Genomic DNA, 55,404 nt, shown 5'->3' with positions numbered 1-55,404 from the left:
GGGCCGCCCGCCCCACCACAAAGTTCAGAGCACGCAGGGCCGGCGAAGTGGGGCGTCCGTCAGATACCGGAGCAGTTGCACGGTGCGGATGATGCGGCCGACCTCGCGGAAGGCGCTGTAGGTGGCGTTCTTGTCTTCCGGATCGACGCCTCCGCAACCCTGCGGGCCCCGGCCTGGTCGTACGTCACCCCAACCCGGCGGCGCACCTCCCTGCGCCGGCGCTCGGCCGTCCGGCCTGTTCCCCACAACGGCTTCGTGCCCTCCGGCAACTCCACCGCGTGGCGGACGAAATCGACCACCATCTCCGGGTACTCGTCCGGCTTCGGAAACCGGCCCATTTGCTGATAGGACTTCAACGCCAGCAGCAGCGCGGGCTGATGGCCGTCGGAATCCATCCGTTCAGCCGCCCACGCCGCCTCCTCCCGGGTCGGCGCGAAGAACAGATGCAGCTCGTGCGCGGTGATCAGCCGCTTGAACCGCGGATACGCGGTCCGTTCGATCGAGGTCACAACCCACCCCGGTCCAGACGGTGGTCGACATCACCACCAACGACACTGGGCCGAACGAGTGACGGCCGGTCCGACCGAAACACCGAGATCAACTATTGGCGGCTTTCGGGCTCATCTCGGCGATACCCCCCTCAGGCCCGGTCACCGTCGGGGTCGTGGTGCCGTCGGTCGGTCAGGGTGGCGCCGTGGGCGAGGACGATATCCAGTGCCGCGTAGTCCGATCCGGGGCGGCGGACGGGTATGAAGACGTCCAGGCGGTCGCGCTCGGTGCTGTAGCCGGCCTTGGTGGCGCGGGGCTTCAGGGCCGGGCTGCCGACGTGTCCGGCCAGGCCGCTCACGTCGAGACGGACGCCGTTGTCCGGGCTTCCGGACACATAGGTGATCCGGGACCAGTCCAGCAGGCCGGGAAAGGGCTTGAGCGTCAGGCCCTCGCGGGTGAACGTCAGGGCTCCCCAACGGAGTGCGCCGCCCGCGGCCAGTTCTTCCAGGTGCCGCGCCGCGACGGCTTCGGCCACGCCCCGGGAGGCGTGTGTGGTGAACGACCGGGCGTTGCCGACAGGGGCCATGGTGGCCAGGCGCCAGAAACCGGATTCCTCGCGGACCTTGATGTAGTCGAGGTCTCTGAGGCGGATCGGGCTGCCCTCGTACGGGCGCAGGACGGTCTTGAGCACGTCGTGGGAGTGGCTGAAGTTGATGCGGACGGACACCCTGGTCGACTCGACGGAGGCGATCTCGTCCCAGGTGAGGCACAGCGTGCGGCGTCCGGGGCGGCGGAACTCGAAGCCGTGCTCGTGCTCGTGGAGCCTGATCCGGGTGTGCCGGACAACGATCGCGGCGCACACGGCGGCCGCCGCGGGGATCGCCCAGAAGGCGAGGCGGAAGGAGCCCTCGTCGTAGTGGTCGTCGGCGATGGTGCACATCACGATGAACACGATGACGAGCGGGGTGAACACCATCAGGGGCCGCCTGGGCATCGCTCCCTGGTAGGTCCACACGCGCTCCCCCAGCCGCCCGGGCTGTTCGCCGCTCCCCGTCGCCGCCCCTGCCGTCAACGCACACCTCGTCTGATCGTCCGGTTCCACGTCGTCGAGTGTCGGACCGGTGTGCGTGCGGGGCTACGGGAGAACTACTCAATTGTGGCCGCTGGTCGGCCGGTCCCGGTCGTCGTACGTCCGTAAGATGGCCGCCCATGGGGACGGGGGCAGGCGCGTTGACGTCGCTGATCGGGCGGCGGGCGGAGACGGCACGGATCGCGGGACTGCTGTCCGGTGCCCGTCTGGTGATGCTCACCGGGGTCGGTGGTGTGGGCAAGACGCGGCTGGCGCTGCGGGTGGCCTCGGACGTGGCGGGATCGTTCCCCGACGGGGTGTACGTGGCCGAGCTGGCCGATCTGCGGGATCCCGGGCTGCTCGCGACAAGTGTTCTGGGCGCCCTCGACGTGGCCCGTCCGGGGCGCCCGGGTGCAGATGCGACGGCCGCACTGGTGGCCCGGCTGGGCGAGCGGCGTGTCCTGCTCGTCCTGGACAACTGCGAGCATCTGATCGATGCCTGCGCCCGGCTCGCCGACACACTGCTGCGTTCTGCCCCCGGCCTGCATGTGCTGGCGACGAGCCGGCAGTCGCTCGGGATCGCGGGCGAGCAGGTCTTTCCGGTGGAGCCGCTGACCGTGCCGGAGGCGGGTGACGTCGCGGACGCGGGGCGCCGGGTGCGTGCCCTGAGCGGCAATCCGGCGGTCGCGCTGTTCGCCGAGCGGGCCGCCGCCGTGCTGCCCGGCTTCACGGTGACGGAGTCCGACACCGCCGCCGCCGTCGCCGAGCTGGTGCGCCGGCTGGACGGGCTGCCGTTCGCGATCGAGCTGGCCGCGGCACGCGTCCGGAGCCTGACGCCGCACGAGATCCTGGAGCGGCTGACGGACCGGTTCGCGCTGCTGACCGGGGGCAGCCGCGTCGCCGCCGACCGGCAGCGCACCCTGCGCGCACTGATCGACTGGAGCCACGAGCTCTGCACGGAGCGCGAGCGGCTGCTGTGGGCGCGGGCCTCCGTGTTCCAGGGCGGTTTCGACCTCGACGGACTGGAACGGGTCTGCGCGGACGCCGAGCTGCCGACGGCGGCGGTGCTCGACACGCTCGACGCCCTGGTGGCCAGGTCGATCATCAACTGCCGTCAGGAGAACGGACGTTCGCTCTATCGCATGCTGGAGACGGTATGGGAGTACGGGCACGAACGGCTGGTCGCGTCGGGCTCGCTCGACGCGCTCCGCGCCCGCCACCGGGACCACTACGCGGAGCTGACCGCGCGGGCCGGGCAGGAGTGGTTCGGGGCCCGGCAGGTCGGCTGGTTCACGCGGCTGCGGCGGGACCATCCAAACCTGCGCGCGGCCCTGGAGTTCTGCCTGGAACAGCCGGGGCAGGCGCGAGCCGGTCTGGCTCTGGCGGTGTCGCCCCGGCACTACTGGCTCACGGCGGGACTGCTGTCCGAGGGGCGCCGCTGGCTGTCGCTGCTGCTCGCCGCCGACCGGGCGCACGGCGGCCCGGACACGGACGTGCGAGTCCGGGCGCTGGTCACCGACACGTATCTGGGCATTCTGCAGGGCGCCCCGGACGCCGAGGTGCGAAGTGCGCTCGCCGCGTGCGAGGAGGCAGCGCGGCTCGGCGGTCATCGTCGGGAGTCGGCGTGGGTGTGGCATCACCACGGGATCCTCGCCGTCTGGCGCGAGGACTTCGCAGGCGCCGCCGGGCTGTTCGCGCGGGCGTGCGCCGAGTTCCGTGTGCAGGGGTGTCCCGACGCGGAGCTCGAGTGCCGGGTCAAGTTCGCCATCGCGCACGCCTACGGGGGTGACGTCGCGCGGGCCGCCGAGGCGTGCGGCGAGGTCGAGGACGCCGCGCGGGCGCGGGGCGAGTCGTGGCTGCACGGGATGGCGCTGCTCGCCCGTGCCCTGCTGGCGCGGCGGGCGGACGCGCCCGGGGACGCGATCGGGCACGCCCGGGCGGCCATCGGCCTGCTGCGGCCGTTCGAGGACTGGTGGGACGTGGCCATGTGCGTGGAGGTGATCGCGTGGAGCACGCGGGGTGCGCCGCGGCGCGCGGCCCGGCTGCTGGGTGTGCTGCATCTGCTGTGGGGGTCGCTGGGCGGGCGGCTCGGCTCGGCGCCGTTCATGTCCGGGCAGCATCTGCGCTTCGAGGCGGGGGTGCGGGAGGCGTTGTCCGGGGCGGTCTTCGAGCGGGAGTTCCGGCGCGGGGCGCGGGCGACGGTGGACGAGGCAATGGCGTACGTACTGGACGATCCGGCCGGGGCGCCGGGGCTGACGCGGCGTGAGAGCCAGGTCGCGGAGCTGATCGCCGCAGGGCTCACGAACAAGGAAATCGCGGTGCGGCTGACGATCGCGCAGCGCACCGCGGAGAACCATGTCGAGCGCATCCTCGGCAAGCTGGGGTTCACGTCGCGTACGCAGCTGGCGGTGTGGACGTACGAGCAGCGTGACGCGCCCGCCGGAACTGACGGAGCGCAGCATCGGTCCGTCAGGTCCCACAGCAGGCGGTAGTACGTGATCCGCTGCGGGCCGGGAAGTGTGCGCTCGGCCGGCCAGCGCGCAGAGTCGCACCGAGGACCTTCACGGTGGTGGTGTACTGCATGTAGATGTCGAGCCGCAGCCGCAGGGCCAGGGCCTCCTTGACATCCTCGCGCTTCCACCGACTCCGATCGGCGATGAGAGTGGCGACGTTGCCGATCGCGGCCCCGGCCAGGGTGGAGAGCAGCGGCAACCAATCCATGCCGGCCGGTTCGGGCCGCCCCATGACGACGGCACCAGGCACGCTGCCCCGTCATCGGTCCGGGGAGCACTCCTCTCCCGCGGCTACGGGTGCAGCACGACCTTCGTGTAGCCCTCGATCCGCTTGTCGAACTTGTCGTACGCCAAGGGCACCTGTTCCAGGGGCAGTTCATGCGAGACGACGAAGCTCGGCTGCGCCCGACCCTCGATGATCATGTCGCGCAGGTACCGGTTGTAGCGCTTCACGTTGCACTGCCCCGTACCCATGCGCAGGCCCTTCTCGAAGAGCTTGCCGATCGAGACGAGGAGCATGCCGTGCTTGGCCTGCTCGTCGGGGCCACCGGGGTCGGACGGAACGTAGAGGCCGGGCACGCCGAGCGCTCCGGTGGCCCGGACCGTGCCGACGAGCGAGTTCAGGACCGTCGCCGGTTCCTCGTGGTAGGTGCCGCGTGCCGACGCCTGGTAGCCGACGGCATCGACGCCCTTGTCCGTGCCGATGCCTTCGGTCTGGTCCTTGATCTGCTCCACGGGGTCACCCTCGGCGAAGTTGACCGGAATCGCACCGATCTCCCTGGCCTTTTCCCACCGCTCGGGAACGCGGTCCACGACGAAGACCTTCTTCGCGCCGCGCAGCAGGGCCGAGTAGGCGGCCATGAGCCCGACCGGCCCGCCGCCGTACACGGCGACGCTCTCACCTGGGCGGACCCCGGCAAGTTCGCAGCCGTGGTAGCCGGTGGGGAAGATGTCGGCGAGCAGCATGAAGTCGGTCTCGTGCTCGTTTCCCGGCGGCAGCTTCAGGCAGTTGAAGTCGGCGTACGGAACGCGCAGGTATTCCGCCTGGCCGCCCGGCCAGGGCCCCATTGCGACATATCCGTAAGCACCTCCCGCAAATCCAGGATTGACGGTCTGACAGAATCCGGTGAATCCCTCGACGCAATTGACGCAGAACCCGCAGGCGACATTGAAGGGCATGACCACGCGGTCGCCCGCCTTCAGCGAGGTGACGCCCTGCCGGTTTCCTCGATGATTCCCATGTTCTCGTGGCCGAAGACGATTCCTGGCTCGGCTGCGGTACGGCCTTCGTACATGTGCAGGTCCGAGCCGCATATCGCGGTGGAGGTGATCTTTACGATCACGTCGTTCGCTCCGCGGTCGCGGCGCGACTGTCGATGCCTTCATCAACGGCGACTGGCTGCCGCTGTCGTGGTGGGAATTCTCCGACGGCCTCCGCGAGGACATCGCCGACCGCTGACCCCGGTGCGGACGGTGGTCCACGCCGCTGCCCGGGCTCTTGATCTTTGATCGATGCCGGAACGCTCCGCGCCCGCGCGGCCAGCACCAAGGCTCTGTCGCTGCCCCCGGCACCACGTAGGGGCCGTTTCTCATGGTGGGCCGGGCAGGCCGATCGGTTCGTCGCGCGGGGGCCGCTCAGGGCGTCACGAGCCGGGTTGCACTTCCACGGCAGGTCAGCCAACTCCATCACCCGGCTCCCGCAGTTCGTCGCCAAGTGCTCCTGGGTTCGTCGCCGAATACTCCCGCAACGCGTTCGCCATCTGCCGCATCTACGTCGGCGTCCTGCGGCTCGGGCCACTCAACGCGTGGCGGCGATGCCGCGGGGCACTGCGAAATCAACGAGCGCCGCCGTGCCCGGCGCGAGCTGGGCCCATGCGGACGGCACCACCAGTACCGCGACCGCGGAGGTCGGGAACTTCGCGCGGGCCCGCGCGAGTACCTCGTCGTCCCCGCCTCCCACCAGGGACAGGACCAGGTCCTGCACGCCGGGCTGGTGGCCGATCAGCAACACGGTCCGTCGCCGCTCGGGGACATCGCGCACGACGGCGGCCAGAGCGGACGCGCTCGCCTCATACACCCGCGGCTCGAACACCACCTCCGGCGACGCGTCCAGCTGGGCCGCGACGAGATCCCATGTCTGCCGGGTACGCCGGGCGGTCGAGCAGATGACCAGGTCGGGCACGCAGTGTGCCTCGCGCAACCAGCGTCCGGCCGCCGGGGCGTCCCGGCGGCCCCGGCCCGCGAGCGGGCGCTGGTGATCGGGTACACCGTCCGGCCGGGCCGACTTGGCGTGCCGCAGCACGATCAACCGGGCCGCACCGTACGTGGGCATGGTCTCACCCCGCTTCGGCCGCTGGAAGGCGCACGATCTCACGTGTGAGTTCCAGGCCGAGTGTCCGGTCCGGGGAGGCGAAGGTCTCGAACCTTCGCGCCCTCGGGCACTCCCGCGACCGCCTGCACACCGAGCAGCAGGTCGAGAACGGCTGGTGTGTCGAGACCGGCCGGCAGCGCATCAGCCGTCCGTCTCCGCCGTCCGCAGCACGTCGGCGAAGACGAGTACTCGTGCGTGGGCCGGACCTGGGGCGCCGTCGATGTCCGGCGTGTGCACGCACATCCGCAGCGGCCGATCGCGCGCCGACGGAAGTGGTGCCGCACGGTGCGTACGGCCGTCGATGATTTGTCGTCAACGCCTGCCTCCCTCCACCGTCGGCAGGTCACTCCAGACATCCGGTGAGCTGGAGAAAGGAGTGCCGCGCAGTTGCCACGAGCCGATCGGCTTCCTTGCGGCTTCCGCAGCCCGTCACCTGGTAGGCGGACTCGGGTGTCAGCCGGCCCAGAGCCGATGCCCAGGCGGCGGGCTCTGCATGCCAGCGGCTGAGATCCGTGGTGTCGACCAGGTCTACGAAGGATTCGACCTCGGCGACGCAGACCACTTCGTCCAGGTCATGCCGGCCGTCGTTCAGATGGAGCACTGCCACCGGCCAGGCCGCCACCTCGTCGCCCGGCAGTGCCGGCTCCTGCAACAGGACCATGGTCTGGATGGGGCGGCCGTCCGTGCCCAGGGTGTCCTCCACGCATCCCTTGCCGACAGGCCAGCCGCCGCGGCCCGTCGCATCGGACTCGTCCGGCACCGGACCGTCGTTCCTGCCGATGGACGACCCGACGGTCGATTCGACCGCGACAGTAATGTGAGGCATCACCCCCACCTCCCGCAATGCCAGAAGAATGGGATCACGCAGAGGCCATCAGCGCCGTGGTGGCGCGGTTACGGCGAGCCTCATCGCCGGTTGCGTCCATTGTCCTGCGCGGGGGCAGGCGTCACAACTGCCGCGCTCCGGCCGGACCGAGGAACGTTCTCGGTACCCGGTAGACTTGCCCGCGGCGGTGTTCCGGTGGGCACCGCACGGCGGTGGGGCACGCCGTACCCGAACCGCGGCAACGAAGCCGCCAACGGTCCCTACTTGTGACGCGCGCGCTCATGTACCAGCGCGCCCGGCGAGTAGGAGACGTACGTGGAAAAGTCCCGGACCCGCATACTGAACGAATTCGTCGACCCCGACATCGATCCCCGGATTCCCGCACAGCACAAAGAACCGCGGCAGGGCCCCGTGATCGCTGCCGTCGCGCTCGGCGGCGGGGCAGGAGCGGCCGCACGGTACGGGGCCTCGCTCCTGTGGCCCACACCCGCCGATGCCTTCCCGTGGACAACCTTGGCCGTCAACGCCGTCGGCTGTGCGGTCATCGGCGTCTTCATGGTCGTGATCACCGACGTCTGGGCCGCCCCTCGGCTTTGTACGCCCCTTCTTCGGCACCGGTGTACTCGGCGGTTTCACCACCTTCTCCACCTACGCAGTGGACATCCGGCGCCTCGTGAACGGGGGCGAAGCAAGCACCGGCCTGGCATACCTGGCGCTCACCCTGATGCGAGTGCCTGCCGGGTGATGCGGGGGGGCACGTGGTCGGACCGGTCAGCTCCTGGTGAGGTGCCGGCTGACGCACTGCGCGTACTGCCGCAGGGTGTCGGGCTGGTAGCACGCCTGGGTCCGGTTCGCGTACCAGGCCAGGAATAGGGCGGCCAGGGCGGCGACCACGATTGCGAGAACCGACGTCACCACGCCGGTGACGGCCCTGGCACGGCCGGGGCCGGTCGGTCCGGACGCCTTCAGGCCGACGGCGCCCAGGACCACGCCGATGAGGCCGAGTGCTCCGCCGAGGAGGACGACCGAGGTGAACAGGCCGGTGACGCCCAGCACCATGGCCGCGGTGGCCGGCCCGTCCTTGCCGACCGCAGGCCGTGTACTGAGGCTTGCCGTTCCTTGCGTGTTCATCCGTCATCCTCCGGTGGCGCCAACTGGGCAGGAAAGGATCATGAGTTACGGGTGCACGGGCGCACATCGCGAGAAGGCGGGAAAAGCTTCTCCCTCGACCGAGGGAGGTCTACCGCGCGCCGAGAAGCGATACTTGCCGACTACGACCAGGGGTTCTTCGCCGTTCCCGCGCGGCTCCACCTGTTCGGGCACGCTGTTCGTCTCCCTCGGAGCGATGGCGAGCGCTCCGCTGCCGCCGCTCGCCGCGCTTCCAGCACTGGCGTGACGCTCCACCCCATACGAAGTGCGGGCGGCGCCGGCCCTGCCGGTCCGGGCAGCCCTGGACGCCGCGGCCGGTCTCGCCCCGTCACCCGGCGCTTGCTGATCGCGTCCCCGCGCCACCTGCTGAAGGGGCCGCTGCCCCAGGTGTCGTACGGGAGCACGCGAGTAGGCCCGCCCGGCGGTCGGCTCTCGTCGTTGGTACAGAGAAGCTGCTGGGCCGGCGGAAGGGCCCGGCGATGAGGCCCAGCCGGAGCAGGCAGTGGTCCGCCTGCTCCGGCTGGGCCCGTACGGAACTCTCGCGGGGCCCTCTGCCCCGGCCTCGTCCTCGGTCTCGGTCTCGGCGCAACTCACCGGCTACGGCACGGGCTGCTGCTGGGTGACGCAGTGGATTCCGCCGCCGCCGGTGCCGAGGCGGTCGATGTTGAGCTGTTCGACGGCCCGGCCGGGGTAGAGCCGGGAAAGCGTGGCCTTGGCCGCGGCGTCGGCCTGGACGTCGCCGAACTGGCCCGAGATGACAGCACCGTTGCACAGGTAGTAGTTGGCGTAGGAGGCGAGGAAGTCGCTGCTGGTGGAGCGGATCTTGTTGTAGTCGGGGCCCTGGAGCCGGCTCACCGACATCGGGCTGCCGCTCGCCGTGGTGGAGGCGGACAGGATCTGGTACTGCTGGCGCGCATCCTCGGCGTAGACATCGGTGTCCGTCGCCAGGGGCATCTGGACGAGCGCCTGCCCAGGAGCGAGAAAGCGCGAGGTCGCGTCGACGTGGTCGTCGGTGATGTCCTGCCCGGACACGCCGTCGAACCAGATGACCTCGGAGGCTCCGTACGCGGCACACATGGCGGTTTCGAGCTGTGCCTGTGACTTGCCGGGGTTGCGCTTGGTGCTGATGAGGCTGCTGCGGGTCGCCATCAGGGTGCCGGCACCGTCCTGTTCGATCGCGCCGCCCTCTGCGACCAGGGCCGCGGAAGTGAACGGGACGCCGACGTAGGAGGCGATCCGCCCGGCTACGAGGGCGTCCTTGGCGTGGGTCTGCTTGTTGCCCCAGCCGTTGAAGTTCAGTCCGACCGCGTCGAGGCCGCCGGAGCCGTTGGTGCGGAAGACCGGGCCGCTGTCGCGCATCCAGCAGTCGTCGACCGGGATGGTGCTGATGACGGTGACCGCGGACCCGCACATCGACCGGGCGTTGGCCGCGCTGCCGGAGTTGGCGCACATGATGACGGGCTCGTACTTGGCGATGGTCCGTGCGATCAGCGCGATGTCGGCCTGGACGCCGCTGAGCAGCTTGCGGCCCCAGATCGCGGTGCTGTCCGGCCAGGCCATCCAGGTGCGGGTGTGGCGGACGTCCTCGATCGGGACGCGGAAGGAGCTCGCCGGAGCCGCCTGGCTGCGTGGCGACGCGGCCAGGGCTCGCCCCTCGCTCGCCGCGAGTGCAGCGCCCGCGGCAGTGAGCCCCGCCGCCGCGAGGAACCCGCGCCTGCCCATGCCCCTGCCCGGGGACTGGTTCCCTGCATGCTCGTTCATGTGGATCTCCTTCGTCGTTTCCGCCCAGCACCGCGGCACGGTGGGAGTCCGAAAACTAGAACTGACCGAGCGCTCGGTCAATAGTTTGGGCGACGGATCTCCCGAGTTCGCGCAACACTGCAGGTGGAGGCCGGGGTGCTCGTTAGAGTGACGTCATGGCAGCATCGGCAGAAGGCCCCCAGAAAATCTCCCCACCCTCTGTCCGGCCGGGGCGGTCGCGCGTGTCGGCGAAGGGCGAGCAGACCCGTGCGCGGCTGATCTCGGCCGCCCGGACCCTGCTGGCCGGTGAGATGAGCGAGCGTTTCACCACACGCAATGTGGCGGCCCTGTGCGGGGTTTCGCACGGAATGTGCCATTACCACTTCCAGAATCGCACCGATCTCATCCTGGCCGTCGTCGAGGACATCCGCCCCGAGTGGATCTCCCCCCTGGAGGCGGCGGTCTCCGCCCCCGGTACGTTCGCCGAGCGCGCCGAGCGCGTGGTCGATCTGCTCGGCCGGCCCGAGGGCACGGACCTCGCGCACCTGCACTCGGCGCTGCACTGGCACGCGTTGAACGACGACCGGGTGCGGGAGTCCCTCGATGCCGAGTACCGGCGCTGGCGCGCCGCGTTCGTCGACCTGTTCCAGGTCCTGGCCGACGAGCGCGGCGGGAACCTCGACCCCCGTCCGCTGGGCGCTGCCGTCGCCGCCGCCGTCGACGGGCTCGCCGCCGCGGAGTCGCTGGACGCCGGGGTCAATACCGGAGCGGTCCTGCGGACGCTCATCTTCACTCTCGCGGCCGGCGTCTGAGCCGGTCACGGCCCACCACAGCGCCCGACGGGCAGCCGCGATCACTTCCGGTTCCCGGACTGGCGGGACGGACTCCAGGAGGACCCGGGCATACGGGTGTTGTGGTGCGACGATGATCTTGAAGTCCTGACCCGCCCGGATTTGCCTGCGGCGACGTGCAGCGGGGTCGCGTTCGGCGACGTGCCGGGCGACCGGGTCGACGCCGGGACGGGCGTACCGCTCCAGGGAGCGGACGGATGCGTGGCGGGAGCGGGCCGGGCAGCATCGGGGTGGAGGTGCCGTCCTCCGCGTCGTGCGTCAGGGCACCGCGACGCAGCCGGCGAAGCGTCAAGCCCGCGTCGGCCAGGTCGCTCACCGCGTCCATGGCAACATGCGCGAGGTCCACGGGGTTCGGCGTCAGCTTCTCGCTCTCACCGCGTGCCGACGTCAGAGCCGCGATCAGTTGTTCCGTGCGGGCGTTGGCGCCCAGAGCGCGCCGGATGTCCGGTCTCAGGCCGGCGGGGACGCGGCCCTGGGCCAGGGGGATCTCCAGGGCGGTGCGCTGAAGGATGAGCGGGGTGCGGAGTTCGTGCGAGACGTGGGCGGTGAAGCTGCGCTGGGCGGTGAAGCTGCGGTCCAGGCGGTCGAGCATGACGTCGAAGGTGTCGCCGCCCGTGACCAGACAGTCGACGTTCAGCCGGCGAGGTCTCACTGAATGTGCCGCTACCGCTTCCAGCACCGGACCGGCCAGAACCTGGCTTCGGCTCGCACGCTCGCCGCCGGAGCCCGAACCGGCCGTCGAGCTGCCCTGGATGATCAGTTCCAAAGGGTGCCTGCGGAGGGTGTGGGGGTGGGCGGTCAGGCACCGGGGTCGACTTCGGGGTGTGTGAACCGCACGGGCTTGTCCAGCGAGCGGGCGTAGGCGATTTCGGCTCGGGTGCTGTCTCCGATGTAGTCGCCGACTACGAGCGCCTCATCAGCAAGCCGGATCTTCGCTCGGTGCAGATCGTCGAGTCGAACCTTCAGCGCCTCGGCCTCGACAGGATCGGACCAAAGTTCGTGCGGCGACTTCATGTCGCAACCCGGCTTGACGACAATCCTTCCGGCTTTGGTCTCCCGCAGATCGGCCTCGGTCATCTCGGTCATGAAACGTGTGGATCCGCAGATCACGACGATACGCGGGAGGCTCAACTGCTGCTTCGCCTCGGCGAGTTTCTCCGCGGGGGTGAGCGGTTGCGGGTATGGCACTGGTTTCTCCTGGTGGTCTGGTCCGAGGGGTGCCTGCGGAGACGAGAACGAGGATGTCCAAGATCGTCCTACGGCGAACGACGTGGACATCCTCGCGACAGCACGCTGTGCGACGACCGACGACATGCCAAAGGAGCATCCCGACCTGGCGCCGTGGCGCCCTCGGTCGGCATGGCGCCTCGCCCGAGCGATGCCGAAGCGGTCGCCCTCGCCATGATGCATGGCCATACTCGGCATCACCTCCGGGGCCAAATGGCTCCGCCATGCCCGTGCCCACCTGCGCCACCCCTTCCGGCTACTGCACCGGCCACCGGCCCTTCTTCCGGGGCCTGCGCCCGCACCTGGTCTGCACCCTTCTGGGCCGGCCCATCGCCTCCGCCCCGACCTGGGCCAAGGCCGACGAACGCCACATCCACCGGCTCGAACGCGGATGCGAACGCGAACTGCCCTAGCATGCAGTCCAGTTGCTGCGGCCGGCCCGCAAGGGTGAACGGGAACGGCCTGGCGCAGCCCTGTTCAAGCCGCTGCGACAGCTCATCGAATCGATCGACGAGACCTTCAACGGACACCTCGGCCTCGAACGGCACCGAGGGCGCACATCCGGAGGTGTCGTAGCCCGCGTCATGCAACGCGTCCTCGCGCTGACCGCCGCGATCTGGCACAACGACGCCACCGGACTAACCGTCCTGCGCCCACTGATCGGCTACGGTCACCGACCGCTTGGAACAGATCGTCTAAAGGGCCCGGCGGGCCTCCGCGATCCGCTCCGGGTCCCAGCCGGGGCGGGGCACGGACTCCAGGAGGAGCCTGGTGTAGGGGTGCTGGGGAGCGGCCAGTACTTCGGCGGTGGCCCCCGCCTCGATGACGGCGCCGTGCCGCATGACGATGACGTCATCGGTGACGCACCGGACCACGCCGAGGTCGTGGGTGATGAAGAGGTAGCCGATCGAGGTCTGCTCCCGGATGTCGGCGAGCAGGTTGAGGATCTGCGCCTGTACGGATACGTCGAGGGCCGCGACCGCCTCGTCGAGGACGAGTACGGCCGGCTCGACGGCCAGGGCTCGCGCGATGGCGACGCGCTGCCGCTGTCCGCCGGAGAGCTGTCGCGGCAGTGCGTCCGCGGCGCGTGTGCCCAACCCGACCTGGTCGAGCAGTTCCCGTATCCGCCGGGCGTGGTCGCGCTCGGGGAAGTGGAGCCGCAGTGTCTCGCGCAGGGCCAACTCGACGCCGGTCCTCGGGTCGAGCGACAGGAGAGGGTCCTGGAAGACCATCTGTACCTCACGGGCGCGGGCGAGACGCTTCGCCCGCCCGCGGGCCCGGTCGGTGCGGGACCGGCCGCACACAAGAACGTCGCCCTCGTCCGCCTGTTCCAGGCCGACGACGATCCGGGCGGTGGTGGTCTTGCCGGAGCCGGACTCTCCCACGATGCCCAGTGATCCGCCGTGCGGCAGTGTGAAGGACACGTCATCCACGGCCCGTACGGTGCCGAAGGTCCTGTGCAGGCCCCTGACGGCCAGCACGTTCTCCGCATTCTCGCCGTACCGGGTGCTCTCTGCGTTCTCAGACATCGATGGCGCTTCCTTCGAGTCGGTCGCTGTGGTGACAGGCCGCGTGGTGGTCCGGCCGGCCCGGAGCGGGCAGCGGCAACGGGGCCTGCCGGTCGCACAGTTCGGTGGCCAGCGGGCAACGTGCGGCGAAGGCGCAACCGGTCAGCTCCATTCGGAGGTCGGGAGGCCGGCCGTCGATGGCGGCGAGTCGGCCCTGCGGGTTCTCCATGCGCGGGGTGGAGGCGAGGAGGGCGGCCGTGTAGGGGTGTCGGGGGGACTCGAAGAGGACCTCGGCGGGTCCGCTCTCGGCGATCCGCCCGGCGTACATGACGTACACGCGGTCGCTGATCGCCGCCGCGAGGTCGAGGTCGTGGGTGACGAACAGCAGCCCGGTGCCGAATCGCTCGCGCAGTCTGCCCAGGAGGGCGACGACCTCGGCCTGGGTGGTGACGTCCAGTGCGGTGGTGGGCTCGTCGGCGAGCAGGAGCGACGGGTCTCCCATCAGCGCGGTGGCGATCATGACGCGTTGCAGCATGCCACCGGACACTTGGCTGGGGTATTTGGCCAGGGCGGTGTCGTCCAGCCCCACCGCCTCCAGAAGTTCTACCGCGCGGGCTTCCGCCTCGGCGGCGCTCATCGTGCGGTTGAGCCGCACGCTCTCGGTGAGGAAGTCGCCGATGCGCCGCAGGGGGTTGATGGCCGCCCGTGGGTCCTGGAAGATCATGGCCACCGTGCCGGTGCGCAGCGCGCGCAGCCGCTCGGGGTCCAGGGTGAGGACGTCGTGGCCGTCGACGAGGACGGTGCCTTCGGTGACGGCGCCCGGAGGCAGCAGGCGAAGGGCGCTGCGCGAGGTGAGGCTCTTTCCGGAGCCGGACTCGCCGACGAGGGCGACGGTCTCGCCGACGGCGACGGTGAGGTCGATCCCGTCGAGGACGGGGCGGGCGGTGCCGGGCAGGGTGATCCGGAGCCCCTGGATGTCGAGTGCCGGCCGGTCGGATGTGTTCATCGGTCTCTCCTGGCTACGCGGTCGGCCCAGCGCTCTCCGACCACGTTGAACGCGACCACCGTGAGCACGATGAAGACGCAGGGCAGAATCGCGGACAGCGGGTATCCGTGCTGGACGGCGGTCTGCCCGTCGAAGACCATGCGTCCCCAGTCGGGCGTGAGCGCCGGGACACCGAGGCCGAGGAAGGAGAGGCCGGCGAGGTCCATGAGGGCGTAGCCGAAGTTGATGGTGGACTGGGCGAGGACCACGGGGGCGATGTTGGGCAGGATGTGGCGCACGCAGATGTACAGCGCCGAGTGGCCTTGGACCTGGTAGGCGCTGACGTAGGGGCGCTCGCGCTCGGCGAGCACCAGCGAACGCGTCAGCCGGCTGACGTAGGGCAGGTAGGCGACGGCGAGGGCGATGACCGGAGCCAGCAGCCCTTCGCCGTAGATCGAGATGATGAGGATCGCCAGCAGCATGCCGGGGAAGGCGAAGACGATTTCGGTGCTGCGGGAGAGGACCGAGTCGAGCCAGCCGCCTCGCCAGGCCGCGGCCGTGCCGACCACGATGCCGGCGACGGTGGAGAAGAGGACCACCCCGAGCGGGCCGAGCAGCGAGGCGCGGGCGCCCAGCAGGAGCCGCGAAAGGGTGTCTCGGCCCGCGGCGTCGATGCCGAGCAGATGCCCGGACGAGGGTCCGGCGAGCGCGTTGCCGAGGTCGACGGTGTTGGGGTCGTACGGCACGACAAGGGGGGCGAGCAGCGCCGCGCCGACGACGAGGACGACGAAGGCCAGGCAGCACAGGTGGAGCGGTGACCGGGCCGTGCGGATCCTGGCCGGACCGGGTCGGCGGGTGAGGACGGCGGTCATGCGGAGGACCTCCTCGATCCGAGGGTGATCCGCGGGTCGACCAGCGGGAGCAGGAGGTCGACGATGAGGTTCACGATCATGAACAGGGCGACGATGATCAGGGAGATGGCCTGGACGGTGGGGAAGTCCTTGGTGGAGGTGGACAGTTCGAGGAGCTGGCCGATGCCGCCGATGCCGAACGCGCTCTCCACGAGGATCGTGCAGACCAGGAGGGTCGAGACGATCAGGCCGCCGGTGGTCAGGACCGTGCCGAGCGAGTTGCGGAACGCATGTCGGCGGACGACCTGGCGCTCGGGCACACCCCGGCTGCGGGCCACCGTGACGTGCTCGCTGTCCAGCGCTTCGAGCATCGCCGAGCGGGTGACCCGGGCGAGCAGGCCGATCAGGTAGAGGGCGAGCGCGATCGCGGGGAGGGTCAGGTGCCAGAGCTGGTCGAAGAGGCCCTCGCCGGCACCGCCGCTCGGGAACCAGCCGAGTTTGACGGCGAACAGAGCCTGAAGGAGTACGGCCGCGACGAAGGACGGGGCCCCGACGGCGAAGGTGGTGGTGACCAGGACGGCGGAGTCCGTGGCACCGCCGCGTACGGCGGCGAGCCGGCCGAGCAGCAGGCCGACGACCACCACCACGACCAGGGCCATCGCGATCAGCAGCAGGGTGGTGGGAAGGCGGTCGGCAAGCAGGCCGGAGACGTCGGTGCGGTACGTGATCGACCGCCCGAAGTCGCCCTGCGCCATGTCGCCGAGCCAGCGCAGGTACCGGACGAAGAAGGGGTCGTCCAGGTGGTATTGGGCGCTGATCGCGGCGAGGGCCTCGGGCGAGGCCGAGCGGCCCGAGAGCAGGAAGCTCGCGGGGCTGCCCGGCGCGAGGTACATCGCGCCGAAGACCACGAACGACGCGCACAGCAAGGTGACGATCATCTCCGCGAGCCGCCGTGCGGCGAATCTGGTGAAGCTCACGGTGCGGCCCCCACATCGGCGGCCCACGGGTAGTACATGTAGGAGATGGTGGTGGGGGCGCCGCTGATCCTCTTGTTGAGGAAGACCGCGGTGGGCCACTCGGCGACCGGGATCCACAGCAGCTGCTCGGCGGCGTGCTTCTGCAGCTCCACCTCGATCGCCAGGCGCTCGTCCGGGTCGTACGCGGCGGTCGCCCGGTCGATGCCTTGGTCGTACTTCGTGTCGCTGTAGCCGGCGAAGTTCAAGTAGGCGCCGGTCCTGAAGTTCGAGAGCAGGTCCAGCGGGTCCGTGATGTTCTGGTAGGAGGTGTAGGGGAACAAGTCGATGCCCTCGCGCGCATCAGGGTCGGTGAACAGCGCGGTGAAGGCGTTCGGGGCGATGGTCCTGAGGCGGATGTCCAGGCCGATCCGGGTGCCGGCTGCCTGGAGGGCGGTGGCGAGGAGGGAGACGTCCTGGCCGATGGAGCTGGTGGCAACGGTCAAGGTCTTGCCGGAGGCGCCGGCCTCCTTGATCAGCTTCGTGGCCTTCTCGATGTCCCGCTCGGCGGGTGGCAGTGAACCGAAGGCGGCTTGTCCGGTCCGCTTCGAGGCTCCGGCCCAGGAGGCCCGGGGGGTGAGCGAGTTGGTGGCGGTGCCCGCGCCGCCGAGTCCGGCCTTGACGAACCCGGAGCGGTCCAGCGCCAGGGACAGTGCGCGGCGCACCCGGACGTCACCGAGCGGCCCCTTCATGTTGGTGACGTTGACGTTGACCGTGGTCAGGCCCTCGCCGAAGTAGAGGGTTCCGGGGCCGCTGTTCCTGAGCCGTCCGTAGCTCTCGGTGGGGATGAGGTAGCCGCCGTCGGCCTCCCCGCTGAGCAGGGCGTTGGTACGGGCCGAGGGGTCGGTCATGAAGCGGAAGACGACCTTGCCGGCCTTGGCCTTCTTGCCCCAGTAGCCGTTGAACCGGTCGAGTTCGACGGACTGGCCCTTGTTCCAGGTGCCGAGCTTGAACGGGCCGGTGCAGGCGAGGCCACCGGAGGTGCCGTAGTCCTTGCCGGCGGCCTCGACACCGGCCTTGGAGGCGACGACGCCGGCGGCGGTGGCCATGTACTGGGGGAACTGGGAATCGGGCTTCTTGAGCCCGACGGTGACCTGGAGCGGACCGGTCTTCTTCACGGAGGCGACGTTCTGGAAGATCTGGGCCCACGCGGCGGCGTTGTCGGGGTCGGTCTGCCGGCCGAGGCTGAAGACCACGTCGTCGGCGGTCATCGCCCTGCCGTTGTGGAAGCGCACCCCCGGGCGAAGGTCGTAGACCCAGGTGGTGGGGTTCGGGTTGGAGGCCTTGCGAGCCAGGCCGGGTTCCATGGTGAGCTTCGGCGTCCAGCGCATCAGGCTCTCGCACACGTTGGAGAGGATGGTGTTCTGCGGGTAGTCGAACGCCATGGTGTAGTCGAGCGTGGGCGGCTCGGCGTAGGTGGCCCAGGTGAAGGAGTCGATCTCGCCCCTGGCGGCGGGCGTGCCCTTCGAGAGGGTGAAGTCGCCGGGGTGACTCCCCTCGTCCTTGGGCGGTCCCGAACAGGCCGCGACCAGGACTGCGGAGGTCAGGAAGGCGGCCATGGCGGCCGGGCGGCGGTGGGTCGGCCCGCCGCGCGGCACCCTCGCGCGTCTGCCGGTGCGGGGTACGGGTGTGCTCATCGTCGCGCTCTCTTTCCGTACGTGGTGTGCGTACGCGATGGGGGAGGCAGCCGGACCCGGGAGGGGTCCGGCAGGAGCGGGCGGGCCCGGTCCGGGTCACGCGCCGGGGCGGACGGCGGGGATCTGCTGCGTGATGCAGTGCACTCCCCCGCCGCCGAACGCGATCACGGGTGCCCGCACACCGACGACCTTGCGGCCGGGGTAGGCCTCGGCGATCACCGCGAGGGCGTCCTCGTCCCGGGGCACGCCCGCCACCGGGACGACCACGCCTGCATTGGCGACGTAGTAGTTCAGATACGACACCTCGACCTCGCCGCCGGCCACATCGGCGAACGCGGTCTGCGGGACATCGATGATCTCGAACGGGCGGCCGTCGGCATCGGTCGTGGCCTCCAGTACCGCGCGGTTGGCGCGCATGCGGGCGTAGTCGGGGTGCGCGGGGTCGTCGGGCAGCGAGACGACGACCTTGCCCGGGGCGGCGAAGGCGCAGACTCCGTCGACGTGACCGTCGGTCTCGGTGTCGAGGAGTCCGCCGTAGGGAAGCCAGACAACCTTGCGGACGCCCAGCCGGGATTTCAGCTCGGCCTCGATCTCGTCCCGGTTCATGCCGGGGTTCCGGTTGGGATGCAGGAGGCACTGTTCGGTCGTGATCAGCGTGCCCTCGCCGTCGACCGTGATCGCCCCGCCCTCAAGGATCATCTCGGAGGCGATGCGTTCCACCCCGAGGTGGTCGAGGAGCAGCGCGCTGATCCGGTCGTCGGAGTCGTACGGGTGGTGCTTGCGGCCCCAGGCGTTGAAGCGGAAGTCGACACCGGCCCGGCGCCCGTCGCCGTCCAGGACGAACAGCGGCGCGGAGTCACGGAACCAGGAGTCGTCCAGCGCAAGCTCCACGACGGTGATCTCCGGGCCGCAGCAGGTCCGGGCGTCCTCACCGTGGCCGGGCGGGGCCACCATCGTCACCGGTTCGAACTCCGCGATCGCCCGGGCGACGTTCGCGTACTCCTTCTTGACGTCGTTCAGCACGCTGCCCCAGAGGTCGGGGCGGGTGGGCCAGGCCATCAGGCAGCCCTCGTGCTCGGACCACTCGGCGGGCATACGGAAGGCGGTCATCTGAGATCTCTCTTCTTTCGCCAGAGGTACCGGTCGGTCGGCGGCGAGCCGGCACAAGGCCGGACCGGGCCAGGGACGGGTACGTGGTGGATGGAATCTTCTACTTGACTGAAAACTCAGTCAAGAGAGAAGTCGGGAGTCGTTCAGCTTTCGGGAACGCAGCGGCGCCGGATCAGAGGAAGTAGAGGCGGCTGAGCGAGACCTCTTGGGCCGGCTCGGAGCGCAGGGGCGTCCCGTCGAGCGTGACCAGACCGGTGCGGCCGTCGACCTGGACGTCTCCCAGCCGCGTGTTGCCGATCATGTCCGCGGGGCCGATGCCTCGGGTGCCGCGCACGGCGACCCGGCGCCGGCGGGTGGTCATGCCGTCGTACGGGCGGCCGGAGGATCCGGACTCGGCGGCGGCACGGCTGACGAAGGCCACGGAGAGCTCGGCCGGGGTCGCGCCGTGGGCACCGAACAGGGGGCCGAGGACAAGGGGTTCACAGGTGTCGGTGGCCGCGTTGGGGTCGCCCGTCACTCCGTAGGCGGGAAAGCCGTTCTTGATGACCATCTGCGGCTTGGCCCCGAAGAACGGGGGGCGCCACAGCACGATGTCGGCCATCTTCCCGACCTCGATGGAACCGATCTCGTGCGCGAGGCCGTGGGCGATCGCCGGGTTGATGGTCAGCTTGGCGATGTAGCGGAGCACGCGCGCGTTGTCGTCTTCCCGGCCGTCGCCTTCGAGCGGGCCGGCCTCGGCCTTCATCTTGCCCGCCATGGCGAACGTGCGCCGGACGGTCTCCCCCGCCCGCCCCATGCCCTGCGCGTCGGAGGAGGTGATCCCGATCGCGCCGAGGTCGTGCAGGACGTCCTCCGCGCCCATCGTCCCGGCCCGGATCCGGTCGCGCGCCATGGCGGCGTCGCCGGGCAGGTCCGTCTTGAGCGCGTGGACGGAGACGATCATCCCGTAGTGCTCGGCCACCGCGTCCCGCCCGAACGGCAGCGTCGGATTGGTGGAGGAACCGATGACGTTCGGCACACCGGCCATCTTCAGCACGTTCGGTACATGTCCGCCGCCGCAGCCCTCGATGTGGAAGGCGTGGATCGTCCGGCCCTCAAGAACCTTCAGGGTGTCCTCGACCGACAGACACTCGTTCAGGCCGTCCGAGTGCAGCGCGACCTGTACGTCGTGCTCCTCGGCCACCCGCAGCGCCGTGTCCAGGGCCCGGGTGTGCGCGCCCATGTCCTCGTGCACCTTGAAACCTGACGCCCCGCCCTCGGCGAGCGCCTCCACCAGTGGCGCCGGGTCGGACGACGAACCGCGGGCGAGGAAGCCGATGTTGACCGGCCAGGCGTCGAAGGCGTTGAAGGCGTGCTTCAGCGCCCACGGCGAGTTGACGCCGACGCCCCAACTCGGGCCTGTCTCCTGGCCGATGACGGTGGTGACACCGCTGGCGAGCGAGGCCTCCATGATCCGGGGCGACAGCAGGTGCACATGGGTGTCCACCGCCCCGGCGGTGGCGACAAGCCCCTCCCCCGGGATCATTGTCGTCCCCGTACCGACGACGACGTCGACGCCGTCGAGGGTGTCGGGATTGCCGGCCCGCCCGATCGCGGCGATCCGGCCCTCGCGGATCCCGATGGACACCTTGCGGATACCCAGGACGGCGTCGATCACCAGCACATTGGTGATCACCACGTCGCAGGTCTCGCGGACGGCCGCGGCCTTCAGGTGCATCCCGTCGCGGGCCGTCTTGCCGAAGCCGGCGAGAAACTCGTCACCCGGCTTCTGCGCGTCGGCCTCCACCCGGACCACGAGGCCGGAGTCGCCGAGCCGCACCCGGTCACCGGCGCGCGGGCCGTGCACGGAGGCGTACTCGTACGGATCGATGTGGCGGCTGTGCCCGGGGGCGCAGTGGTCGCTGTGCCTGGTCTGCCTGCTCACGGGGTCGCCCCTTCCCGGGCCGCGGCGGCATCGCCGTACGGGCCACATGCGCGGTCCACTCCGAGGTAGCCGCAGGCCGCTGCCCTGCGCAGGGCCTCTTCCTTCGCGCCGGGCGCGTCGAGGGGGCCGTCGACCAGGCCCGCGAAACCGATGGCGACCCGGGCGCCGCCGATCGGGACCAGGCCGATCTCGGCCTCGCCGCCCGCGTCGAAGCGGAAGGACGCGCCGGCCGGGATGGCCGGCCGCATTCCGTAGGCGGCGGCCCGGTCGAAATCCAGGCGCGGGTTCGACTCGAAGAAGTGGAAGTGAGAGGTGACGCTGACGGGCACCGCCGCGGTGTTGCGGACGGACAGCGTCCTGGCGGGCTCCGGTCCGTCGATGGCGTCCGAGGTGGGCAGCACGGCGCCCGGGGCACCGTCGTTGTGCTCCCGCTCCCCGAACGGATCGGCAATCGCCGCGAGCCGGGTGCCGTCGTCGAAGACGGCCTCGACCTGGATCTCGGTGACCACGTCGACGACGCCGGGCAGCACGTCGTCGGGACCGAGGACGGAGCGGGCCCGCTGGATCGCCTCGGCCAGACGCAGGCCGTCGCGGGCCGCCTCGCAGACCGTGTCCGCGACGAGCGCGGTCGCCTCGGGGACGTTGAGCCGGAGCCCGCGGGCGTGGCGGGTCCGGGCGAGTTCGGCGGCGGTGAACAGCAGCAGGCGGTCCCGCTCGGTGGGAGTCAGCGGCATGACAGCCCCCGACCAGTTCCCCCGACGCATACGCCGGTCGAAACCATGGTGTTCATTCCTTCTCCGGAAGGTGGGCGAGATACCTGTACGACACGGTCGCCGGGCGCCCCGGAAACGGGCGGGGGCACCATGGGCCGAGAAGAACCTCGGCAGGTATGGGAAGTCGGCCGAACGCCTGCGGGAGCAATCCGTTCTCGGCGACGCCTCACTGTGACACTGACTGAAAAACCAGTCAATACTTCGGGTGAATTCCTGCCGTCGACCGGGAGACGTCAGTACACGGGCATGGCCGAGCGAGGACAGGCCCGGGTGAGGGGCTTTCGGCGGGCTGGGCCCGCGGCGCACCGCGGCGCCGCAGTCAGGTGCCGCCCGGGCTCAGCGGAGCGCGGCCAACTCCGTGTCGATGGCGCCCCGCAGCAGGGCGCGTGCGTGATCGATGCGGATCCCACCGCTGAGCCAGCGCATGCTGAGCCCTTCGAGGAGTGCGGTGAGCCGCTCCCCGGCCGAGGCCAACGCCGCCGCCGGCGCCATGGGCTGCACCTGGCCGAGCAACGCCGCGATCTCCTGCGCCCACACCAGCGTCGCCCGGGCAAGGTCCTCGCGGAGCAGTTCGTCGAAGACGGCACTCGCCCGCAGCTCGCCCCAGGCCGCACTGTTCTCCCGCACCTCGACGGTGTCCTGGAGCTCCAGGAGCAGTGTCTCCTCAAGCTCTTCGCGCGGGCTCAGCGGCGGGGCGTCCGGATCGCGTTCGGTGGTGTAGCGCTCGGCGCGGTCGCTGATGTACTCCAGCGTGGCGCGCAGGATTCCGGAGCGGTCCTTGAAGTAGTAGTAGATGAGCGCCGTGGACACCCCGGCCTCTGTAGCGAGCTCGTCCACGCGCAGCCCACGGATGCCGCGCCGGGCAATGACCCGTGCGGCCGCTTCGAGGATCTGAGTACTGCGAGATGCCATCCCTGAACCCTACCGGGTGGCTTCCGTCGTGCTCCGCACGGCTGTGGGGTGGCATCCGGACCCCGGCCCCAGGTCATCCGGCGCGGCGACAGTGGTCCACGACGACCGTGACGGAACCGCCGTCCGAGGCCGCTTCGACGAGGCGCGCGATCACGATCTCCTTCTGATCCGCACTCCGCAGACAGAAGGACCGTTCGTCGGCGAGCTCGGGCATGGAGGCGACAGCCACCGATCTCGCGGGGGTCGCCGGAGGACAGGGCCGTGTGAGCGGGCGGTGCACCGGGAGGCCGAGTCGTTTGACTGAAATTCCAGTCAGTGCCACAGTGGTGGGAGGCCTGGCCGATACCGCGGCCACCGGCGCTCGCGGTGCGGACGATGCACCCTTCCAGCAGGACTCGCGTCGCGCCCCTGCTTCTCCCACCTCTCCGTGCCCCCACCACGGCAGGACACCTCGGTTCTGCCGGTCCACGATCGGAGTCCACCGTGACCTCCTCCCCCTCCCGCCGCTCGGTTCTCCGTTCCTTCGCCGGAATCAGCGCGATCGTCCTCGGAGCATCCGCCTGCGGCCCGTCCGGCTCCGGTCAGGCCGGCGCCGCCAAGACCTCGGGACCGGACGTCGGGCCGGACGGAGGACTCCGGCTGGGCGCCGAATGGGAGAGCCACACCCGTACGTTCATGTCGTGGCCGGCCCTGGAGGCGGTCTGGGCGGAAGACCTGCCTTACGTACGCGAGGACATCGCACGGATCGCGCGTGCCGTGGGGGAGTACGAGGAGGTCGTCATGATGGCCAGGCCTTCGCAGCTGAAGGCCGCGCAGCGGGCGTGCGGATCCCAGGTGGAAGTCATCCCCATGGAGGTCGACGACCTGTGGGCCCGTGACATCGTCCCCGTCTTCGTGGAGGAGGACGGCGAGGTCGTCGGCGTCGACTTCAACTTCAACGGCTGGGGCAACAAGCAGCAGCACACCAACGACGCCCAGGTGGGCCGCAAGCTGCTCGCCGAGTACGGCATCCCCCGCGTCCAGGCCCCTCTGGTCGCCGAGGGCGGTTCCTTCGAGACCGACGGCGAGGGAACCCTCCTCATCACCGAGAGCTCGATCGTCAACGACAACCGCAACCGGGGGAAGAGCCGGGGCCGGATCGAGGAGGAGCTGATCGACACCCTCGGTGTGGAGAAGGTGGTCTGGCTGGCCGGTGTCCGCGGTGAGGACATCACCGACGCCCATGTGGACAGCCTCGTAAGGTTCACCGCACCGGGTGTGGTCCTCCTGGACCAGGCGGGCCCCGGCACTCCCCCGGACTCCTGGTCCCGCTCCGCCGACCAGGCTCGTTCGGTGCTCAGCAAGGCGACCGACGCACGTGGACGGCGCTTCGAGATCATCGACCTGCCCCAGCCCGACCTCGACAGGATCACGGGCGAGGGCGACGACTTCGTGTCCACCTACGCCAACTTCTACATCGCCAACGATGCCGTCTTCATGCCGAAGTTCGGCGACCGGCAGGCCGACGGCCGGACGAAGAGCATCCTCCAGGAGCACTTCCCGAAGCGCGACATCGTCCCGGTCCGGATCGACACGATCGCCTCGGGCGGCGGCGGCATCCACTGCTCCACGCACGACCAGCCCGGCAGACCTGCCGCCTGACAGCACGCACCGCCGGAGTCACTGCGCCCAGGGCCCGACGCCAATGGCCCCCGCAGGGCAGAGCACCGGCCCCCGGACCGACGCTCTTCACTCCCGTGTGAGGGACGGGAGGGCGTGTCCGCCGTCCCGTCTCTGATTGAACTGAAAATTCAGTCGACGTGAGACACTCGTGTCGAGGAGTACGAGGAGGGACGACGTGACCACGGACCGCCGCACCGCAATCCTGGAAGGCGCTGCCCGAGTCATATCCCGGAGGGGCGTGCGGGGACTGCGGGTGGAGCAACTGGCCGCCGAAGCCGGGGTGTCCACCGCACTGATCTACTACCACTTCAAGGACCGGGCGGGCATCCTGCGCCACACGCTGGAGTTCATCAGCGACCGGGCCGAGCGCTACACCGCCGGCGTGGAGGGGGCGACCGACACCGCCACGCCCCACCAGGAGCTGGAACGTTCTCTGCTGCTGGAGTTCCAGGATCATTCCGAGGTCCGCGAGAACAGCACGGCCTGGGGCGAGCTGCGAGCCAGCGCCGTCTTCGAACCGGAGCTGCGCAAGGACCTGGCGAGAGCCGGCCTGACCTGGACACATGATGTCGCGGCGCTGCTGGGCCAGGCGTGCCCCACGGTTCCCGCGCCGGCCCTCACCGCATCCGCCGAGCGCCTGACGGCCCTCCTGGAGGGACTCAGCACCCGCTGGCTGAGCGGCGCCCTGCCCCTCGCCCACGCCCGCGAGCTGATGCGGGAAGCGGTGTCCGTGGAGATCGGGCATCTGAGCCGTGAGTGGGCCCCCGGCGAAGTGCCGTCGCGGACGTAGCGATCCGGGCACTGTTCCTCAAAGGGCCCGCCCCACCGGCGGGCCCCCGGCATGCCGCCCGATGCCACGGACGCCGTCGGCCCGCCTCGGCGAAGTCGACGAAGGGGGCCCGGACGGTGTCGGGCCCCGCGCGAAGGTCCTGACATGCCATGGGCTGGAGCAATGACCGGCCCGAAGCCCTACGGGGCGGCAGGATGGACGTCTTGCCCACATCATGTGCCGGGAGCCGCGCGTGTACAGGTTGCTTGAGCGGAGCCACCAGGAGCAACGTCCGGATGCAGGTCCACACGGCGGCTTCGTCCACCGGCTCGGCAGCGTCCGCGCCGGCGTCGCTCGCTCTGCGGCGGAGTGAGCGGTGAGGTGGCCGGGCCGTCCCGGGGCGGAGCGTGGCTCGGCGGCGCCGCCCGACGGTGGGGGTCCGCGGGTGCCGCCCGCGCCCCTGTGGATGCGTTGGCTGCCCGCCGTCTATGTCGCGGGCATCCTGGTACTCGAACCCCTTACGCCCGTGCAGTGGCCGGTGAGCTTCCTGCTCATCGCCCTCCCTGTGATCGCGGCCTTCGCCCACGGCCCGGCTGCTGTCGCCGCAGTCACCGTGTTCGCCATCGCCTTCGAAGGAGCGCTGGCCGGCACGCCGTGCTGCGCGGGCCGCCCGGTCAGCTATGTGTGGGAGCGCCACTACGTGGCCACCTACCTGAGCACCGCCGTGGTCGGCGTGCTCGGAACTGTCCTGGCTGCCCACCGCGTGCGCCGGGAACGCACCCTCGCCACCGTGCGCTTCGTGGCCGAGATCGCGCAGCGTGTCCTGCTGAGCCCGGTCCCGCACCGCATCGGCCCGCTTCTGGTCGAAACCCTCTACCTGTCCGCCGCCGCGGAAGCACGCATCGGCGGTGACCTGTACGAGGCGGTCCCCACCACGTACGGACTCCGCGTCATCATCGGCGACGTACGCGGCAAGGGGCTGCCCGCCGTCGAGACGGCCGCCACTCTCCTCGGCGCCTTCCGCGAGGCCGCCCACGAGGAACCCGACCTCGCCGCCGTCGCCCGCCGGGCGGAGACGAGCATGAATCGCAGAGCCGCCCGCCTGGCCGGAAACGAAGTGAGCGAGCGCTTCGTCACCGCTGTCTTCGCGGAGATCCCCCGCCGTCATGTGGTCCGCATCGTCAACTGCGGCCACCCCCCGCCCCTCCTCATCCGCTCCGACGCGGTCACCGAACTGGCGACGACCGACCCCGCACCGCCCCTCAACCTGGGCATGCACCTGCCGGACACCTACCACATCGACGAGTACCCCTTCGGTCCCGGCGACCAACTGCTGCTCTACACCGACGGCGTCACCGAAGCGCGCGACCGCACCGGGGCCTTCTACCCCCTCCGTCGGCGTGTTCTCTCCTGGGGCCCTCTCCAGCCCCGGGAACTCCTCGACCGCCTCCACCACGATCTCCTCGTCTACAGCGACAACCACCTCCACGACGACACCGCGGCCCTCGCCATCCAACACCTGCCCGACTAGAAGTGCTCCTAAGGTCCTGACGCACCGTTGGGGAGGGCGCTGCGCACCGGGCTTCACCTGCGCGGTGCCGGTGGCGCCGCGTGGGCTCACGTTCCGCAGGCCCGGCACCCGTGTCAGGCGCTCAGCCACCCGAGTCGGTTCTGCGGGCCGTCCGTGGCGCAGCGGCCCGCCCCCGCTCGCGCCTGTCGTCGTGCTCCCACACATCGTTGAACAATCCCCCTGGTCGAGATGTGCGGATCCATCTCAGCGGACTGAAGGGAACAGCGCCGATGGGCGGATCAGAACGCCCGGGTCGAAGAACGCTTCTCGCGGGCGGACTCGTGGCCGCCTCGGTCGCACTCACGGGTTGCTCCTCGACGAGCGCCGCACCGCCGGCGGCCAGTACGTCGCCGAACGCGCCGCCGAGCACGCCCACCGAGGCATTCGCGCGACTGATGGACGGCAATGAACGCTGGGTGAGCGGAGACCTCAGGCATCCCGACCGGGATCCGAACCGACGCGAGTTCGTGGCCCGGAAGCAGGAGCCATTCGGGGCGATCCTCTCCTGCATCGACTCCCGGGTGCCCCCCGAACTCCTCTTCGACACCGGACTGGGGGACCTCTACGTGATGCGCACAGGAGGGGAGGCGGTCGGTCCGGTGGTCACGGGGTCGGTGGAGTACGGGCCCATGACGAGCGGCACTCCCCTCATCGTGGTCCTCGGGCATCAGCGTTGCGGCGCCGTCGCGGCAGCGTACGAATCCATCCGTGACGGCAAGCCGCTCTCCGGCAATCTGGACGCGATCGCCAGGGCTCTGCGGCCGGCCTACGAGCAGGCAGTCCGGGAGGGCGGCTCCGATCCGGTCGAGACCATGGCCCGCGCGCAGGTCGGGTTGACGGCGGCCGGCCTGCGCTCCAATCAGGACCTGGCCCCGCTCGTGGCCAAGGGCGCCCTCGCCGTGGTCGGCGCCTACTACTCGCTCGACACGGGCAGGGTGGAAGTCCTGGCCGGCGCGCCCACGAAGCCGTAGAACCCGGGGAAGAGTGCGCAAACGCGCCGACGTTCCCCCTGATCACGCCTCCGCCCTGCACAGGTCATGCCTGGCCGGGCTGGCTGGTCGTCCGTGCGGTCCGGGGGGCACGGGGGTACGGGGCGTCGTCGTTCGTGGCGGGGCCTGTGGTGTCTCGTTTCCGGCCGGTCCGCCGTGGTTCAGCCGACGGTGACGGTGTATGTGATGCGCTCGGGGGCCTGGGAGGGGGTGGCCGCCCCCGTGGTCGGGGTCGCGGAGGGCCCGGTCGTCCCGGGAGGCAGCGTGGAGTTGTTGCCCCGACAGGTGCTGAAGGTGCAGTGCAGCAGCGTGAACCGGGTGGTCCCTGTGCCCTTGGCCTCGAAGGTGAAGGTGAGCCGGCTGCCGGCACCGGGCGCCGGCTCGTCGCCGGATTCCGACGCCTGGTGCCGGCCGCGGCTGACCAGCACCGAGCTGTCGGGCGCGGGATCGACCAGGTACCAGTACTCGCGGGTGGAGGCGTTCTGGTCGACGGTGAGCGTGAAGCGCTCACCCGGCTCGGCGGTGATGGCGGTTTCGTTCACCGGGCGGCTCGTGTCGCTCGTGGAGCCGCCGGCCGGTTCACCGGTGCCCGGGCCGCAGCCCGTGGCGAGAGCGACCAGCGCGGCCGCCGCCGGCGCGGCACCGCCCCGGACACCGCGGAAGAAGGACGCTGTACGCGTTGGGGAGTTCACTGTTGGAAGCCTTGCCCATGTGACCGTTGATGGAGTCGCCCTCGCTGACCCGTGTGGTCGAGCCCCAGGGGTTGCACGCCTGAAGCATGTCACCCTCCTGGACGATGACGGTCATCGCGTGAGAGATCCCATGCCATCGGCCGCATACACCTCCTCCGCGTCAGCCCGGATCGGAGCCCCGACGTTGTGACCGGCCGTGTTCCTGCCGGCGCGGACGCCGGCGCCTGCGCCGACGTGGTGAGGTGCCCCTCCCCCGGAGCGTGACTTCGTGTGTCCACGCTCCGGGGGCGCCTCATTCGTGCCTGCCCCGTGCCGACTCAGCTCCGCGTCACCGTCACTCCTGGTCGAAGGAGAGCCATGTGCCGGCAAGGCCCTGCTGGCCCGCCCCGGGCCTGGACCAGTCGCAGACACCGTCCCGGAACACCGCCCGCAGATCCTTCAACTCGTCCTCGGTCACCGGCACTCGGTAGTCCGAGCGGTCCACAGGACGCTTGCGGCACTTGACGATGTCGTTGGCCACATCGGCCCCGGCGACCATCCGCGGCGAGGTCCACACCGGGTAGAGGGTGTTGCACTCGGTGTTGTCGATGCCCTCGACCTGGGGCTCCTCGATCTTCTTCGCACCGATGCCACGGGTCCAGCAGGCGTCCGTGAGGCCTTGCGGCTTGTTGCGGACGATCTTCTCGATGGGGGCTACGTCGCCGGAGTCCGCCTTGATGCCGGTGAGCCACTGGTCCATGTCGGACAGCATCCCGGCAAGAGTGAATCCGTGCCCGCTGGAGCGGGTGAGCATGATCTGGTTGGCGTGGGTGCCGTTGGCCTTGTCCAGGCGCGCCCGGGTGGAGAAGGAGTGGAAGCGCATGTGCATGTCGCCGGCGGCCGCGTCGTCGGTGTAGTCGCGGTAGTCGATGATCGGGACGCCGGCGAGGCCACCGCCGCCGTTCAGCATGCGTCCCGTGCGGTAGGCGAGCCGTACCGCCTTGAGATCGGCGACGGTGCGCGCCGCGACGGGCTTGGCGTCGTCGTCGAGACCGCCGATGCGCCGGTTCAGGTCGATGAACTGGTCCATGCCGATGGCCCCCTTGTTCAGGGCCTCAAGTCCGTACTGGATACCGGTGTTGTCGAGCGGCCTGCGTGCCTTCCCGGTCTCCGGTACCTCGCCGTAGACGTTCACTGTGTGGCTGTAGACATCACAGCGGGCACCGTCCGGGTTGGTGCCGGGGTTGTAGCGCAGGCCCACGGGCAGCTGGGACGGGCAGTACACCGTGGGGTCGATGCGGCCGGCGGCCCGGGCCAGGCTGCCGATGCTCTCCCACTTGCCGAACCCGGAGACCGCCCGCTGCTGCTCCTCGGTGAACGTGTCCGGTGCGACTTCCTTGAAGTAGTGGTTCAGGAGCTGGGCGTCGCTGAGCGTCTGTATCGTCCCGAAGCCGACATCGGGGAAGCTGCAGCCGGAGAGGATGCCGTCCAGCAGACCCGGGTAGTTGTCGGCGATCTGATGGGTCTGGTACGAGCCGCCGGAGCAGCCGTTTCCGATGGTGAAGGCCGGTTCGCCGTACGTCTCCACGAAGCGTTCCTTGACCATGCTCATGGTCTCGGCCGCCAGCACGTCGTTGCAGTTGTTGCCGAAGACGTTCAGTGTGGACGAGGCGACGCCGTAGCCCTTGCTCAGGTACGTGTCGTTCATGATGCCGACGGTGTTTCGGCCCTGGACGTACCAGCCGCCGTTGCAGCCCCCGCCGAAGCCGTACACGAGACGCCCGTTCCAGCCCGGCTCGCGTTGCAGCGGGTCGGGGGCGGCGGACTGCGGATCGTGCAGCACGGCCGTCTCGTAGATGGCTCGGTTGATGGTGCCGGTCTCGACGCGGACGATGTACGGCACCTTCTGGCCCGTGCTCGTCGTGGCCGTGGCCAGGTCGGCGGGCCGGGCGCTCTCGTCGGGCAGCGGAACGAACTTGCCGGCCGTGGTGCGGTACATGTAGTCGACGCGGGTCCCGACCGAGCAGTCCTCGTCGAGCGGCTCTCCGAGCGTGCTGCCGGTCACCGTCTTGAACGCGGCGGTGTCGCAGACGAACGGCTGCTCGTGCGGCCCGGCGAACACCGGCCCCGTGATGGGGTGGTTCTTCAGGGTCAGCTGTCCGGCGTCGGCGCCCGGAGCCCGGGCCGTGAGCATGTTGTCGCCCTTGGACAGCTCCTTCACCACGCCCATCAGCGCATGGTCGCCAAAGGGCCGGAAGCTCGACGTCACGTCCCGGCCCGCCACCTCGACCCGGACTCCGTCGGCCGCCACGGAGGCGGGCACCTCGACGCGTATCAGGGCGTCGTCCCCCGACACCGTGCCGGGCCGCGACGACACGGCGCTCACCTGTAGCTTCTCGCGTTCCTGGCTGCCGGCCGGCGTCGCCGACGCGCCTATCAGCACACCCATGAACGCTGTGCCGGCAAGGACCAGTTCGACCGGTCTCGCGGCTCGTGCGAATGACACCACGGAGTTTCCCTCGCTTCTTGAGTCTGAGGTCGTGCTCGGAGGTCGTGCTCGGAGGTCGTGCTGAAAGGTTCTGCTCGGAGGCCTTGCTCCGATGTCGTGCTCGGGTACGGGCGCGGGCCCGGTTCCGCGCGGCCGGATCCGCCCGGCTACCAGTTGGTGAACGCCCCGTCCGCCGTGCGCAGGTGCGGGCGCTCGTCCGCAGCGGCCTGGTACCGGCGCGCCGCCTCCCGGTCGATGTCGACGCCGATGCCCGGCAGTTCACTCAGCTCCACCCGTCCTGGCAGGATCGTCGGCCTCGCGGTGAAGAGGGCGGCGATGGCCGGGTCGGGGTCGGTCTGATGCTCCTGGATCGCCATATTGGGGCAGGCCAGGTTGAGCTGCAACGAGGAGGCGGCGGTGACCGGGCCGAGCGGGTTGTGGGTGGCGAGCTTGATGTGGTGGGTCTCCGCCATCGCCGCGATCTTCTTCGCCTCGGTCAGGCCCGCGGCGACCCCGACGTCCACGCGCGCGTAATCGATGAGATCGTCCTCGATGAGCGTCCTGAACTCCCATTTGGATCCGTACTGCTCGCCTGCGGCCAGCGGCACACCGGTGCGGGCCCGCAGCATGCGGTAGCTGTCCGGGTTCTCACAGCGCAGTGGGTCCTCGACGAAGTACGGGCGGGCCGCCTCGATCTCCCGGCACAGGGTCAGCGCCTCCGGCGGATCCAGGCGGGTGTGGACGTCGAGGATCAGCTCCACCTCGTCGCCGACCGCGTCCCGGACCTCGTGGAAGAGGCCGACCGAGTCGCGCAGGCAGCGGCGGGCGTCGAGCGTGCCGTCGGCGTCGTGCGGCGAGGCGAACCGCAGATGGCGCCAGCCCTCGGCGACCAGGCCGCGGCAGCGGTCCAGGAACCGCGCGCGGTCGTGGTAGCCGTCGCCGACATGCACATAGGCGGGTACGTGATCACGCACCCGGCCGCCGAGGAGTTCGTGCACCGGTACCCCGAGCGCCTTGCCGCGGATGTCCCAGAGTGCCACGTCCACCGCCGCGATGGCGGCCCCGAGTATGCGGTCGGCGGGGAAGAACCCGCGCCGGAACATCACCTGCCAGAGGTGCTCGATGCGTCGCGGGTCCTCGCCGACGATCAGCTCCGCGAGGTGGTCGAGACCGCCCGCGACCGCTCGTTGACGCGACCTAATGCCGACCTCACCCAGGCCGTGGATGCCCTCGTCGGTGTCGACCACGACCAGCATCATGCTGTCGCCGTGGTCCGGGAGAGTCAGCACTTCCAGGCCGGTGATCTTCATGCCACTCCTCTATGAAAACGTTCCCGCAATTTCAGCTCAGTTCTTGGGAACACATCATTGGCAGCAGTTCGCCCGCAGGGCAAGACCCGTGCATCCAGAAGGTTTTCCTCGACGAAATACTCCTGACACACGTCTTGACACATCACGGGAACGTTCGCAAACATCAACCGCATTCGCAGGAACCAGATGCGAGAGGGCCGGGATGCCCCGGCTCAGGACGACGAGGAGGCCCATCCGTGGCAGTAACGATCCGGGAGGTGGCGAGCGCCGCGGGCGTCTCGGTGTCGACGGTGTCCCGTGCGTTCACCGCACCCGACCAGGTGCAGCCGACGACCCGGCAGCGCATCCTCGACGCCGCGGCCGAGCTCGGCTACTCCCCCAACCCGGCGGCCCGTTCACTGCGCGGCGGCGGCACCGGCACGCTCGGCCTGATCGTCCCGGACATCGCCAACCCGTTCTTCCCGCCGATCATCAAGGCGATGCAGGCCCGTGCCCGGCATCTGGGCTACACGGTTCTGGTCGCCGACAGCGACGAGCGCGAGGCCGACGAACTGGCGGCCATCGCGGCCGTGTCGAAGCGGGTCGACGGCCTGATCCTGTGGGCTTCCACCCTCACCGAGGACCGGCTCCACGAACTCGCGGGCCGGATGCCGCTGGTGGTGGTGAACCGTCATGTACCGGGCATCCCCGAGGTCCGGATCTCACTGGCCGCCGGCATCGCGCAGGCCGCCGAACAGCTCAAGGCGTACGGCCACCGGCGCTGTGTCTTCATCAACGCGTCCCGTGCCGAGCTGAGCCGCGGCAAGTCCATCCAGGAGTCCTTCGAGGCGCTCGATCTCACCCTGTCCGAACTCGGGCCGTACGAGCCCCGGTTCGAGACGGGCGTGCACGCCGCCACCCTCGTCGCCGCCCACGAGGCGACGGCTGTGATCGCCCACAACGACCTGGTCGCCCTGGGCGTGCTGCACCAGATGGCCAATCTCGGCGTGAGCGTGCCGCGCGACGTCAGCGTCATCGGCATCGACGACACACTGCTCGCCTCCGTCTCCACCCCCAGCCTCACCACGATCCGGATCGACCCCGAAGAGATCGCCACGCGTGCGGGGGACCTCCTGATCGAGACGATCGCGAACACAACAGGCCGCACCGGACGGGGATCCGATGCCACCTCCCCCTTCGTGGAGATCGGCTCCCGCCTGATCCCCCGCGCCTCGACGGGGCCCGCGCCCGCCCACTGACACACCTCCGGCGCACACCACCACAACGAGCGAAGCACCGCACAACACCGCGCTGCACCGCACCGAGCCCACTCCTGCCCTTCTTGGAGCCGTTATGCCCAGAAACTCCCGCTGTGCGGCCATACTTGGCTGCATGGCGCTGACCGCGACCCTCGCGGGCTGTTCCTCCCTCACCCCGAGCAGCGCCGGCGGGGACGGCGATCTCGTACTGCGGGTGCAGGGCATGCCGCCGGCCACCGACAAGCCGGGGGTCGCCCTGTTCAAGAAGCAGGTGGCCGACTTCGAGAAGGCCAACCCGGGCATCAAGGTCAAGGGTTCGACCACGGTCTTCGACCCGCTGACCTTCTCCGCGAAGCTGTCCGGCGGCAATGTCGAGGACGTCATCAAGGTGCCGCTGACCGAGCCGCAGCGGCTGATCCAGCAGAAGCAGGTGCAGCCGATCACCGGGCAGCTCAAGGAGTGGAAGCACTTCAAGGAGTTCAACCCCCAGGTGCTCCAGCCGCTGACCGACAGCGCCGGCGACGTGTACGGCGTCCCGCAGAATCCGTACGCCCAGGGACTGGTCTACAACCGCGAGCTCTTCGAGAAGGCCGGACTGGATCCCGACAGGCCGCCGACCACCTGGGCACAGGTCCGTGCCGCCGCCAAGAGCATCGGCGACCGGACCGGCAAGGCGGGCTTCGTCCACGAGTCCAAGGACAACCAGGGTGGCTGGCAGCTGACAATGCTGTCGTACGCCTTCGGTGGCGAACTGGAGAAGGAGCAGGGTGGCAAGTACACCGCCACGCTCACCGGGGAGCCGACGAAGCAGGCGTTGCGCCTGCTCAAGGACATGCGCTGGAAGGACGATTCGCTCGGCAAGACCCTCCTCAACAATCAGAACGACGTGATCAAGCAGTTCGCGGCCGGGCAGATCGGCATGTTCATGGGCAGCCCGGGAACGTACCGGCTGGCGAAGATGCAGTTCGGCATGGAGAACACCGACGCCTTCGGAGTGGCCCCGATGCCGCAGTCCGGCGGCGACGCGACACTCACCGGCGGCGACATCTACATGGTCCCGAAGTCCGCCGACAAGAAGCATGTGGCAGCGGCCGTGGAGTGGCTGACCTTCGCCTACGCCAAGCCGCAGTACAGCACCGACATCGCCGCCGAGCAGGCCAAGGCGCTCTCCGCCGACCCGAAGTCCGCGGTGGGCGTGCCGACGCTGCCGGTCTTCGACAGGAAGCGGCAGACCGAGATCGACGCCGCGATCAAGCCGTACGTCAATGTGAAACTCCAGAACTTCAAGCCGTACATCGACGGCCTCTCCACGCTGAAGCTGAAGCCGGAACCGCCGTACCAGGCGCAGAAGCTGTACACCGTGCTCGACCCGGTGGTCCAGGCAGTGCTCACCAAGCGCGACGCCGACATCGACGCCCTGCTGGCCTCGGCCGAGAAGGACGTCAATGCCAAGCTCGCCGCGGACCAGAAGTAGCCGGCCCATGGCTCTGCTCACTCCGTCCCGGCGCCCGGCCGCCGTGTCCAAGGAGCCCGTGCCGCGAACCCTGCCCAGGCAGCGTGGCACCGGCGCCCGCAAGCAGTTCACCGCATGGCTGTTCCTCGTCCCCGCGCTGCTGATCTTCGGGCTCTTCGCCTGGTGGCCGATCGCGCGCAGCCTGCTGCTCAGCTTCCAGAAGACCAATCTCGTCGAGCCCGCGGTCTGGATCGGCCTGGACAACTTCCGTGCCCTGTTCGACGATCCGCTGCTCGGGACCGCCGTCGGCAACACCCTCTTCTTCGTTGCCCTCGGCCTGCTGATCGGCTTCCCGGCGCCGCTGGTCCTGGCCGCGGTCATGTCGACGGTGCGGCGGGGAGCGGGCGTCTACCGCTTCCTGGTCTATCTGCCGGTGGTCATCCCGCCGGTCGTGGCGATCCTGCTCTGGAAGTGGTTCTACGATCCCGGGAGCGGGCTCTTCAACAACGCCCTCGGCAAGGTCGGGCTCGGCCCGTACTCGTGGCTGGAGTCCTCCGACAGCGCCATGCTCTCGCTGGTCCTGGAAGCCACCTGGGCGGGCATGGGCGGCGCCGTCCTGATCTACCTCGCGGCGATGGTCGGCATCCCCGGCGAACTCTACGAGGCCGCCGAGATGGACGGTGCCGGCATCTGGCGGCGCATCTGGCACGTGATGCTGCCTCAGCTCCGGTCCGTCATCGGGCTGTTGCTGCTGGTCCAGCTGATCAACACGGTGCAGGTCTTCACCGAGCCGTATGTCTTCACCGGCGGCGGGCCCGAGAACTCCACCCTCACGGTCCTGCTGCTGATCTTCCGGTACGCCTTCCAGGACGGCGAGTACGGCCAGGCCGCCGCGCTCTCCTTCCTGATGGTGCTCGCCCTCGCCCTGCTCTCCGCGGTCTATCTGCGGGCCACCCGCAGCTGGAGCACGTCATGACCACGCTCACCACCTTCGTCTCCACCAACGACCGCCAACGCCCCGGCGTGCGCGCCGCGGTGCGATCCGTCCAGGTGTTCACCCTGATCCTGCTGCTGCTCATCGGCATCGGACCGCTGTACTGGATGGTCAAGGGCGCGGTCTCCCCGCCCACCGAGCTCACGACTCAGCCCCTGGCCCTCTGGCCGGACCGGCCGGCCCTGGGCAACTTCTCGACGGCGTACACCGATCTGAGTGTCGGCCGCTATCTGATGAACACCTTCCTGGTGGTCGGCGGATCGTGGTTCGTGCAGCTCTTCGTCTCGGCCACGGCGGGCTTCGCCCTTTCGGTGCTCAGGCCGAAGTTCGGCAAGGTCGTCTACGGGGCGATCCTCGCCACGATGTTCGTGCCGTACACGGTGAACATGGTCAGCCTCTTCATGACCGTGATCGATGTGCCGTTCCTCCACCTCAACCTGGGCGACACCTACTGGGCGATCTGGCTGCCCGCCGGCACGAACGCCTTCACGGTGCTGCTCGCCAAGCAGTTCTTCGACGCCCTGCCGAAGGAGCTGTTCGACGCGGCGCGGGTCGACGGGGCAAGTACCCGGCAGCTGCTCACCAAGATCGTGCTGCCCATGAGCAAGCCGGTGCTCGCCGTGATCAGTCTGCTCGCGGTGATGCATTCCTGGAAGGACTTCATCTGGCCGCTGGTGGCCATCACCGACCCCGAGAGGCAGCCGATCAGCGTCGCGCTGGCCCAGCTCGCCACGCAGGCTCCGCAGGACCAGCTGATCGCCACGATGGTGCTCGCGGTCGCCCCGCCGGTACTCGTCTTCGTCGTCTGCCAGAAGTACATCGTCGCCGGGCTCGGCTTCACCGGGGTCAAGGGCTGACGTCCGTCCGAGCCGGTGGCCGTGCCCCGGCCTCCCCCACCGCACCTTCCGCTTCGAAATCCTCCGGAGCATCCGGAACACCCCGACCAAGAGAAGGGCACCTCCATGTCAGTCGCCCGGCGCAGATTCATCCAGGGCACGGCCGTCGCCACCGGCGCCGCGCTGTTGCCGACCGTTCCCGCGTACGCCGCGGACCCGGTCACCATCGAGGCCGACGGCATCACCCTGGTCGGCCGCGGCGACGGGAGCGTCCTCGTACAGGACGGCGCGGGCACCGACCGCATCCTGCTCAGCCACTTCATGATCAAGGACACCGCGCTCGGCCAGCAGCGCACCTTCGGCGGCACCCCCGCCCGCATCACGCTCCCGGACGGGCGGCCCGCGATCCAGGTCACGTACACGATGGGGAGCGGCGCGTCCGGAGTCACGGTGCGCGGCACCTTCGACGTCACCCCTCGCAAGGCGCACATGAAGTGGGAGGTCGGCGGCTCCGGCACGCTCACACCGGCCGGCTTCATGTTCTCCCGCACGGTGTACGGAGCGAGCGCGGCGGAGTCGTACGAAGCACTGACGGTCTGGGAGAAGGACGCCCGGGGCGGCATTCCGTACGAGGTGAACGCGGGCGGCGCGTACGTGGAGACGTGGGCCGGGTCGAAGGGCTTCTTCTGTCTCCCGGCCACCAACCCCGCGAACACGAACGCCACATGGGTCCACTCCCCCGGCACCCCGACCGGCTCGGGCACCGCGGTCACCGAGGCCGATCTGGTCCTCGGCGACCTGCGGCCGCGCGGGGCGGGAGCGCTCGCCGCCGGGCGCCCGCTCGGCGTGGAGGTGTGGACCGACCAGCCGTTCAACCTCTACAAGGCGGCCGGGCAGACCATGACGCTGAAGGCGCAGGTCGTCAACGGCTCCGCCACGGCCAGGAAGGTGACGCTCACCTGGTGGGCGCGGGACTTCGGCGGCAGGAGGATCGCCGGAGGAACGCTCTGCAGGAGTCTCGCGGCGGGCGCCGCCTGGAACCCCTCCTTTCCCATGACCTCGCCCTCGCAGAACATCGTGTTCACCGGGGTGGAGGTGGTCAGCGGCAACGACCGGGCGCTGGCCCGCACGAATCTGAGCGTGCTCCCGGAGTTCGTGTACAAGGCGGGCAAGGAGTCGATGTTCGGCCTCGCCAACTACCCCTGGCTGCTCAAGCCCGGCAAGGACGCCGTGCTCGGGCTGGTCAGGACGCTCGGCATCAAGTGGATCCGTATCGCCTACGCGGGCGCCCCCGGCATCGACACCGCGACCCTGGACGCGAACGGCATCGGGCACAACGTGGAGCTGAGCGGCATCCCCGTGGGCGGCAGCCCGGAGCAGATCGCGGCCTGGGCCGACACGAATGTCGCCAAGGCCCTGGACGCCGAGGCCGCGTACTTCGAGGTGAGCAACGAGGTCAACCAGCCCTGGATGTCGGGCCGCGGCGCCGACGTCTACGTCCGGGACGGTCTGCGCCAGGTCACCACGCGCCTCGACGCGGCGGGCTCGCGGATGAAGGTCATGAACGCCGGCCTCGGCGGCATGGACTACGTGTGGACCGAGAACTTCCGTGCCGCGGGCGGCTGGGACCTCATCGACGCCTTCGCCTTCCACCCCGGTCGCGGCAACTTCACGCCCGACTTCGCGCCGCCGCCCGAGGAGTGGACACAAGGATCGTCCGGCACGTACTGGAACTTCCTCGGCGCGCTGCGCAAGGCGAACCAGGTCCTTCAGGAGTACGGCGGCGACAAGGAGCTGTGGCTGACGGAGGCGTACGCGCCGACCCGCCCCAACGCGTGGTGGAGCGACACCTACCGGCACGCCGCCGAGAACACCCTGCTCACGCTCGCGCTCGCCAAGTCCGAGAACGTACGCGCCGTCAACTGGTACCAGCTGCACGACTCGGTGCTGTACCACCCGCAGGAGGCCGACCCGGCCAACCCCGAGTACCACTACGGCCTGATGAACCGCGACACCAGCGCCAAGCCCTCGCTCCTCGCCTACGCGACCGCCGCCCGGGTCCTGGACGAGGCCGACTTCGTCCGGCATCTCGCCTTCGCCGACCAGGACATCAAGGGGCTCCTCTTCACCACTCCCGGCGGACCGGTTTCGGTCATCTGGAGCCGCAAGGACGGATACGTCCTCAACCCTGATCACGGCGAGGACCCCTGGTACCCGTCGCCCGAGCCGTGGGTCGACACCTGGACGACCAGGACCCCGGTCGTGGCCCACGCGGGGACGGTCGACGGCACGGTGCGGGAGCTGAACTGCATAGGCCAGGAGCGCTCCCTGAAGGCCTCCAACGGCAAGGTCACCCTCACCCTCGACGGTGCCCCGCGCATCTACTACGGCCTCGCCGCCAATCCCGACTGGAAGTAAGTGACGTACGACATGAGGAACGAAACCGCACGGCACGACATCACCGTCGTCGGCGGCGGCCTGGCCGGGGTCTGCGCGGCGATCGCCGCCGCCCGGCTGGGCCGTACCGTGGCACTCGTCAACAACCGGCCGGTGCTCGGCGGCAACGCGAGCAGCGAGGTCCGGGTCTGGGTGTGCGGAGCGACCGGCCACGGCAAGAATCACCATGCCCGTGAGGGCGGCATCATGGGCGAGTTGCTCGTGGAGAACCAGTTCCGCAACCCGGACGGGAACCCCTACTACTGGGACGCCGTGGTCCTGGACGCGGTGCGCGCCGAGCCCGGCATCACGCTCTACCTCAACACCGACGTGCGCGAGGTCGACGCCGAAGGTCCAGACGAGGCCCGGCGAATCACCTCGGTCACCGGCTGGATGATGGGCTCGGAGCGGCGGATACGGTTCGAGAGCCGCCTCTTCCTCGACTGCACGGGGGACGGCCTGATCGGCCACCTGGCGGGCGCCCACCACCGCATCGGCCGGGAATCCCGCGCCGAGTACGGCGAGTCATGGGCTCCGGAGGCGGCCGACGACATCACGCTGGGATCGACTCTCCTGTTCTACACGAAGGATGCCGGCCACCCGGTCAAGTTCGTGCCGCCGGACTTCGCCAAGAACATCGCCGAGACCTCCATCCCGCAGCGCCGCGTCATCAAGTCCGGTGACAACGGCTGCGCGTACTGGTGGATCGAGTTCGGCGGCGAGCTCGACACCGTCCACGACAACGAACGCATCCGCGACGAGCTGTGGGCGGTGATCCACGGCATCTGGGACCACATCAAGAACTCCGGCGAGTTCGACGCGGCGAACATGACGCTGGAGTGGGTGGGTTCGGTGCCCGGCAAGCGCGAGTACCGGCGCTTCCTCGGCGACTACGTCCTGCACCAGGGCGACATCCTCGGCCAGACCGAGTTCGACGACCGGGTCGCGTTCGGCGGCTGGTCCATCGACCTGCATCCGCCCAAGGGCATGTACGCCGACGAGGGCGGCGCCAAGCAGCGCTACGCGGACGGGATCTACCACATCCCCTACCGCAGCCTGTACTCGGTGAACACGACGAACCTGCTGTTCGCCGGACGCAACATCTCCGCCAGCCACGTCGCCTTCGGCTCGACCCGCGTCATGGCGACCTGCGCCACGATCGGCCAGGCGGCCGGCACCGCCGCCGCGCTCTGCGCCACCGGGGAGGTCACCCCGCGCGAACTCCCCGTACCCGAACTGCACAGGGCGCTGCTGCGCCAGGACGCCTCGCTCATCGGCCTCGCCTCGACGGACCCGGAGGACCTGGCGCTGCGGGCGACGGCCACCGCGTCGTCCGCCTTGGGCTGCCTGGCGGTCGAGGACTCCGACGAGCTGTGGCCGCTCGCGGCGGACGCCGGACTCGTCCTCCCCGCGGACCCGGACCTCTCCGGGGTGGAGCTGCTCGTCGACGCCGACCGCGACACCGAGATCGTGATCGAGCTGTACGACCCCGAACTCGGCCAGAACTACGTGCCGCGCCGCCTCGTCGCCTCCACCACCCTGCCCGTCGCCGCCGGTGCCCGGCAGTGGCTCAAGACGGGCCTGGACTGGTCTCCCGAAACCCCGCGCAACGCCTTCCTGGTCGTCCGCGCCAACGACGCCCTCGCCCTGCACCGCTCCGACCGTCCGACCCCCGGCGTCCTGTGCCTCACCCGCGTCCCGCTGCGCCCGTCGGACGAATCGCCGCAGCCGCTGCGCGAGTGGACGGACACGGGTCTGCTGCGCCGCACATTCTGCTTCCGCACGGGAGAGACCGCGGCCTACTCCCCCACCAGGGTCGTCGACGGCTACGCCCGCCCGTACGCGGGACCGCACATGTGGGTCTCCGCACCACTGGCGGACGCCCCGTGCCCCTGGCTGGAGCTGGCCTGGCCCCAGCCGGTCACCCTGGGCCGGATCGAGGTCGTCGCCGACGACGACGTCAACGAGGACCTGATCAACCTGCACCACCACCGCACGCCCTTCGACATCCTCCCCACCCTCCTTCGCGACTACCGCGTCGAGGCACTGGACACCGACGGCACCTGGCGCGTCATCGCCCGTGCGACGCAGAATCGGCGACGGCGCCAGACGCACACACCGGCGGAGCCGGTCACTACATCGGCGATCCGGGTAGTCGTCGAAGCCACCAACGGGGCAGCGGCGGCGCACATCGTCGCCGTCCGCGCCTACGAGTAGAAGCACCGACGCAGGAGAGTGACTGGATGGCCGCAAGAGCGATGGTCACCGGGGCCGCCGGACGGATCGGGCGAGCGGTCCTCGCGCTGCTCGCCGAGCGCGGGATCGAAGTGAACGCCCTGGTCCTCGACGACCCCGGTGATCTCGCGGCGCGCCTGGTCGTGACCGGTGACGCCGCCGACGCGAAGACCGTGCGGGCGGCTCTGGAGGGCGCCGACGCGGTCATCCATCTGGCGGCGATCCCGACTCCCGCGCGCAACACCGCGTTCGAGGTCTTCGCGGGCAACAGCCTCTCCACCTTCACCGTCCTGGAGGAGGCCGGCCGGGCCGGGATCCGGCATGCGGCGGTGGCGAGTTCCTGGGGGGTCACGGGCCTGCCCTGGACGGCCGCCGAGGATCCGCATCCGCCGTACGCGCCGGTCGACGAGGCGATGGCCTCCCAGGTGGCCGATCCCTACGGCCTCTCCAAGCAGGTCGACGAGCTGACGGCGCAGATGATGGCGCGGCGGCACGGGATGAGTGTGGTGTGCCTGCGATATCCGTACGTGGGCGGCTTCGAGGAACGGCTGAACGCGCACGCCGCCCGGCTCACGGCGGACCCGGCCGCGGGGGCAAGGGAGCTGTGGACGTACCTGGAGGTCCACGACGCGGCGAGGGCCGCACTGCTGGCACTGGACGTGCCCGGCAGTGCGGCGCACACGGTACATCTCTGCGCCCCGGAGATCATCGTGCCCTACCCGACGGAGGAACTGCTGCGCCGCTACCACCCCACCACCGAGCTACGGTGCCCGATCCCGGGTCGCACGGCGCCGGTCGACACCTCGGCCGCGCGCAGACTGCTCGGGTTCACGGCGCACAACCTGCTCGGTCGGGGGGACGGCCGGGAGGGCGCCGGCGGAGACCGGCGCTGACGGCGGCCACCGGCGGTGGTCTGCCCCGTGTGTGCGCCGGGCCCGGCATCAGTGAGTCGTCAAGTTCCCCGCCCACCGGTACCGCCCCGGCCGCTCCGGACGCACGCTGGAAGGCAGGGAGGCTCCGCCGAGCCCTGCGAGGTGTGTCATGAGATCTGGCCCGCGGGTCACCGCCGCCGTGCTGGCCGGGGTGCTGGCCCCGCTGCTGATGGCGCTGGCGCTGGTCCCCTTCCGTACGAGCGTGACCCACACGAATGCCGCGCTGCTCCTGGTCGTCGCGGTCGTGGCCGTCGCGGCACTCGGGAGCCGCCTCGCGGGCGCCGTCGCCGCGCTGTCCGCCGCCGCCTGGTTCGACTTCTTCCACACCGAGCCGTACCAGAGCTTCCACATCCAGGGCCGGGCCGACATCGAGACCGCCGTGCTGCTCCTGGCCGTCGGGCTGATCGTGTCCCAGCTGGCCGCACGGGCCCGGACTCTCGAACGGGTCGCGGTCACGGACGCCTCCCACCTGGAGCGGCTGCACGGTACGACGCGGATGGCCAGGTCGAGCAGCTCCGCCGACGATGTGGTCCACCGCGTCCGGCAGGAACTGGTCGAGGTGCTGGAGCTGCGCGCGTGCCGCTTCGAGTACGGGGCACTCATCGGGCGTCCGCCGCGCCTCGACCCGGACGGCAGCGTGTACGTGCCGGGCTGGATCTGGGACGTGGACCGGCAGGGCTGGCCGGACGGCGAGATCGAGCTGAGGGCCACCGTCCACGGCCACTACCAGGGACGCTTCATGATGACGCCCGAGCCGGGCGCGGCCCCCGCGCCGCTGGAGGCGCGTCTGGTCGCCGTGGACCTGGCGGCCCAGGCCGACTGACGCGGCACCGACGGCGCAGCAGACTCTTTCCCAGCACCGGTGAGGACCGCCGGCACCGATCACGGACGGGGAAGAGCGATGAGCAGTCACACACGCCGAAGGATCCTCCAGGGAGCGGCGCTCGCGGCGGCCGGCAGTGTCGTCGGAGGTTACGGCCTCGGCCACTCGGCCACCGAGGCGCAGGCCGCCACCCTCGGTACGGCGGCCGGGAGCGGCGAGTCGCACCCCTTCCTGGAGGGCGCGTTCGCGCCGGTCACGGAGGAGCTCACCGCGTTCGGCCTCGAAGTCACCGGCCGGGTGCCGCACGACCTGGACGGGCGCTGTCTGCGTACCGGCCCCAATGTGCTGGGGCTTGAGGACCCGCGGGCCCACCACTGGATGCTCGGCGACGGCATGGTGCACGGGGTGCGGCTGCGCGGCGGGCGCGCCGAGTGGTACCGCAACCGGTGGGTGCGCTCCTCGCAGGTGGCACGGAAACTGGGTGAGCCGTACCCGGGCGAGGTGCCCCCGGACGACTTCCCCTGCAACACGCACGTCATCCCGTACAAGGGACGCATCCTGGCCCTCCAGGAGAGCGGGCCGCTGCCGTACGAACTGGACGGCGAGCTGAACACGGTGCGCCCGTACGACTTCCGTTCCACGCTGAAGGGCGCGTTCACCGCGCACACCAAGTACGACGTGACGGCGGACGAGCTGCACGCGGTGGCGTACTACCCGACCTGGGACCACGTACGGCACCTGGTGATCGACCGGACCGGACGGGTGGCGCGGACCAGCAGGATCCCGGTGGCGGACGCCCCGATGATGCACGACTTCGCTCTCACCGAGAAGTACGTGGTGGTCGTCGATGTGCCGATCACCTTCGACATGGCGGCCGCCGAGGCGGGCGCGCTCGTGCCGTACATCTGGAACCCGAAGCACCCGATGCGGGTGGGGGTGATGCCCCGGGCCGGCGGCACCACCCGCTGGTTCGAGATCGACCCGGTGTACTACTCGCACACGCTCAACGCCTATGACCAGGGCGACACCGTCGTCATGGAGCTCATCACCATGCCCGCACCGTTCTACGCCGCGGGCCGGGGCAACGGCGGCCCCTCCGCGACCGGCACCCCGGTGCTCGACCGCTGGACCATCGACCTGCGCGCGGGCCGCGTCCGCCGCACCCGCGTCGACGACCTGCCGCAGGAGTTCCCGCGCGTCAACGAGGCCCTGGTGTCGCGGCGGCACCGTTTCGCGTACACGGCGAGCGCGGCGGAGATGTGGCGCGCCTACGAGACGGTGGACGGGGTGCCGCCGGACGAGAAGTTCACCAACTGCCTGGTCAAGCACGACATGCTGCGCGGCAGCCGCCAGGTGCACCGCTTCCCGGACGGCGCGGCGGCCGGCGAGCCGGTGTTCGTGCCGCGCCGCGGGGCCCGCGACGAGGACGACGGCTACCTGCTCGCCTATGTGCACAACCCCGACCGCGGCGCGAGCGATCTGGTCATCCTCTCCGCGCAGGACTTCACCGCCCGCCCCCTGGCCCGCGTCCACCTGCCGGGACGTGTGCCCCTCGGCTTCCACGGGAGCTGGGTGCCGGACGCGTGAGGGGACCGTTCCCCGGCGTCAGGTGTCCCTCCTGTGCCGGGTCACCGTGACCCGCTGACTGCCGTGCACCGTACCGGTGTTGATGTTTCCGTTCGGGGCCCTGTTCGTCACCCGGCCGCCTTCTGATCCGTGACCCCGTTCTCCTCCCTCCGGTCCGCGGGCGACGCCGGGGCCCTTGTCCGCGGCGTCGCCGGAGGTGTGCGGATCGTGCAGCGGACCGGAGGGAGTCGGCACATGGATCCAGGCCCGCTGCGCGAACCGCTTGCCCTCGACCGTTGCCGGCACTTCGATGAAGTGGTCCGGATGACGGCCCGTGTACCCACTGGCGACCGCATCCTGGTAGCAGCGGTCCGACAGAATGGCCGCCACCTGAGTGACGTTCTCCCTGGAGGACGCCAGTACGGCTTTCACCGGGCGGGAGTCGAGCAGGCGATGCGTGTCGTTGCGGACCGTCCCGTTGCCTCCGAACTCGTCTCCGGTGTCCGGGAGCGGACCGATGTGGAGGCTGACCCGGAGCCGGATCGGCAGGGCCCCGAGGGCGTGAATGTTGATCTCGGTCAGCACTTCCTGGAGCGTGAGCAGCCACGGATGGATGACGAAGGGCATCAACGACGGGTCGAACCCGAGGACATAGCCGTCACCGGTGGAAGCGGGGAACCTGCGTTCGGTCCACAGCTCGGCCAGTCCCGCCCGCTCCAAGGAGGCCCTGAGCAGGTCGGGCACCGCCCGGCTGACGGCCTCGTGCTCGATCGCGGGGAGGCCGGTGAAGTCCTTGGCGTCCACAGCGATGATTCCCCGGCACGGGGGCAGCGGACGGCTGCGGCTGTAGGGCGCCGCGGTGGCCGTGGGCAGTGCGGTCTGTTGTTCGTGCATCGTCACTCCTCTGCGAGGTTCCGTCCGGGCCCGCATCGGCCCGGACGGGCAATCGGCGCTTCGTCTCTGCGCCCTGTGAGCGTCACAGGGCGACGGGGAGAGCTCCGCTCCCGCAGTGCGGAAGAACGGTGATCCACGCCACAGTCGCCGCCGCTCAGATGCCGTCCGAATGGTTGAGCAATCGGCGCAGGTACGTCTTGTCCAGGACTTCGATGTGCGTCCTTCCGAACCGCACCCGATGGGGCCCGAACCGTTCCAGCACCCTGGTGACGGAATTCCGGCCGACTCCCAGGTGTTGCGCCAGCTCTTCCCTGGTCAATGAAAACGCGCAGGATCCGGAGATCTCGATCAGCCGGAGCAGCGTTGCCGCGAGCCGCTGATCGATTTCTCCCTCGCACGCCTGGGTCTGCTCGCGCAGTCGGCTCACCGCATGCAGGAAAAGCTGATCCGCCAGGCCGTGCTGCTTGACGAAGCCCCGGAAGGCGCTCGCGGGGATCACCGAGACTTCACACTTGCTAACAGCTCGAACATGGGCAAGCCGTACGCCGCCGTCCCGCACCGCCATCTCCCCCAGCACCTCCCCCGGCCCCCGGAAGGCGAGCAGCCGGTCCCTGCCGTCGAGGTCCCCGCGAACCACTTTCACGATGCCCTGTATCAGTGCAAGTGCATGTGAACCGGGCTCGCCCTGATGCAACAGGACCGCGCCCGCCTCGTGCCGGCGTCGCGGGAAGCCCGCCAGCCCCTCCCATGCCGGCGCGGGCACGAGTTCACGCAGGACCCGAGCCGGCGAAATGCGCTTCTCTTCGCTCATGCGATCACATTAGAGGATTGCGTCCGCGCCCGATGCGGAATATCCGATTCCCCTTTCCGTCGATTAATCCACCCGTCATGACACAACCTCTTTTCGATTATGGATCACCCATGACATTCCGGACTCAATTCCTGCTCCCGGACCCTTTAAGGCCGCTGCGGAGAACCCCGTCGCCGATCGGTGGTTCGAATGTTCGGAATGTGATGACCGACATCTTCCTTCTGCACTGCGGGAGCGGATACCGGCCCTGCGGCGCGGAATTCTCGGATCGCCAAGGAAAATGCCGGCGGCCGTTCGGCCCGACCGGCCCTCTCCCGGAGGGAGCCATGCGAGAACACGGGAAGAACGTGAGTGGCACTCGTCGTGCACGGCGAGCCGATGTGCCGGCGGACCTCGGAATCATCCATCCGCCGCCCGGCCGGACCGGCGGGGCCGACCAGGACGACCACACGGTGGAAGCGGTCCTCGACGCGCTGCACACCGCGGGCTGCGTGCCCACTCCCGGGGAACTCGGCCGGCTGGGCGAGCTGCTGCGGTCCCTGCGCCACGACGGGTCCACCGCTGACGAGCCGGCTGCGCCCGCGAGGTCGTACACCGCGCTGAGTGCCCCGCGAGGCGTCATCAACACCGGTTGTGTCCACGGCGGGCAGCACGTGAGCGACATCTCCGTGTCCGGTGACTACGTCCGAGGAGCCGACGATGACGTCTGACACCAGCTCCGTGGACCGCGCCCTCAAGGACCTTCTCCCCGGACTGGACCGGGACCGCGGGATGCTGGTGCTGGCCCCGAACGGCACGGTCAACACCGGTGTGGTGCAGGGCGATCAGCGCAATGTGTCGAGCTCCGGCGCGCCCCTCGACCGCCCGGGGACACCGGTACGTCAGGGGCCGGTGCGGGCGAAGGATCTTCAGGTCGCCCGGCGCCGTTTCGTTCCGCCCGCGACCTTCGCGGCAGGTCTTGCCGCGCTGGAGTCGGGCATCCTCTTCCTGGTCGGTGAACCCGGTACGGGCCGGCTGACGCTGGCGCTCAATCTGCTGGCCCACCGGCACGAAGACCCGACGCTGATCCAGATCGACGGAGCGGTGGACCTGGCGCACTGGCGCCCTCGGCCGCACGGAGTGCACGGCTACCTGGTCATGAAGCCGGGCGCCCCGTTCACGCTCAGGCCCTGGGAGCTGTCCGACCTGGAGGCGGCGCTGGCAGCGGCGGACGCGCACCTGGTCGTCGTGGTTCCGGATGTTCCGGGGCCGACCCGGTTCCTGGAGCGGGACTTCGGCGGCCAGGTCGTACGCCACCGGCCGCCGGACCCGGCCGAGGTCTTCGCCGCCCACTTCGCGGACGGCTGCCCCGACCCGCGTGACCGTGCCCGGATTCTGGAGCCGCTCGGGCCGGACTTCCTGTCCTCGGTCCTGCCCGCCGGGCTGCCGCCCGGGCATGCGGCACGGGCGGCGGAGACCGTGTGCCGGCCCGGTGCCGTGGGCGCGGCCCGGCCGGCCGAGGAGGTGTCGGCCTGCCTCGCCTCGGCGGAGGCCCAGGAGCTGTTGGCGCGGGCGGAACACGATCCGGAGCTGCTGACCCACCTCTTCTCGGTCTGCGTGTACGGGGGGATGGACCGCGACGTAGTCGTCGAGCGGGCCGCCGATCTGCTGGCGGCAGCACACCTGGCGCCGGACACCGGTTCCGTGGGCCACGGTCGCCGGGAACCCATGAACGAACCGGAGTTCCGCCTGGTTCGTCAGCGTCCGCTCAGGGACGTCCTGCGCGACGTCGGAGCGCACTGCGCACCCGGGAACGGCGCCGGGGACGGGCCCGGGACGGTGGCGTTCTTCTGGCCGGCGGTCGGTGAGGCCGTGTGGGATGTGGTGTGCGGCGAGCACACCGAACTGCTGCCACTGCTGCACGACTGGCTGGGCGGGACGGGGACCGCGGTGCAGGAGATCGAGCGTGCGGGTCGTGCGGTGGCGGGGATGGTCGTGCGCACCGGAGGACGGACACTCGGACTCGTCCAGGAACTCGCCCTGTCCACCGGCGGACCGGGGTTCGAGGTGGCGGCGCGCTCCCTCGGAACGGCGGCGATCGACCCCGGGGTCGCTCACAAGGTGCACGGCCTGCTGCAGGAGTGGAGCGACGCACCCGATCCGGCGCTGCGCTCCGCGGTGGCGTACGCCTGCCGCTGCGACCCGGGCGGGGTGGCGGCCGAACACGCCCTGAGGTTGCTGCACGGGGTGGTGAACGGGGCAGGTGACGACCCCGAGGACATCTCGGTGGCGGCGGCCGTCGAGGAGACGCTGATGCAGCGGTTCGCGGTGGGGGAATCGGCCACGAGGGAGGCGATCACGCGTCATCTGGCCGCCTGGGCACGGGTCGAGGACGTGGCAGGTCTGATTGCCTGCCTCACCTTTCCCCGCCTGGTCGGCTCCGACCATGCCTGGTTCGGCGGCCGGATGCTCGCCGGGGGAACGACGGCCCCGGACGTCGCGGAGCTCACCGTGCGGGCTCTCAACGAGGCCGCGTCGTACCCGTCGATGAGAGAGACGCTGCTCGCCTGGTGCGAAGGCCCGGACGAGACGTCGCGGCCGGATCCGGCCGTGGAGGAGCTGTTCGTACGGCTGGTCGACTCCAGGCAGCACGGGTTCCTGCGCCTGCTCCTGTCGATCGAACGTGGCGGCGACACCATGCCCGGCAAGGAGCTCGCGGCACGCTGCCTGACCGAGTGGCGCAGCAGGAACCAGCCCCAGCAGACCGACTGATCAGGAGGACGACCATGGCATCAACCTCTGGGCCCGGACTGTTCGACTCCATCGAACGGGAGTTGAACGGCAGAAGGACCGCACCCGGGCTGTGGCTCGACGACGGTTCCGGCGCCGCGGGGACCTCGCTCTCCCCGGCGCGGGCGCGCCCGATCCTGTACGACCGCTCGGTGGACCCCGCCGTGCGAACCTCGCTGTGGCGCCAAGCGGTTGTGCTGGCGCAGGCCGATGCGGACCGTTCCGGCTGGCCGCTGTGTGTGGTGTGGCTGGCCCTGCCCGGGATGCGCCGCACCGTGTCCCGGATCAGGGACCGCTTCGGCACGGCCCGTGAGGACGTGGAGGCCGAGCTGGTCACGGCCTGCCTCGAAGCGCTGCGGGGAGCGGGACCGGAGACCGCCGATCCCGGATCCGTACTGCTGCGCTCCGCGTGCACCCGGGCATGGAACTCCGCGCGCCGGGCCCGTGCCGAGACCGCGGTCGAGGATGTGGACGCGGTCGCCGGGGCGCGCCAGGGGGCGAGCGGCCACTGGCAGGTGGATTTCGAACGTGCGGAGAGCCCGGCCGGCCTCCGCGCACCCCTGCGGATCACCGTTCCGGCCGGCCGGGTCGAGGGCGTCCGGGTCGGGGCCCTGGCGCAGGAGTGGGGCCTGACCGGCACCGTGGACGAGGCCCGTCGTCTCCGGCGGGGGCGGCGGGTCGGAACGCTGTCCGTGCGAAGCGCGGGGAGGCGCGGATGAACGAGCGTGACGAGACGCCCCTGACCTTCCGGGAGGTCTTCGATCTCCCGGTGAGCGTGGACCTCAGGACGGCAGCCCGGGCGTTCGGCATGTGCATGGGCACCGCGTACCGGCTGGTCGGCCTCGGCGACTTCCCGTGCGAGACCGTCCGGGTCGGTCACCGCCACCGGGTCCTCACCGTGAATCTCATGCAGGCGCTGGGCATCGACGAGAGGCCCGTCTACGCCGACGACCTCGCGGACGGCGTGGCCCTGACGCTCTTCGACTGACACCGCTCCAACGGGCCGGCCGGTTTCGGCCGGCCCGCGCCGTTCCGGCAGTTCAAGAACCCTGGAGGAAATCCGCCATGCCCACATGCTTCGCGATCGGCCCGGCCGGCAGTACCCGTGTCGCCGCCGACGGCACCGTCCATGACATGGATCAGCGCTCCACCGTCTTCTACGAGGAGGTCGTTCGGCCCGTCTGCGAACGGTTCGGCCTGACCCTGGTCCGGGCCGACGAGGTAACCGGCGCGGACGCGTTGTCCGAGCGGTCGCTCCGGCATCTCGTCGACGACGACATCGTCATCGCCGACGTCACCGGGGGCAGCCCCGAGCTCGTCTACGGCCTCGGTATCCGGCACACCACCGGCCGGCGCACCGTGCACCTCTGCGAGGCGGGCACGGCGCCCTTCGTCTCCGGTGCGTTCCCGACCGTCGAATACCCGGCTCTGCCGCTCGGTTCGGCCGAGGCACGGCAGGTGCTGGCCACGACGCTCGCGGAGGGGCTCTTCGGAGCGGGCCCTCTCCTGCCGCCCGCACGCGTTTCGCTCCCCGGGGCGACGGGCACGGCCGGCGCAGAGGCCGCGGACGGCCCGGTCCCGTTCACCGCGCAGGACGAGGACCCGGGCTTCTGGGACCGGGTGGCCGACGCCGAGGCGGCGATGGAGGCGATCGTGGGCGACATGGCCGAGGTGGACGCGGCGCTCCTGGACCTCGCCGCCATGGGCGAGTTGCTCAACGAGGAGATGCTCCGCGCCAATCTGCCGGGAACCCCGACGAGCGCCCGGCTGGCTGCCCTCAACCGCTTCGCCAAGGCCATCGAAGGCCCGTCCGACGACCTGGAAGCGGCATCGGGGCGGTTCGTCGAACGGATGAACATCGCCGCCGATGCCATGAGCGCCTTCCTCCAGTGGGCTCGGGACACCCCTCGCCACGAGTGGACGGACGAGGTGGACGAGCTGCTGGACCAGGTGATCGGGACGGCCCAGGAGGTCCGGCAGGCGGCGGGCAGCGTCCGCGAGGTCGAGCCCCTGATCCAGATGCTCGGTATGGCCAGCCGGCAGCTGCGCAGGCCGAGCCGGAAGATCGGTGCCTCTTTCCAGGCCATGCTCACGAGCCTGGCCATGTTCGACGAGTGGGAGAGCACGGCCCTTTCTCTGAAGCGCAGTTGAGCGATCCTCCGCCCTGATCCGGGCCGGGGCCGGCAACACGGTCCCGGCTCTGCTCGACCACCGTGTCACGCGGCGCGGTCGTCGGTGTCCCGGGAGCGGAGGAACGTCAGCGTGCGGTCGAGGAGAAGTGCGGTGGCCGCGGCGTCGTAGGACGGCAGGGAGTTGTCGGCGAACAGGTGCCGGTCGCCGGGGTAGAGGTGAAGTTCGGCGTCGGCCGCCTCGTCGACGAGGGCGCGGGCCGCGTCCGCGTCGCCCTCGTCGGTGAACAGGCGGTCCGCCTCCATGGCGTGGATGCGTACCGGGAGCCGTGCCGGCCACGTCCCGAAGGCCGAGCTCGGGACGCAGGAGTGGACGAACACGGCGCCGCGTGCGCCCGGTCGGGTCTGGGCCAGTCGCTGGGCCGGCAGCACGCCGAGGGAGAACCCGATGTACACCAGCTCCGCGGGCGCGTCGGTCACGGCACGGACGCCCCGGTCGAGCAGTTCGTCGAAGCCGGTCTTCTCCGCGTACGCCAGTCCCTCGTCCAGAGTGCCGAAGGTGTGGCCGTCGTACAGGTCGGGGGTGTGCACGGTGTGCCCCTCGCCACGCAGGACGCCGGCGAAAGCGGTCACACCGGGGGTCAGCCCCTGGGCGTGATGAAACACGAACACTTCGGCCACCGTGAGCCTCCAACAGCCTTCGGACAATGATCGATCCACGAATCTAGAAGGTCCGGGGGGGCCGTGTACAGCAACGGCTCCCCGGGCCGCGGGGCCAGGGAGCCGCGCGCGGCGGGCCGCCTCGTTCCTCGCGCGGGAGCGCCGGCGTCACCGGCCGGTGGGTGTCGGCGTCGGGCTCGTCGGGGGGCGCCGGCAGGGACGTGGAGCAGTGCCGCGGGGCCTTCGGCGACGGGTGGGACGGACGGAGGGACCGGAACGGCGCGGTGCCCCGAGATGCGGATCGCGGGCCGCCACGGATGCCCGCCCGCCCGTCGGGCCGATGATCGATCGCGCGGATTCGTCACGAGGGGTAGGCCCGCACACCACTCTTGCTATACGTTCCGTCCAACAGCTTGCTAGACACCACGTCTAACAAGCGATGGAGACGCCCGGCAGCCGAGTACCCGTCGAACGGGCAGGGGATGGGGATCGCGGTCGGCCGGCGTCGAGTCGATCTGTCGAATCGAGGAGCCGCACCATGGCAAGCAGCACCCTTCGGCCGGAGGACCAGGACCGGCTCGACGAGCAGGACGTCGCCCGGCGGCTGCTCGACTCGTCGGCGAAGCTGTCGTACGACCCGGTCACCGAGGTGGACTGGGACACGCCGCTGGACAAGGACTTCCACGGCGCGAGCCCGGAGTGGAGCACGCTCTACGGCACGGCGTACTGGAACGAACTGACCGACGCGCAGCGCAAGGAGCTGACGCGGCAGGAGGCCGCCTCGGTGGCCAGCACCGGCATCTGGTTCGAGATGATCCTCCAGCAGATGGTGCTGCGTGACATCTACACGACCGACGCGACCGACCCGCGCTTCCAGTGGGCCCTCACGGAGATAGCCGACGAGTGCCGACACTCCATCATGTTCGCCCGCGGGGCGGCGAAGCTGGGCGCCCCCGCCTACCGGCCGCGTCGCGCGGTGGTCGAACTCGGCCGGGCGTTCAAGACCCTCGCGTTCGGCGAGGCGGCGTACGCCGCGATCCTGGTCGCCGAGGAAGTGCTCGACGTCATGCAGCGGGACTGGATGCGGGACGAACGGGTCGCACCGTTCGTCCGCACCATCAACAACATCCATGTCGTGGAGGAATCACGGCACATGAAGTTCGCCCGCGACGAGACCCGCAAACGGCTCCGGCACGCGGGCCCGCTGCGCCGGCAGCTCAACGCGTTCGTGATCGCGGTCGCGTCCTACTTCATCGTGACCAGCATGGTGAACCGCAAGGTCTACGAGAACGCCGGGCTCGACACCCGGCGCGCCCTCGCCGAGGCCGGTTCGAACGAACACCACAAGTCCCTGATGCGGTCCAGCTGTTCGGGACTCATGGAGTTCCTGGCCTCGGCGCGTCTGCTCACCGGGCCCGCACTGGTCCTCTACAAGCGCGCCAACCTGATCTGATCCGAGCCGAGCGACCCGAGCTGACGAGATGACCTACGCCATCACCCAGACCTGCTGCAGCGATGCCACCTGCGTCGCCGTGTGCCCTGTCAACTGCATCCATCCGACGCCGCAGGAGCGGGACTTCGGCAGCACGGAGATGCTGTACGTCGACCCGAAGACCTGTATCGACTGCGGTGCCTGTGCGGACGCCTGCCCGGTCGACGCCATTTTCCCGGTGGACGGCCTGCCCGCCCCGCAGGCCGGGTACGCCGCGATCAACGAGGCGTATTTCGCCGGGCAGGAGCCCGGTCCGGACAGCACGGGACCGAACTTCCACCACTGGAACGCGCCGTCCTTCGAGCGCAGTCTGCCCTCCGACTTCGCGCCGATCCGCGTCGCGGTCGTCGGCACCGGCCCGGCCGGGATGTACGCCGCCGAGGACCTCCTGCTGCACACCAACGCCGAGGTGACCCTGGTCGACCGGCTGCCCGTGGCCGGCGGGCTGGTCCGGTACGGCGTGGCGCCCGACCACCCCGCGACGAAGAAGGTGGGCGACACCTTCGCGCGCTTCCACGCGCACCCGCGGGTACGGATGCACCTGGGGGTGGAGATCGGCAAGGACATCACCGCGGCGGAGCTCGCCGCCCACCACGACGCGGTGATCTACGCGGTGGGCGCCTCCACCGACCGCCGCCTCGGCGTCCCGGGCGAGGAACTGCCCGGCAGCATCTCGGCGACCGCGTTCGTGGCCTGGTACAACTCCCACCCCGAGGTCGCACCGGACGCCGTCGGCCTGTCCTCGGAACGGGTGGTCGTGGCCGGCAACGGCAATGTCGCGCTCGACGTCGCCCGTATCCTCGTCGCGGATCCGGCGGCCCTGGCCGGTACGGACATCGCGGATCACGCGCTCGCGGCGCTGCGCGCCTCGAAGGTGCGCGAGGTGGTCGTGCTCGGCCGGCGCGGACCGGAGCACGCGGCGTACAGCGCCTCCGAGTTGCTGGCCCTCAAGCACCTGCCGGGCGTGCAACTCGTGGTCGACGACCACGATCCGCGGACCGCCGCCACGATCGACGGCGCCACGGCGGGCGAGAAGGCCGGGCTGCTGCGCGGCGTGACCCGCGAGACGGTGGACTGGTCGCGCACGCCCGGGGCGGGACGGCGCATCGTCCTCCGGTTCCACTCCGCCCCCGCCCAGGTGCTCGGCGACGACGCCGTACGGGCCGTGCGCGTGACGGGCGGTCCGGGCGAGCTGGACCTTCCGGCCGGCATCCTGCTGCGGGCGGTCGGCTATCGCGGCGAACCCGTGGCGGGGCTGCCCTTCGACGAGGCGACCGGTACCGTCCCGCACGAGGGCGGCCGGGTGACGGGGATGCCCGGGACATACGTCGTCGGCTGGATCAAGCGCGGGCCCTCGGGCGGCATCGGGGCCAACCGCGCCTGCGCCGCCGAGACCGTCGGCACACTTCTGGAGGATGCCGTGGCCGGCGCCCTGCCCGCACCGGTGCCCGCGCCCAGGGCGTTCCTCCGGCTGGCCCGGAGCCGCAGCCGCCATGTCGTCGACGCCAAGGGGCTGGCCGCGATCGACAGGGCGGAGCTGGCGCGTGGCCGCGACGGCGGGCGACCGCGGGTCAAGTTCGGCACGGTGCCGGAGCTGATCGCGGCGGCGAAGGGCGGCCGTTGGAAGCTGCCGGGCTGAGACGCCGGAGGGCGCGGGACGGGCGCCGGACACGGGCTCCGGGTACCGGGTACCGGGACGGGGACGGCGCCCTCCCGACCGCCACCCAGC

Annotated in this window: 47 protein-coding genes, 4 pseudogenes and 1 riboswitch; of the genes and pseudogenes, 24 read left to right on the top strand and 27 right to left on the bottom strand. The window is 70.3% G+C overall.

From position 1 onward, the window contains the following. Positions 1 to 24: 24 nt before the first annotated feature. The 3 genes and pseudogenes from AADR41_RS42915 to AADR41_RS17110 all read right to left on the bottom strand — a co-directional run bounded on the left by AADR41_RS42915 (position 25) and on the right by AADR41_RS17110 (position 1,483). Positions 25 to 246, bottom strand: coding sequence for a Tn3 family transposase (locus tag AADR41_RS42915; RefSeq protein WP_446751060.1), 222 nt, complete (start codon positions 244 to 246; stop codon positions 25 to 27). Beyond that, positions 162 to 509 (bottom strand): annotated as a pseudogene (locus AADR41_RS17115) (DUF4158 domain-containing protein); the annotation flags it as partial. The pseudogene AADR41_RS17115 and the gene AADR41_RS42915, both read right to left, overlap by 85 nt. Before the next feature lie 131 nt (positions 510 to 640). Further along, complete coding sequence (locus tag AADR41_RS17110) at positions 641 to 1,483, bottom strand: hypothetical protein (RefSeq protein WP_342282266.1); 843 nt, start codon at positions 1,481 to 1,483, stop codon at positions 641 to 643. A gap of 215 nt (positions 1,484 to 1,698) precedes the next feature. On the opposite strand from AADR41_RS17110, the gene AADR41_RS17105 reads away from it, so the two are divergent. Beyond that, complete coding sequence (locus tag AADR41_RS17105) at positions 1,699 to 4,050, top strand: ATP-binding protein (protein WP_342282265.1); 2,352 nt, start codon at positions 1,699 to 1,701, stop codon at positions 4,048 to 4,050. On the opposite strand, the gene AADR41_RS17100 is transcribed toward AADR41_RS17105, so the two are convergent. The 4 genes and pseudogenes from AADR41_RS17100 to AADR41_RS17085 all read right to left on the bottom strand — a co-directional run bounded on the left by AADR41_RS17100 (position 4,028) and on the right by AADR41_RS17085 (position 7,268). Further along, positions 4,028 to 4,279: a hypothetical protein gene (locus tag AADR41_RS17100; RefSeq protein ID WP_342282264.1), complete on the bottom strand. Its 252-nt coding sequence runs from the start codon at positions 4,277 to 4,279 to the stop codon at positions 4,028 to 4,030. The two genes, AADR41_RS17105 and AADR41_RS17100, sit on opposite strands and share 23 nt — an antisense overlap. A gap of 83 nt (positions 4,280 to 4,362) precedes the next feature. After that, positions 4,363 to 5,420 (bottom strand): annotated as a pseudogene (locus AADR41_RS17095) (glutathione-independent formaldehyde dehydrogenase); the annotation flags it as partial. A gap of 449 nt (positions 5,421 to 5,869) precedes the next feature. Next, entirely contained in the window at positions 5,870 to 6,403 is a 534-nt protein-coding gene (locus AADR41_RS17090) for a SixA phosphatase family protein (RefSeq protein WP_342282263.1), read from the bottom strand. A 382-nt stretch (positions 6,404 to 6,785) separates the two neighbouring features. Beyond that, on the bottom strand, positions 6,786 to 7,268 hold the full coding sequence (locus AADR41_RS17085) for an inorganic diphosphatase (RefSeq protein ID WP_342282262.1): 483 nt from the start codon (positions 7,266 to 7,268) through the stop codon (positions 6,786 to 6,788). Between the two features lie 32 nt (positions 7,269 to 7,300). Then, a riboswitch (Fluoride riboswitch) is annotated at positions 7,301 to 7,365 on the bottom strand. Between the two features lie 266 nt (positions 7,366 to 7,631). Here AADR41_RS17085 and AADR41_RS17080 point away from each other — a divergent pair. Further along, positions 7,632 to 7,995, top strand: a pseudogene (locus AADR41_RS17080) (FluC/FEX family fluoride channel); the annotation flags it as partial. Between the two features lie 44 nt (positions 7,996 to 8,039). Here AADR41_RS17080 and AADR41_RS17075 read toward each other — a convergent pair. Both AADR41_RS17075 and AADR41_RS17070 read right to left on the bottom strand, forming a co-directional pair. After that, positions 8,040 to 8,399: a DUF4190 domain-containing protein gene (locus AADR41_RS17075; protein WP_342282261.1), complete on the bottom strand. Its 360-nt coding sequence runs from the start codon at positions 8,397 to 8,399 to the stop codon at positions 8,040 to 8,042. A gap of 615 nt (positions 8,400 to 9,014) precedes the next feature. Then, positions 9,015 to 10,178, bottom strand: a complete 1,164-nt coding sequence (locus AADR41_RS17070; protein WP_342282260.1) for an agmatine deiminase family protein — start codon at positions 10,176 to 10,178, stop codon at positions 9,015 to 9,017. Between the two features lie 221 nt (positions 10,179 to 10,399). On the opposite strand from AADR41_RS17070, the gene AADR41_RS17065 reads away from it, so the two are divergent. Continuing rightward, positions 10,400 to 10,969: a TetR/AcrR family transcriptional regulator gene (locus AADR41_RS17065; protein WP_342282259.1), complete on the top strand. Its 570-nt coding sequence runs from the start codon at positions 10,400 to 10,402 to the stop codon at positions 10,967 to 10,969. Here AADR41_RS17065 and AADR41_RS42910 read toward each other — a convergent pair. Continuing rightward, complete coding sequence (locus AADR41_RS42910) at positions 10,947 to 11,600, bottom strand: sensor histidine kinase (RefSeq protein WP_446751061.1); 654 nt, start codon at positions 11,598 to 11,600, stop codon at positions 10,947 to 10,949. The genes AADR41_RS17065 and AADR41_RS42910 overlap by 23 nt on opposite strands. Positions 11,601 to 11,806: 206 nt before the next feature. Then, positions 11,807 to 12,196: a hypothetical protein gene (locus AADR41_RS17055; RefSeq protein ID WP_342282257.1), complete on the bottom strand. Its 390-nt coding sequence runs from the start codon at positions 12,194 to 12,196 to the stop codon at positions 11,807 to 11,809. A gap of 124 nt (positions 12,197 to 12,320) precedes the next feature. Here AADR41_RS17055 and AADR41_RS42905 point away from each other — a divergent pair. Further along, positions 12,321 to 12,909 (top strand): annotated as a pseudogene (locus tag AADR41_RS42905) (hypothetical protein); the annotation flags it as partial. A 21-nt stretch (positions 12,910 to 12,930) separates the two neighbouring features. Here AADR41_RS42905 and AADR41_RS17045 read toward each other — a convergent pair. The 10 genes from AADR41_RS17045 to AADR41_RS17000 all read right to left on the bottom strand — a co-directional run bounded on the left by AADR41_RS17045 (position 12,931) and on the right by AADR41_RS17000 (position 23,162). Then, positions 12,931 to 13,764 carry an ABC transporter ATP-binding protein gene (locus AADR41_RS17045; RefSeq protein WP_342282255.1) on the bottom strand — a complete coding sequence of 278 codons (834 nt, stop codon included), beginning with the start codon at positions 13,762 to 13,764 and terminating at the stop codon, positions 12,931 to 12,933. Next, positions 13,757 to 14,749, bottom strand: a complete 993-nt coding sequence (locus AADR41_RS17040; RefSeq protein ID WP_342282254.1) for an ABC transporter ATP-binding protein — start codon at positions 14,747 to 14,749, stop codon at positions 13,757 to 13,759. Before AADR41_RS17040 ends, AADR41_RS17045 begins: the two co-directional genes overlap by 8 nt. After that, positions 14,746 to 15,600: an ABC transporter permease gene (locus AADR41_RS17035; RefSeq protein ID WP_342282253.1), complete on the bottom strand. Its 855-nt coding sequence runs from the start codon at positions 15,598 to 15,600 to the stop codon at positions 14,746 to 14,748. The genes AADR41_RS17040 and AADR41_RS17035 overlap by 4 nt, the downstream gene beginning before the upstream one ends. After that, positions 15,597 to 16,556, bottom strand: coding sequence for an ABC transporter permease (locus AADR41_RS17030; RefSeq protein ID WP_342282252.1), 960 nt, complete (start codon positions 16,554 to 16,556; stop codon positions 15,597 to 15,599). Before AADR41_RS17030 ends, AADR41_RS17035 begins: the two co-directional genes overlap by 4 nt. Beyond that, entirely contained in the window at positions 16,553 to 18,229 is a 1,677-nt protein-coding gene (locus AADR41_RS17025) for an ABC transporter substrate-binding protein (protein ID WP_342282251.1), read from the bottom strand. Before AADR41_RS17025 ends, AADR41_RS17030 begins: the two co-directional genes overlap by 4 nt. A 96-nt stretch (positions 18,230 to 18,325) precedes the next feature. Further along, positions 18,326 to 19,339: an agmatine deiminase family protein gene (locus AADR41_RS17020; RefSeq protein ID WP_342282250.1), complete on the bottom strand. Its 1,014-nt coding sequence runs from the start codon at positions 19,337 to 19,339 to the stop codon at positions 18,326 to 18,328. Positions 19,340 to 19,511: 172 nt separating this feature from the next. Further along, positions 19,512 to 21,209: an urease subunit alpha gene (locus AADR41_RS17015; protein WP_342282268.1), complete on the bottom strand. Its 1,698-nt coding sequence runs from the start codon at positions 21,207 to 21,209 to the stop codon at positions 19,512 to 19,514. A 50-nt stretch (positions 21,210 to 21,259) separates the two neighbouring features. Continuing rightward, complete coding sequence (gene ureA, locus AADR41_RS17010) at positions 21,260 to 21,997, bottom strand: urease subunit gamma (protein WP_342282249.1); 738 nt, start codon at positions 21,995 to 21,997, stop codon at positions 21,260 to 21,262. A gap of 375 nt (positions 21,998 to 22,372) precedes the next feature. After that, a complete protein-coding gene (locus AADR41_RS17005; protein WP_342282248.1) occupies positions 22,373 to 22,948 on the bottom strand; it encodes a TetR/AcrR family transcriptional regulator in 576 nt (191 codons plus the stop codon). A 73-nt stretch (positions 22,949 to 23,021) separates the two neighbouring features. Further along, positions 23,022 to 23,162 carry a hypothetical protein gene (locus AADR41_RS17000; RefSeq protein WP_342282247.1) on the bottom strand — a complete coding sequence of 47 codons (141 nt, stop codon included), beginning with the start codon at positions 23,160 to 23,162 and terminating at the stop codon, positions 23,022 to 23,024. Positions 23,163 to 23,431: 269 nt separating this feature from the next. Between AADR41_RS17000 and AADR41_RS16995 the strand changes: the two genes are divergently transcribed. The 4 genes from AADR41_RS16995 to AADR41_RS16980 all read left to right on the top strand — a co-directional run bounded on the left by AADR41_RS16995 (position 23,432) and on the right by AADR41_RS16980 (position 27,920). Further along, the gene (locus AADR41_RS16995) at positions 23,432 to 24,589 is read left to right on the top strand and encodes an agmatine deiminase family protein (protein WP_342282246.1); all 1,158 of its coding nucleotides are present in this window, start codon (positions 23,432 to 23,434) and stop codon (positions 24,587 to 24,589) included. Positions 24,590 to 24,785: 196 nt separating this feature from the next. Further along, on the top strand, positions 24,786 to 25,400 hold the full coding sequence (locus AADR41_RS16990; protein WP_342282245.1) for a TetR/AcrR family transcriptional regulator: 615 nt from the start codon (positions 24,786 to 24,788) through the stop codon (positions 25,398 to 25,400). Positions 25,401 to 25,824: 424 nt separating this feature from the next. Beyond that, entirely contained in the window at positions 25,825 to 26,910 is a 1,086-nt protein-coding gene (locus AADR41_RS16985) for a PP2C family protein-serine/threonine phosphatase (RefSeq protein WP_342282244.1), read from the top strand. 455 nt (positions 26,911 to 27,365) lie between these two features. Continuing rightward, positions 27,366 to 27,920, top strand: coding sequence for a carbonic anhydrase (locus AADR41_RS16980; protein ID WP_342282243.1), 555 nt, complete (start codon positions 27,366 to 27,368; stop codon positions 27,918 to 27,920). A 179-nt stretch (positions 27,921 to 28,099) separates the two neighbouring features. On the opposite strand, the gene AADR41_RS16975 is transcribed toward AADR41_RS16980, so the two are convergent. The 3 genes from AADR41_RS16975 to AADR41_RS16965 form a co-directional block, all read right to left on the bottom strand. Beyond that, entirely contained in the window at positions 28,100 to 28,630 is a 531-nt protein-coding gene (locus AADR41_RS16975) for a protease inhibitor I42 family protein (protein WP_342282242.1), read from the bottom strand. A 334-nt stretch (positions 28,631 to 28,964) separates the two neighbouring features. Continuing rightward, complete coding sequence (locus AADR41_RS16970; RefSeq protein ID WP_342282241.1) at positions 28,965 to 31,115, bottom strand: DUF6351 family protein; 2,151 nt, start codon at positions 31,113 to 31,115, stop codon at positions 28,965 to 28,967. 149 nt (positions 31,116 to 31,264) lie between these two features. Beyond that, a complete protein-coding gene (locus tag AADR41_RS16965) occupies positions 31,265 to 32,407 on the bottom strand; it encodes a mandelate racemase/muconate lactonizing enzyme family protein (RefSeq protein WP_342282240.1) in 1,143 nt (380 codons plus the stop codon). Between the two features lie 236 nt (positions 32,408 to 32,643). Between AADR41_RS16965 and AADR41_RS16960 the strand changes: the two genes are divergently transcribed. The 9 genes from AADR41_RS16960 (at position 32,644) to AADR41_RS16920 (ending at position 44,941) form a co-directional block, all read left to right on the top strand. Then, positions 32,644 to 33,645, top strand: a complete 1,002-nt coding sequence (locus AADR41_RS16960) for a LacI family DNA-binding transcriptional regulator (protein WP_342282239.1) — start codon at positions 32,644 to 32,646, stop codon at positions 33,643 to 33,645. 133 nt (positions 33,646 to 33,778) lie between these two features. Next, positions 33,779 to 35,119 (top strand): ABC transporter substrate-binding protein, encoded by a 1,341-nt coding sequence (locus AADR41_RS16955; protein WP_342282238.1) that lies wholly within the window; start codon positions 33,779 to 33,781, stop codon positions 35,117 to 35,119. Positions 35,120 to 35,126: 7 nt separating this feature from the next. Continuing rightward, the gene (locus AADR41_RS16950) at positions 35,127 to 36,074 is read left to right on the top strand and encodes a carbohydrate ABC transporter permease (protein ID WP_342282237.1); all 948 of its coding nucleotides are present in this window, start codon (positions 35,127 to 35,129) and stop codon (positions 36,072 to 36,074) included. Beyond that, complete coding sequence (locus AADR41_RS16945) at positions 36,071 to 36,949, top strand: carbohydrate ABC transporter permease (RefSeq protein ID WP_342282236.1); 879 nt, start codon at positions 36,071 to 36,073, stop codon at positions 36,947 to 36,949. The genes AADR41_RS16950 and AADR41_RS16945 overlap by 4 nt, the downstream gene beginning before the upstream one ends. A 105-nt stretch (positions 36,950 to 37,054) precedes the next feature. Beyond that, on the top strand, positions 37,055 to 39,346 hold the full coding sequence (locus AADR41_RS16940; RefSeq protein WP_342282235.1) for a hypothetical protein: 2,292 nt from the start codon (positions 37,055 to 37,057) through the stop codon (positions 39,344 to 39,346). 12 nt (positions 39,347 to 39,358) lie between these two features. Beyond that, entirely contained in the window at positions 39,359 to 41,581 is a 2,223-nt protein-coding gene (locus tag AADR41_RS16935) for an FAD-dependent oxidoreductase (RefSeq protein WP_342282234.1), read from the top strand. A gap of 26 nt (positions 41,582 to 41,607) precedes the next feature. Beyond that, the gene (locus AADR41_RS16930) at positions 41,608 to 42,492 is read left to right on the top strand and encodes an NAD-dependent epimerase/dehydratase family protein (protein ID WP_342282233.1); all 885 of its coding nucleotides are present in this window, start codon (positions 41,608 to 41,610) and stop codon (positions 42,490 to 42,492) included. A gap of 148 nt (positions 42,493 to 42,640) precedes the next feature. Beyond that, positions 42,641 to 43,354 (top strand): DUF4118 domain-containing protein, encoded by a 714-nt coding sequence (locus AADR41_RS16925; protein WP_342282232.1) that lies wholly within the window; start codon positions 42,641 to 42,643, stop codon positions 43,352 to 43,354. A gap of 78 nt (positions 43,355 to 43,432) precedes the next feature. Further along, a complete protein-coding gene (locus tag AADR41_RS16920) occupies positions 43,433 to 44,941 on the top strand; it encodes a carotenoid oxygenase family protein (RefSeq protein ID WP_342282231.1) in 1,509 nt (502 codons plus the stop codon). Positions 44,942 to 44,959: 18 nt separating this feature from the next. Here the strand turns inward: AADR41_RS16920 and AADR41_RS16915 are convergent, their stop codons facing one another. Together AADR41_RS16915 and AADR41_RS16910 are read right to left on the bottom strand one after the other, a co-directional pair. After that, complete coding sequence (locus AADR41_RS16915) at positions 44,960 to 45,814, bottom strand: hypothetical protein (protein ID WP_342282230.1); 855 nt, start codon at positions 45,812 to 45,814, stop codon at positions 44,960 to 44,962. A gap of 154 nt (positions 45,815 to 45,968) precedes the next feature. Then, a complete protein-coding gene (locus tag AADR41_RS16910) occupies positions 45,969 to 46,625 on the bottom strand; it encodes a Crp/Fnr family transcriptional regulator (protein ID WP_342282229.1) in 657 nt (218 codons plus the stop codon). A gap of 380 nt (positions 46,626 to 47,005) precedes the next feature. Here AADR41_RS16910 and AADR41_RS16905 point away from each other — a divergent pair, with 380 nt between their 5' ends. The 5 genes from AADR41_RS16905 to AADR41_RS16885 all read left to right on the top strand — a co-directional run bounded on the left by AADR41_RS16905 (position 47,006) and on the right by AADR41_RS16885 (position 51,545). After that, positions 47,006 to 47,335 (top strand): hypothetical protein, encoded by a 330-nt coding sequence (locus AADR41_RS16905; RefSeq protein WP_342282228.1) that lies wholly within the window; start codon positions 47,006 to 47,008, stop codon positions 47,333 to 47,335. Next, positions 47,325 to 49,376, top strand: a complete 2,052-nt coding sequence (locus AADR41_RS16900) for a hypothetical protein (RefSeq protein ID WP_342282227.1) — start codon at positions 47,325 to 47,327, stop codon at positions 49,374 to 49,376. Before AADR41_RS16905 ends, AADR41_RS16900 begins: the two co-directional genes overlap by 11 nt. A gap of 14 nt (positions 49,377 to 49,390) precedes the next feature. Further along, a complete protein-coding gene (locus AADR41_RS16895) occupies positions 49,391 to 50,113 on the top strand; it encodes a hypothetical protein (RefSeq protein ID WP_342282226.1) in 723 nt (240 codons plus the stop codon). Then, positions 50,110 to 50,382 carry a DNA-binding protein gene (locus AADR41_RS16890; RefSeq protein WP_342282225.1) on the top strand — a complete coding sequence of 91 codons (273 nt, stop codon included), beginning with the start codon at positions 50,110 to 50,112 and terminating at the stop codon, positions 50,380 to 50,382. The genes AADR41_RS16895 and AADR41_RS16890 overlap by 4 nt, the downstream gene beginning before the upstream one ends. A 77-nt stretch (positions 50,383 to 50,459) precedes the next feature. Beyond that, a complete protein-coding gene (locus tag AADR41_RS16885) occupies positions 50,460 to 51,545 on the top strand; it encodes a hypothetical protein (protein WP_342282224.1) in 1,086 nt (361 codons plus the stop codon). Positions 51,546 to 51,610: 65 nt separating this feature from the next. On the opposite strand, the gene AADR41_RS16880 is transcribed toward AADR41_RS16885, so the two are convergent. Then, positions 51,611 to 52,204, bottom strand: coding sequence for a dienelactone hydrolase family protein (locus AADR41_RS16880; RefSeq protein WP_342282223.1), 594 nt, complete (start codon positions 52,202 to 52,204; stop codon positions 51,611 to 51,613). A gap of 517 nt (positions 52,205 to 52,721) precedes the next feature. Between AADR41_RS16880 and AADR41_RS16875 the strand changes: the two genes are divergently transcribed. Next, entirely contained in the window at positions 52,722 to 53,636 is a 915-nt protein-coding gene (locus AADR41_RS16875) for an AurF N-oxygenase family protein (protein ID WP_342282222.1), read from the top strand. A 28-nt stretch (positions 53,637 to 53,664) separates the two neighbouring features. Continuing rightward, on the top strand, positions 53,665 to 55,314 hold the full coding sequence (locus AADR41_RS16870) for an FAD-dependent oxidoreductase (protein WP_342282221.1): 1,650 nt from the start codon (positions 53,665 to 53,667) through the stop codon (positions 55,312 to 55,314). Positions 55,315 to 55,404: the final 90 nt, after the last annotated feature.

Source organism: Streptomyces sp. CLV115 (assembly GCF_038448545.1).
Taxonomy (GTDB): Bacteria; Actinomycetota; Actinomycetes; order Streptomycetales; family Streptomycetaceae; genus Streptomyces; species Streptomyces sanglieri.
The sequence above is the reverse complement of the archived record's forward strand: the minus strand, read 5'-3'. Positions and strand labels throughout refer to the sequence as shown.

Coding starts and splice junctions, on each gene's coding strand:
- AADR41_RS17005 (WP_342282248.1), bottom strand. CDS start 22,948: ATGGCATCTCGCAGTACTCAGATCCTCGAAGCGGCCGCACGGGTCATT.
- AADR41_RS17070 (WP_342282260.1), bottom strand. CDS start 10,178: ATGAACGAGCATGCAGGGAACCAGTCCCCGGGCAGGGGCATGGGCAGG.
- AADR41_RS16875 (WP_342282222.1), top strand. CDS start 52,722: ATGGCAAGCAGCACCCTTCGGCCGGAGGACCAGGACCGGCTCGACGAG.
- AADR41_RS17000 (WP_342282247.1), bottom strand. CDS start 23,162: ATGCCCGAGCTCGCCGACGAACGGTCCTTCTGTCTGCGGAGTGCGGAT.
- AADR41_RS17035 (WP_342282253.1), bottom strand. CDS start 15,600: ATGACCGCCGTCCTCACCCGCCGACCCGGTCCGGCCAGGATCCGCACG.
- AADR41_RS16930 (WP_342282233.1), top strand. CDS start 41,608: ATGGCCGCAAGAGCGATGGTCACCGGGGCCGCCGGACGGATCGGGCGA.
- AADR41_RS17110 (WP_342282266.1), bottom strand. CDS start 1,483: ATGCCCAGGCGGCCCCTGATGGTGTTCACCCCGCTCGTCATCGTGTTC.
- AADR41_RS16935 (WP_342282234.1), top strand. CDS start 39,359: ATGAGGAACGAAACCGCACGGCACGACATCACCGTCGTCGGCGGCGGC.
- AADR41_RS17045 (WP_342282255.1), bottom strand. CDS start 13,764: ATGTCTGAGAACGCAGAGAGCACCCGGTACGGCGAGAATGCGGAGAAC.
- AADR41_RS16925 (WP_342282232.1), top strand. CDS start 42,641: ATGAGATCTGGCCCGCGGGTCACCGCCGCCGTGCTGGCCGGGGTGCTG.
- AADR41_RS16885 (WP_342282224.1), top strand. CDS start 50,460: ATGCCCACATGCTTCGCGATCGGCCCGGCCGGCAGTACCCGTGTCGCC.
- AADR41_RS16950 (WP_342282237.1), top strand. CDS start 35,127: ATGGCTCTGCTCACTCCGTCCCGGCGCCCGGCCGCCGTGTCCAAGGAG.
- AADR41_RS16915 (WP_342282230.1), bottom strand. CDS start 45,814: ATGCACGAACAACAGACCGCACTGCCCACGGCCACCGCGGCGCCCTAC.
- AADR41_RS16910 (WP_342282229.1), bottom strand. CDS start 46,625: ATGAGCGAAGAGAAGCGCATTTCGCCGGCTCGGGTCCTGCGTGAACTC.
- AADR41_RS16940 (WP_342282235.1), top strand. CDS start 37,055: ATGTCAGTCGCCCGGCGCAGATTCATCCAGGGCACGGCCGTCGCCACC.
- AADR41_RS16945 (WP_342282236.1), top strand. CDS start 36,071: ATGACCACGCTCACCACCTTCGTCTCCACCAACGACCGCCAACGCCCC.
- AADR41_RS17085 (WP_342282262.1), bottom strand. CDS start 7,268: ATGCCTCACATTACTGTCGCGGTCGAATCGACCGTCGGGTCGTCCATC.
- AADR41_RS17025 (WP_342282251.1), bottom strand. CDS start 18,229: ATGAGCACACCCGTACCCCGCACCGGCAGACGCGCGAGGGTGCCGCGC.
- AADR41_RS16870 (WP_342282221.1), top strand. CDS start 53,665: ATGACCTACGCCATCACCCAGACCTGCTGCAGCGATGCCACCTGCGTC.
- AADR41_RS16895 (WP_342282226.1), top strand. CDS start 49,391: ATGGCATCAACCTCTGGGCCCGGACTGTTCGACTCCATCGAACGGGAG.
- AADR41_RS42910 (WP_446751061.1), bottom strand. CDS start 11,600: ATGCTCGACCGCCTGGACCGCAGCTTCACCGCCCAGCGCAGCTTCACC.
- AADR41_RS17100 (WP_342282264.1), bottom strand. CDS start 4,279: ATGGATTGGTTGCCGCTGCTCTCCACCCTGGCCGGGGCCGCGATCGGC.
- AADR41_RS16965 (WP_342282240.1), bottom strand. CDS start 32,407: ATGAAGATCACCGGCCTGGAAGTGCTGACTCTCCCGGACCACGGCGAC.
- AADR41_RS17020 (WP_342282250.1), bottom strand. CDS start 19,339: ATGACCGCCTTCCGTATGCCCGCCGAGTGGTCCGAGCACGAGGGCTGC.
- AADR41_RS16920 (WP_342282231.1), top strand. CDS start 43,433: ATGAGCAGTCACACACGCCGAAGGATCCTCCAGGGAGCGGCGCTCGCG.
- AADR41_RS17075 (WP_342282261.1), bottom strand. CDS start 8,399: ATGAACACGCAAGGAACGGCAAGCCTCAGTACACGGCCTGCGGTCGGC.
- AADR41_RS17090 (WP_342282263.1), bottom strand. CDS start 6,403: ATGCCCACGTACGGTGCGGCCCGGTTGATCGTGCTGCGGCACGCCAAG.
- AADR41_RS16955 (WP_342282238.1), top strand. CDS start 33,779: ATGGCGCTGACCGCGACCCTCGCGGGCTGTTCCTCCCTCACCCCGAGC.
- AADR41_RS17040 (WP_342282254.1), bottom strand. CDS start 14,749: ATGAACACATCCGACCGGCCGGCACTCGACATCCAGGGGCTCCGGATC.
- AADR41_RS16900 (WP_342282227.1), top strand. CDS start 47,325: ATGACGTCTGACACCAGCTCCGTGGACCGCGCCCTCAAGGACCTTCTC.
- AADR41_RS16890 (WP_342282225.1), top strand. CDS start 50,110: ATGAACGAGCGTGACGAGACGCCCCTGACCTTCCGGGAGGTCTTCGAT.
- AADR41_RS17105 (WP_342282265.1), top strand. CDS start 1,699: ATGGGGACGGGGGCAGGCGCGTTGACGTCGCTGATCGGGCGGCGGGCG.
- ureA (WP_342282249.1), bottom strand. CDS start 21,997: ATGCCGCTGACTCCCACCGAGCGGGACCGCCTGCTGCTGTTCACCGCC.